Source organism: Paenibacillus sp. EB106-05-06-XG162 (assembly GCF_058791655.1).
In genome coordinates this window covers 57,672-115,342 of record NZ_JBYTDT010000006.1, presented here as the reverse complement: position 1 = coordinate 115,342, position 57,671 = coordinate 57,672, and the positions used below count along the sequence as shown (strand labels likewise).

56 protein-coding genes (2 of these 56 cut by a window edge) are annotated in these 57,671 nt (G+C 46.9%); 5 read left to right on the top strand and 51 right to left on the bottom strand.

The features are described from left to right. The 3 genes in view from AC3WU2_RS15270 to AC3WU2_RS15260 are tightly spaced (at most 13 nt apart) and all read right to left on the bottom strand, a layout consistent with a single transcriptional unit that may run on beyond the window. Positions 1 to 1,755 carry the 5' portion of an ABC transporter ATP-binding protein gene (locus tag AC3WU2_RS15270; protein WP_492455531.1) on the bottom strand. 480 nt of this gene lie to the left of the window's left edge, so 1,755 of the gene's 2,235 nt are visible here — the first part of the coding sequence; it begins with the start codon at positions 1,753 to 1,755; its stop codon lies off the left edge, out of view. 13 nt (positions 1,756 to 1,768) lie between these two features. Beyond that, the gene (locus AC3WU2_RS15265) at positions 1,769 to 2,299 is read right to left on the bottom strand and encodes a DUF1854 domain-containing protein (protein ID WP_492455529.1); all 531 of its coding nucleotides are present in this window, start codon (positions 2,297 to 2,299) and stop codon (positions 1,769 to 1,771) included. Further along, positions 2,299 to 4,578, bottom strand: coding sequence for an ABC transporter ATP-binding protein (locus AC3WU2_RS15260; protein ID WP_492455527.1), 2,280 nt, complete (start codon positions 4,576 to 4,578; stop codon positions 2,299 to 2,301). Before AC3WU2_RS15260 ends, AC3WU2_RS15265 begins: the two co-directional genes overlap by 1 nt. A gap of 210 nt (positions 4,579 to 4,788) precedes the next feature. Here AC3WU2_RS15260 and AC3WU2_RS15255 point away from each other — a divergent pair, with 210 nt between their 5' ends. Next, positions 4,789 to 5,079, top strand: a complete 291-nt coding sequence (locus AC3WU2_RS15255) for a hypothetical protein (protein ID WP_492455525.1) — start codon at positions 4,789 to 4,791, stop codon at positions 5,077 to 5,079. An 80-nt stretch (positions 5,080 to 5,159) separates the two neighbouring features. Here the strand turns inward: AC3WU2_RS15255 and AC3WU2_RS15250 are convergent, their stop codons facing one another. The 16 genes from AC3WU2_RS15250 to AC3WU2_RS15175 all read right to left on the bottom strand — a co-directional run bounded on the left by AC3WU2_RS15250 (position 5,160) and on the right by AC3WU2_RS15175 (position 22,061). Then, a complete protein-coding gene (locus AC3WU2_RS15250) occupies positions 5,160 to 6,605 on the bottom strand; it encodes a bifunctional 2-methylcitrate dehydratase/aconitate hydratase (protein ID WP_492455523.1) in 1,446 nt (481 codons plus the stop codon). Positions 6,606 to 6,626: 21 nt separating this feature from the next. Continuing rightward, positions 6,627 to 7,748 (bottom strand): bifunctional 2-methylcitrate synthase/citrate synthase, encoded by a 1,122-nt coding sequence (prpC, locus tag AC3WU2_RS15245; protein ID WP_492455521.1) that lies wholly within the window; start codon positions 7,746 to 7,748, stop codon positions 6,627 to 6,629. Continuing rightward, the gene (gene prpB, locus AC3WU2_RS15240; protein ID WP_492455519.1) at positions 7,745 to 8,635 is read right to left on the bottom strand and encodes a methylisocitrate lyase; all 891 of its coding nucleotides are present in this window, start codon (positions 8,633 to 8,635) and stop codon (positions 7,745 to 7,747) included. Before prpB ends, prpC begins: the two co-directional genes overlap by 4 nt. A 34-nt stretch (positions 8,636 to 8,669) precedes the next feature. Next, positions 8,670 to 9,812 carry an acyl-CoA dehydrogenase family protein gene (locus AC3WU2_RS15235; RefSeq protein ID WP_492455517.1) on the bottom strand — a complete coding sequence of 381 codons (1,143 nt, stop codon included), beginning with the start codon at positions 9,810 to 9,812 and terminating at the stop codon, positions 8,670 to 8,672. Positions 9,813 to 9,847: 35 nt separating this feature from the next. Continuing rightward, a complete protein-coding gene (locus AC3WU2_RS15230) occupies positions 9,848 to 10,702 on the bottom strand; it encodes a 3-hydroxybutyryl-CoA dehydrogenase (RefSeq protein WP_492455854.1) in 855 nt (284 codons plus the stop codon). Between the two features lie 15 nt (positions 10,703 to 10,717). Beyond that, positions 10,718 to 11,887, bottom strand: a complete 1,170-nt coding sequence (locus AC3WU2_RS15225) for an acetyl-CoA C-acetyltransferase (RefSeq protein ID WP_492455515.1) — start codon at positions 11,885 to 11,887, stop codon at positions 10,718 to 10,720. Beyond that, entirely contained in the window at positions 11,887 to 13,038 is a 1,152-nt protein-coding gene (locus AC3WU2_RS15220) for an acyl-CoA dehydrogenase family protein (protein ID WP_492455513.1), read from the bottom strand. The genes AC3WU2_RS15225 and AC3WU2_RS15220 overlap by 1 nt, the downstream gene beginning before the upstream one ends. 169 nt (positions 13,039 to 13,207) lie before the next feature. After that, positions 13,208 to 13,822, bottom strand: coding sequence for a hypothetical protein (locus tag AC3WU2_RS15215; protein WP_492455511.1), 615 nt, complete (start codon positions 13,820 to 13,822; stop codon positions 13,208 to 13,210). Positions 13,823 to 14,009: 187 nt separating this feature from the next. Then, positions 14,010 to 14,552 carry a methylated-DNA--[protein]-cysteine S-methyltransferase gene (locus tag AC3WU2_RS15210; RefSeq protein ID WP_492455509.1) on the bottom strand — a complete coding sequence of 181 codons (543 nt, stop codon included), beginning with the start codon at positions 14,550 to 14,552 and terminating at the stop codon, positions 14,010 to 14,012. 7 nt (positions 14,553 to 14,559) lie between these two features. Then, positions 14,560 to 15,132: a bifunctional transcriptional activator/DNA repair enzyme AdaA gene (locus AC3WU2_RS15205; RefSeq protein ID WP_492455506.1), complete on the bottom strand. Its 573-nt coding sequence runs from the start codon at positions 15,130 to 15,132 to the stop codon at positions 14,560 to 14,562. Positions 15,133 to 15,238: 106 nt separating this feature from the next. Further along, positions 15,239 to 16,918, bottom strand: coding sequence for an ABC1 kinase family protein (locus AC3WU2_RS15200; RefSeq protein WP_492455504.1), 1,680 nt, complete (start codon positions 16,916 to 16,918; stop codon positions 15,239 to 15,241). 47 nt (positions 16,919 to 16,965) lie between these two features. Further along, positions 16,966 to 17,274 (bottom strand): phasin family protein, encoded by a 309-nt coding sequence (locus AC3WU2_RS15195; protein ID WP_492455502.1) that lies wholly within the window; start codon positions 17,272 to 17,274, stop codon positions 16,966 to 16,968. Between the two features lie 5 nt (positions 17,275 to 17,279). After that, on the bottom strand, positions 17,280 to 18,227 hold the full coding sequence (locus tag AC3WU2_RS15190; RefSeq protein WP_492455500.1) for a VanW family protein: 948 nt from the start codon (positions 18,225 to 18,227) through the stop codon (positions 17,280 to 17,282). 195 nt (positions 18,228 to 18,422) lie between these two features. Continuing rightward, positions 18,423 to 18,578 (bottom strand): DUF1540 domain-containing protein, encoded by a 156-nt coding sequence (locus AC3WU2_RS15185; protein WP_018758211.1) that lies wholly within the window; start codon positions 18,576 to 18,578, stop codon positions 18,423 to 18,425. 296 nt (positions 18,579 to 18,874) lie between these two features. After that, the gene (locus tag AC3WU2_RS15180) at positions 18,875 to 21,064 is read right to left on the bottom strand and encodes a heavy metal translocating P-type ATPase (RefSeq protein WP_492455497.1); all 2,190 of its coding nucleotides are present in this window, start codon (positions 21,062 to 21,064) and stop codon (positions 18,875 to 18,877) included. Positions 21,065 to 21,218: 154 nt separating this feature from the next. After that, on the bottom strand, positions 21,219 to 22,061 hold the full coding sequence (locus AC3WU2_RS15175) for an EcsC family protein (protein ID WP_492455495.1): 843 nt from the start codon (positions 22,059 to 22,061) through the stop codon (positions 21,219 to 21,221). A 176-nt stretch (positions 22,062 to 22,237) separates the two neighbouring features. Here AC3WU2_RS15175 and AC3WU2_RS15170 point away from each other — a divergent pair, with 176 nt between their 5' ends. Continuing rightward, a complete protein-coding gene (locus AC3WU2_RS15170) occupies positions 22,238 to 23,056 on the top strand; it encodes an alpha/beta hydrolase (RefSeq protein WP_492455493.1) in 819 nt (272 codons plus the stop codon). Positions 23,057 to 23,077: 21 nt separating this feature from the next. On the opposite strand, the gene AC3WU2_RS15165 is transcribed toward AC3WU2_RS15170, so the two are convergent. The 11 genes from AC3WU2_RS15165 to AC3WU2_RS15115 form a co-directional block, all read right to left on the bottom strand. Beyond that, positions 23,078 to 23,200, bottom strand: a complete 123-nt coding sequence (locus tag AC3WU2_RS15165) for a hypothetical protein (RefSeq protein ID WP_492455491.1) — start codon at positions 23,198 to 23,200, stop codon at positions 23,078 to 23,080. Beyond that, positions 23,201 to 23,707 (bottom strand): RNA polymerase sigma factor SigV, encoded by a 507-nt coding sequence (gene sigV / locus AC3WU2_RS15160; RefSeq protein ID WP_492455489.1) that lies wholly within the window; start codon positions 23,705 to 23,707, stop codon positions 23,201 to 23,203. Positions 23,708 to 23,874: 167 nt separating this feature from the next. After that, positions 23,875 to 24,795: an ABC transporter permease gene (locus tag AC3WU2_RS15155; protein WP_492455487.1), complete on the bottom strand. Its 921-nt coding sequence runs from the start codon at positions 24,793 to 24,795 to the stop codon at positions 23,875 to 23,877. After that, positions 24,792 to 25,679 (bottom strand): ABC transporter permease subunit, encoded by an 888-nt coding sequence (locus tag AC3WU2_RS15150; RefSeq protein WP_492455485.1) that lies wholly within the window; start codon positions 25,677 to 25,679, stop codon positions 24,792 to 24,794. Before AC3WU2_RS15150 ends, AC3WU2_RS15155 begins: the two co-directional genes overlap by 4 nt. 145 nt (positions 25,680 to 25,824) lie before the next feature. After that, complete coding sequence (locus AC3WU2_RS15145; RefSeq protein WP_492455483.1) at positions 25,825 to 26,289, bottom strand: DinB family protein; 465 nt, start codon at positions 26,287 to 26,289, stop codon at positions 25,825 to 25,827. A gap of 26 nt (positions 26,290 to 26,315) precedes the next feature. Next, a complete protein-coding gene (locus AC3WU2_RS15140) occupies positions 26,316 to 26,813 on the bottom strand; it encodes a HugZ family pyridoxamine 5'-phosphate oxidase (RefSeq protein WP_018758202.1) in 498 nt (165 codons plus the stop codon). 19 nt (positions 26,814 to 26,832) lie between these two features. After that, complete coding sequence (locus tag AC3WU2_RS15135; protein ID WP_492455852.1) at positions 26,833 to 27,624, bottom strand: ABC transporter ATP-binding protein; 792 nt, start codon at positions 27,622 to 27,624, stop codon at positions 26,833 to 26,835. A 1-nt stretch (position 27,625) separates the two neighbouring features. Then, on the bottom strand, positions 27,626 to 28,615 hold the full coding sequence (locus AC3WU2_RS15130; protein ID WP_492455481.1) for a FecCD family ABC transporter permease: 990 nt from the start codon (positions 28,613 to 28,615) through the stop codon (positions 27,626 to 27,628). A 39-nt stretch (positions 28,616 to 28,654) separates the two neighbouring features. Then, the gene (locus AC3WU2_RS15125; RefSeq protein WP_492455479.1) at positions 28,655 to 29,647 is read right to left on the bottom strand and encodes an ABC transporter substrate-binding protein; all 993 of its coding nucleotides are present in this window, start codon (positions 29,645 to 29,647) and stop codon (positions 28,655 to 28,657) included. Positions 29,648 to 29,835: 188 nt separating this feature from the next. Continuing rightward, positions 29,836 to 30,600: a MerR family transcriptional regulator gene (locus tag AC3WU2_RS15120; RefSeq protein ID WP_018758198.1), complete on the bottom strand. Its 765-nt coding sequence runs from the start codon at positions 30,598 to 30,600 to the stop codon at positions 29,836 to 29,838. Positions 30,601 to 30,726: 126 nt separating this feature from the next. Further along, complete coding sequence (locus AC3WU2_RS15115; protein WP_492455476.1) at positions 30,727 to 31,725, bottom strand: glucosaminidase domain-containing protein; 999 nt, start codon at positions 31,723 to 31,725, stop codon at positions 30,727 to 30,729. 248 nt (positions 31,726 to 31,973) lie between these two features. Between AC3WU2_RS15115 and AC3WU2_RS15110 the strand changes: the two genes are divergently transcribed. Further along, complete coding sequence (locus tag AC3WU2_RS15110; protein WP_492455474.1) at positions 31,974 to 33,497, top strand: FAD-dependent oxidoreductase; 1,524 nt, start codon at positions 31,974 to 31,976, stop codon at positions 33,495 to 33,497. A 4-nt stretch (positions 33,498 to 33,501) separates the two neighbouring features. Here AC3WU2_RS15110 and AC3WU2_RS15105 read toward each other — a convergent pair whose 3' ends face one another. From AC3WU2_RS15105 to AC3WU2_RS15095, 3 genes are read right to left on the bottom strand one after another with little or no spacing between them, the layout of a single operon-like run. Further along, positions 33,502 to 34,023 carry a hypothetical protein gene (locus tag AC3WU2_RS15105; protein WP_492455472.1) on the bottom strand — a complete coding sequence of 174 codons (522 nt, stop codon included), beginning with the start codon at positions 34,021 to 34,023 and terminating at the stop codon, positions 33,502 to 33,504. 32 nt (positions 34,024 to 34,055) lie between these two features. Next, on the bottom strand, positions 34,056 to 34,559 hold the full coding sequence (locus AC3WU2_RS15100) for a GNAT family N-acetyltransferase (protein WP_492455470.1): 504 nt from the start codon (positions 34,557 to 34,559) through the stop codon (positions 34,056 to 34,058). A gap of 21 nt (positions 34,560 to 34,580) precedes the next feature. Then, entirely contained in the window at positions 34,581 to 35,309 is a 729-nt protein-coding gene (locus AC3WU2_RS15095) for an RNA polymerase sigma factor (protein ID WP_492455468.1), read from the bottom strand. Between the two features lie 186 nt (positions 35,310 to 35,495). On the opposite strand from AC3WU2_RS15095, the gene clpP reads away from it, so the two are divergent. Continuing rightward, complete coding sequence (gene clpP, locus AC3WU2_RS15090) at positions 35,496 to 36,080, top strand: ATP-dependent Clp endopeptidase proteolytic subunit ClpP (protein ID WP_492455466.1); 585 nt, start codon at positions 35,496 to 35,498, stop codon at positions 36,078 to 36,080. Between the two features lie 39 nt (positions 36,081 to 36,119). On the opposite strand, the gene AC3WU2_RS15085 is transcribed toward clpP, so the two are convergent. The 11 genes from AC3WU2_RS15085 to thrS all read right to left on the bottom strand — a co-directional run bounded on the left by AC3WU2_RS15085 (position 36,120) and on the right by thrS (position 48,498). Next, positions 36,120 to 36,773 carry an HAD family hydrolase gene (locus AC3WU2_RS15085; protein ID WP_492455464.1) on the bottom strand — a complete coding sequence of 218 codons (654 nt, stop codon included), beginning with the start codon at positions 36,771 to 36,773 and terminating at the stop codon, positions 36,120 to 36,122. Between the two features lie 40 nt (positions 36,774 to 36,813). After that, positions 36,814 to 37,695 carry an aminoglycoside 6-adenylyltransferase gene (locus AC3WU2_RS15080; RefSeq protein ID WP_492455850.1) on the bottom strand — a complete coding sequence of 294 codons (882 nt, stop codon included), beginning with the start codon at positions 37,693 to 37,695 and terminating at the stop codon, positions 36,814 to 36,816. Between the two features lie 39 nt (positions 37,696 to 37,734). Then, positions 37,735 to 38,316 (bottom strand): hypothetical protein, encoded by a 582-nt coding sequence (locus tag AC3WU2_RS15075; RefSeq protein WP_492455462.1) that lies wholly within the window; start codon positions 38,314 to 38,316, stop codon positions 37,735 to 37,737. After that, positions 38,313 to 39,131: a hypothetical protein gene (locus AC3WU2_RS15070; protein ID WP_492455460.1), complete on the bottom strand. Its 819-nt coding sequence runs from the start codon at positions 39,129 to 39,131 to the stop codon at positions 38,313 to 38,315. The genes AC3WU2_RS15075 and AC3WU2_RS15070 overlap by 4 nt, the downstream gene beginning before the upstream one ends. 124 nt (positions 39,132 to 39,255) lie before the next feature. Then, positions 39,256 to 39,804 carry an NUDIX hydrolase gene (locus AC3WU2_RS15065; RefSeq protein ID WP_492455457.1) on the bottom strand — a complete coding sequence of 183 codons (549 nt, stop codon included), beginning with the start codon at positions 39,802 to 39,804 and terminating at the stop codon, positions 39,256 to 39,258. Between the two features lie 99 nt (positions 39,805 to 39,903). After that, the gene (locus tag AC3WU2_RS15060) at positions 39,904 to 40,491 is read right to left on the bottom strand and encodes an HD domain-containing protein (RefSeq protein WP_492455455.1); all 588 of its coding nucleotides are present in this window, start codon (positions 40,489 to 40,491) and stop codon (positions 39,904 to 39,906) included. An 81-nt stretch (positions 40,492 to 40,572) separates the two neighbouring features. Then, the gene (locus AC3WU2_RS15055) at positions 40,573 to 42,585 is read right to left on the bottom strand and encodes an endonuclease MutS2 (RefSeq protein WP_492455453.1); all 2,013 of its coding nucleotides are present in this window, start codon (positions 42,583 to 42,585) and stop codon (positions 40,573 to 40,575) included. A gap of 398 nt (positions 42,586 to 42,983) precedes the next feature. After that, entirely contained in the window at positions 42,984 to 43,727 is a 744-nt protein-coding gene (gene map / locus AC3WU2_RS15050) for a type I methionyl aminopeptidase (RefSeq protein ID WP_492455451.1), read from the bottom strand. A gap of 54 nt (positions 43,728 to 43,781) precedes the next feature. Beyond that, positions 43,782 to 45,275, bottom strand: coding sequence for an amidase family protein (locus AC3WU2_RS15045; RefSeq protein WP_492455450.1), 1,494 nt, complete (start codon positions 45,273 to 45,275; stop codon positions 43,782 to 43,784). 177 nt (positions 45,276 to 45,452) lie between these two features. Beyond that, positions 45,453 to 46,439, bottom strand: a complete 987-nt coding sequence (locus AC3WU2_RS15040) for an inorganic phosphate transporter (RefSeq protein WP_018758182.1) — start codon at positions 46,437 to 46,439, stop codon at positions 45,453 to 45,455. Between the two features lie 145 nt (positions 46,440 to 46,584). After that, positions 46,585 to 48,498, bottom strand: coding sequence for a threonine--tRNA ligase (gene thrS, locus AC3WU2_RS15035; protein WP_492455447.1), 1,914 nt, complete (start codon positions 48,496 to 48,498; stop codon positions 46,585 to 46,587). Between the two features lie 543 nt (positions 48,499 to 49,041). On the opposite strand from thrS, the gene AC3WU2_RS15030 reads away from it, so the two are divergent. Next, positions 49,042 to 49,143, top strand: coding sequence for a YjcZ family sporulation protein (locus AC3WU2_RS15030; protein WP_492455445.1), 102 nt, complete (start codon positions 49,042 to 49,044; stop codon positions 49,141 to 49,143). A 76-nt stretch (positions 49,144 to 49,219) separates the two neighbouring features. On the opposite strand, the gene AC3WU2_RS15025 is transcribed toward AC3WU2_RS15030, so the two are convergent. The 7 genes from AC3WU2_RS15025 to AC3WU2_RS14995 all read right to left on the bottom strand — a co-directional run. After that, positions 49,220 to 50,461 carry an aminopeptidase gene (locus AC3WU2_RS15025; RefSeq protein ID WP_492455443.1) on the bottom strand — a complete coding sequence of 414 codons (1,242 nt, stop codon included), beginning with the start codon at positions 50,459 to 50,461 and terminating at the stop codon, positions 49,220 to 49,222. 64 nt (positions 50,462 to 50,525) lie between these two features. Continuing rightward, positions 50,526 to 51,740, bottom strand: a complete 1,215-nt coding sequence (locus AC3WU2_RS15020) for a GNAT family N-acetyltransferase (protein ID WP_492455441.1) — start codon at positions 51,738 to 51,740, stop codon at positions 50,526 to 50,528. Between the two features lie 137 nt (positions 51,741 to 51,877). After that, positions 51,878 to 53,395 (bottom strand): HEAT repeat domain-containing protein, encoded by a 1,518-nt coding sequence (locus AC3WU2_RS15015; protein ID WP_492455439.1) that lies wholly within the window; start codon positions 53,393 to 53,395, stop codon positions 51,878 to 51,880. 141 nt (positions 53,396 to 53,536) lie between these two features. Further along, the gene (locus AC3WU2_RS15010; protein WP_492455436.1) at positions 53,537 to 54,373 is read right to left on the bottom strand and encodes a helix-turn-helix domain-containing protein; all 837 of its coding nucleotides are present in this window, start codon (positions 54,371 to 54,373) and stop codon (positions 53,537 to 53,539) included. Between the two features lie 146 nt (positions 54,374 to 54,519). Continuing rightward, a complete protein-coding gene (locus AC3WU2_RS15005) occupies positions 54,520 to 55,887 on the bottom strand; it encodes an MATE family efflux transporter (protein ID WP_492455434.1) in 1,368 nt (455 codons plus the stop codon). A 136-nt stretch (positions 55,888 to 56,023) separates the two neighbouring features. Then, positions 56,024 to 56,320, bottom strand: a complete 297-nt coding sequence (locus AC3WU2_RS15000) for a DUF6509 family protein (RefSeq protein WP_018758173.1) — start codon at positions 56,318 to 56,320, stop codon at positions 56,024 to 56,026. Continuing rightward, positions 56,317 to 57,671 carry the 3' portion of an ATP-dependent DNA helicase gene (locus AC3WU2_RS14995; RefSeq protein ID WP_492455431.1) on the bottom strand. It continues 580 nt past the right edge of the window, so the window shows 1,355 of its 1,935 coding nt (coding positions 581–1,935); its start codon lies beyond the right edge, outside the window; its stop codon occupies positions 56,317 to 56,319. Before AC3WU2_RS14995 ends, AC3WU2_RS15000 begins: the two co-directional genes overlap by 4 nt.

The window sequence follows — 57,671 nt, the reverse complement described above, 5'->3', positions numbered from 1 at the left end:
ATATCGGATATTCTCCATTATCGTACCGCTGAATAATAACGTTTCTTGAAGCACAACACCCACTTGTGAGCGGAGATCCTCTTGCTTAATATCACGAATGTCCACGCCGTCGATCATAATCGCGCCTTCATTCACATCATAGAATCGGGAGATCAGATTGATGAACGTCGACTTGCCTGCACCGGAATGTCCTACAAGTCCAATCATCTCCCCTTGCTTGATCTCGAAATGAATGGATTTCAATACCGGTTCATAGGATTTGTATCCAAACGTAACATCCTGAAACGATATGGCCCCGTGCAATTGATGTTTGACCGATTTCTCTGTATCGTTGATCTCTGGCTGTTCATCGATAACTGAGAATACGCGCTCAATTGAGATCAACGCATTCGCAATCCACCTTGGAATATTCATCAGCCATGCGAGCGGACCGTAGATCATTGCTGCATACCCTGTGAACTGGATTAGTTCCCCGAGAGATAGCTCATTGCCTAAAATCATGTTACAGCCGACGAGCAATACAAAATATTGTCCGATCTGAATGAGATAGAATGAAATCGGCGATAGATAGCTGTAAACGTTCTCACTCTTAATTGCTGCCATGGCAAATTCTCGATTATATTGTCTGAATCGCTTAATCTCTCGCTCTTCTTTCCCGAAGGACTTCACGACACGAATCCCACTAAGGACATCGTGTAGAAAGGAGTTCGCTTTATCGAAAACCCGCCATTGCTGGTGAAATAATTTGCGAAGTATGGCGCGCCAGACAAAATATTGAATATAAGCAACGAGTGGCGCAGGCAAAATAATAATTAGTGCAAGGCGCCAATCGGTACTGAATAACAATCCTCCGACAGCTACCAGCATAATCATCTGGAACAAGGCCATCGTGAATACTTCTTGGATCAAGTTCCGGATCCGGTCCGTGTCGGATGTAATCCGGTTCATCATATCTCCGGCACGCTGGGAGGTAAGGAATCCTAGGGATAAACTCTGCACCTTCTCGAAGACGAGATTACGCAAATCCGCAGCAATTCTCGAGCTGACACGAGCCATAACCCTGCCTCGAAGTACGCCTAGCAGTTCCCCCGCGACCAATCCGAACACAATCCCACCAATTGCAAACCAGAACATCGTCAGGTTAGCACTTTGACCGGCAGGCGGCGCTAACGCTGAGTTGACGAGAATTTTCTGGAAATAGGGTCCTGTTAAAGTGACCACCGACATGACACATAAAATGATGAGTCCAAAAACAAGCATGCGCCAATGAGCTTTCGAGACTTGCCAGAGCTTCTTGAACGCTGCAGCCTTATTCATACATTTCGGACATAATCGCGTACCTGGAACAAGCGCGCCTCCGCAATTCGTACAGATCTGTTCTGCCTCATTATTGTAAATACGTATCTTGCTATTCGAAGACATATAGTTGAGAATTTGCGCCATGTAGGTTACACGCGCCGCATGCTGCATCGTACTTCGAATGATAATTCTTCGGACATCGCGATGGGTAGCTTCCATAATGACATTGCCTACTAAGGGAATCACCTTGTAATCACTCGTCTCATGAATGGCGCAGGTCTCAATAACCTCTCCATCCATGACAACCACCCACTTCGTCTCCCCGATGACAAAGAAACCGTTCGTTCTTCTTCCATCAAGCGCTAAATCTGCCGGAACGCAGTACGTAATGGGCTCATCCAACACTTCCATTACCGCATGATGATCTTGCTCGGACAGTTCGAATTGCAGATTCATCGCAGTCGACCTCCTATATACACATTTCCACCATCCGGTATTCCTTCTCGCTTAGCTGCTTCACATTCTCGATCACGAAGCGATTGCCATCCACATCGATGACCAGCAGCTTGTTCTCGGTAACCGACTTCACATTGCCACTGCCGCTTCGGACCGTGAATTGACAATGGCCAGCACTCGTCTCTGTATTCCAATAGGAGTATCCGAATTCTTCTTTGATCGAGATCACCTTCCTAATGACGGGTGCGAAATATCGAATGTCTATTTGTTCTTCGAGAAGCACAGCTGTTTCTGGTGGAAAATCTTCATCTAATGCTTTGATGATACCCACTTCTTTATGTTCGCCCGTACGTACGGAGATATAGATTTTTCGATTCGTATGAGGGAAGGAGCAATGAAGATACACCCCCTGAAAATCTTCATCTCCTACTTGAACAGCAAGCATATTCCCATCTGTTTTACGAAAAACCGCATTCTGAGCCGTTAAATAATTCAACTGCGCGGCTACGGATAAATCCGTGCGTTCATCAGCTATGGATTGCATTAGACCACCTCTCTCATTTTCAACGCTTCGTCATGTTTCTTCACCATACCGGCATACATGCCGTCTCTAGCAAGTAATTGTTCATGGGTTCCTTCTTCAACGACTTTACCGCTATCCATGACAAGGAGATAATCTGCATTCCGTAAAGTTGATAATCGATGTGCAATGGCAATTGTCGTTCGACCTTCGACAAGTGATTCAAGCGCTTCCTGGATTTGAAGCTCCGTCTCCGTATCTAGCGAGGCCGTTGCTTCATCGAGAATCAGAATACGAGGGTTATGCAGTACCGCTCTCGCGATCGAAATCCGTTGCTTCTCACCACCCGATAGATTATGCCCGCCTGTACCGACGATCGTATCGTAGCCATCAGGGAGCTTCGTTATGAAGTCATGCGCATTCGCAATTTTCGCTGCATGAATGATATCTTCCATTGTACAATCCGGATCCGCATAGGCAATATTTTCTGCGATCGTACCCATGAAGACATAGACTTCTTGCGATACAATGCCGATTTGCGAACGCATCGATGAGATACTCAAGCTGCGAACATTATGGCCATCAATTCGAATCTCACCATCTGTCACATCATAGAGACGAGAGATGAGATTCACGAGCGTGGATTTACCCGCTCCTGAGTGTCCGACAACCCCAATCATCTGGCCAGGTTTCGCACGAAACGTTACATTCTGTAGAACCGGTTTGTTCGGCTCATAACCGAATGTCATATTCGATACATGAATTTCACCTTTCATCCGCTCCAAATGGATCGCATCGGGTTGTTCAGCAACTTCCGGTACAGCATCTTGAATTTCGAATATCCGCTGTGCAGCTGTCATGCAATACGACCACCAGTTCACGATATTGTTCATGAATTGGATCGGGCCATAGAGCATGTAGATGTAACTAACGAACGTCATGATCTGACCAAATGAAATCTCGCCGCCCATTACCTTCCAACCGCCAAATGCCCAGATCAGAATCCCGCCGATTTGCGTGAGCATGTTCAGAATTGGGAAGATCGTGCTGCCCATCAAGTTGAACGATTGTTCCGCGTCCGAGAAGTTGTGATTAGCTCGCTGGAACCGTTCCGACTCTTGCCGCTCCTTACCGAACGCCTTCACGACACGGGTTCCACGGATGGAATCACTGATCAATGCATTCATGATGCTCACGCGTCGGTGTCTGCGCCAAGACAATCGCCAGAGCTTCGGGAATACCCAGCGCATCAGCAGAATGACGATTGGAATTGGAATGAAACAAATTAATGTGAGCTTCCAATCCATGATGAGCATCACGGTTGTAATCCCGATAATGTTCATAGCATTCACAATAAAGAACGAAATACCGTCTACGAAAAAATACTGCAATTCCGTCGCATCATTATTGACACGGGTCATGAGCTGGCCGGTCTGCTTCTTCTGGAAGAAGTTCAGGGATAGCCGCTGCATGGATTCGAACACACTTGCTTTGAGATCAAATGCGACATTGGCGGCGAGTTTTGCATTCAACATGCTGAACACAACGCCAAATCCAAGTGAAATGGTTCGAAACGCCAGAATCAGTACGATGACGAGACCAATCTGCCCAGCAAAAGCTCCCGTATTGTTAAGCGCTTGATCGAAGAGTACCGTTCCTTGCAAGTACGGAATGACAAGACCCGATGCTGAGTTAAGCAACATGAATAGTACGATGAGGACTATAAGCCTCTTATACCCGCCTGCAATCGAGAGCAATCTCCCGAAAATCGCGTGTTTCTTCATACATTTCGGACAGATCTGCCTGCCTTCTTCCGGATAGATCATCCCACACTTCGGACATGAAGCTTGCTCCGAATGATCTTCAATTTCATCCTGACGAATCTCTTCCTGATTCTTCAGCTTTGTAACGAAGGAGGCTAATTTGGCGGCTCGCGCCATTTCCCCGTTCGTGAACGCACCGATGGCACGCTCTTCTTGTTCATGAATGACGACGAGTCCTGATGCAACTAAATTAACGATGGAAATCTTCTCAATACTCTGGAGTGGAATGGATTCTACGAACTGATATGTAGTTGTGCGCGGCGTTTCTTTCGGAGTTCGTTGAATCCCTTTGAATATTTTCTGTATAATCTGACCCTCTGTACTCGATACGATATGAAGTGCAACGCTCGTAAGAATCAAATACGTACTGGCGAAGCCCTTGCCGTCTTTACTTCGATCACAATGCATCCAGTAGACAACATCGCTCGCCTTCACCTGTTGCAGTACAGACAGCACTTCGGCTTTCAACTTTTGGTTCATAGGCACCCCTTCCATCATTAACTCAACGTTATGTTTGTATCATGCGTTTAACGAAACACAATGATATTACCATAATTACTAGGTTCAGGAAATGATAATATTTCGTTAAAATTGTTTTTGGTACTCTATGCGTTGTCCTAGTACAACCTTGATCCGTCTCACATATAGTATAGTACGCAGTCATTCCTCCTGCGGAGGAGGTGAGTTGAAATGACATTTGTGCTAACAGGTTGGATGCTCTACACGATGTGGGTTCTGTTTGGATTAATGGGACTTAGCTTTTTGCTTGGATTGTACCGTGCACTCGTAGACAAGAAGTTCTCCAGCTCTCTCGTTCTTGACTATTTGAAAGACGTATTGTATTACGTGCTTCCACTCTTCGTACTTGCGAACATCGTCTCCCTGGATTATACTGGCTATTTGCTCCTCGGCGCATATTACGTCGGCGCATTCGGGGTTGCTCTGAAGTATCTTGGGGATATGAAGAAGAAGTTGTTGTAATCGGATTCAAGTCGTTCCAATGTACCGAATGACCTAGACACGAAGAAGGCTGCCGATACGTCGGCAGCCCTTCTATGCGTTCATTTCGCGACAAATAAATCCATGAACTGATGCACGGTCATCTGTTCAAGCTCCGCCTGATCCGCACAACTTGAGAAGATTCGATTCGCCTGCTTCACAGCAAATCGACTTCGAACATTGGATTCGAACTTTTCCATCAAGAGAGGGGTGCCCTCTTGTCTTCTCCTGCGGTGACCGATCGGGTATTCAATCTCTACTTTATCCGTTGCTGTACCGTCTACGAAGGTGATCTGTATCGCATTCGGGATAGAGCGTCGATGCTCATCCAGATAATCACGGGAATACCGCTCATCTTCCACGAGAATCATCTTCTGCCGCAATGCATCAATCCGAGGATCTACTGCAGCGTTATCTTCATAATGATCCGCATGGAGCGTGCCATGGAGAAGCCCAACGGCAACCATGTATTGCAGGCAATGATCACGATCCGCAGGATTATGAAGCGGCCCAATCTTATCGATAATCCTCAGCGCAGATTCATGCGTTGTAATCTGAATGGTATCAATCTCTGCTAGACGATGCTTTACTTTCGGGTGCAGCAGTATTGCACATTCAACTGCCGTCTGGCCATGGAATTCCGCAGGAAATGCGATTTTGAACAAAATATTCTCCATGACGTAGGACTGGAACGGCCGCTCAAGGCGCAGCGGTTGCCCACGGAATAACACGTCCTGAAATCCCCACGTCTTGGCTGTTAAGGCCGAAGGGTAGCCCATTTCTCCCTTCAAAGTCATAAGCGCTAATTGCACGGCTCGGCTAGTTGCATCCCCGGCCGCCCAAGATTTCCGGGTCCCCGTATTCGGCGCATGCCGATACGTTCGCAGCGGATGACCATCGATCCATGCGTTGGACACCGCCTGAATGACTTCCTCTTGCGTACCGCCTAGCATCGCTGTTATCACAGCAGTAGAAGCGACTTTCACCAGGATCACATGATCCAGCCCCACTCGATTGAAGCTATTCTGGAGTGCAAGGACGCCCTGAATTTCATGGGCTTTGATCATCGCCGTAAGCACATCTCGCATATGCAGTGGAGTTCCGTCTACGGCTGTGCGGCACTGGCTAATATAATCCGCCGTTGCGAGAATTCCGCCCAAATTATCTGATGGATGTCCCCATTCCGTGGCAAGCCATGTATCGTTATAATCCAGCCAACGAATCATTGTCCCGATATTAAAGGCAGCATTCACTGGATCGCTCTGATACGATGTGCCAGGAACGCGAGCACCGTTCGGTACGAATGTACCGGGTACGATCGGACCTAGCAGCTTCGTACATTCCGGATAGCGCAGCGCTAGCAGCCCACAGCCCAATGTATCCAATAAACATAACCTTGCCGTCTGATAGGCTTCTTCACTATCAATCGATTGTTCCAACACATATTTTGCAATCTCGACGAGAAGCTGATCAGGTTGCGGCCTAGCAGCATGATGAGATAGAGACATATATGAAGCCCCCTCCCCTATTCATGAACGCTGGTTGATTGGGACCCATGATATCGGTTCAGGCCCCGTATAATCCGCTTGAGGGCGAATAATTCGCTTGACCTCCCGCTGCTCACGAATATGCGCCGACCACCCACTAATTCGGGAGATGACGAAGAGCGGTGTGAACAGAGCTGTAGGAATGCCCAACATCCGGTAGGCGGATGCGCTGTAGAAATCAAGATTCGGAAACAACCTTTTCTCGTCCCACATCACCTTCTCGATCCGCTCAGAGATCTCATAGAGTCGCATATTCCCCGCCTCCTCCGACAGCGTTCTCGACCAAGCCTTTATAATATCTGACCGGGGGTCGGAGATAGAATAGACGCGATGACCGAAGCCCATAATCAGTTCCTTACGCTCCAACATTTCCTTAATCCCGATCTCCGCAGCATCTGGGCTCTCAAATCGTTCAATCAAATCCATTGCCGCTTCGTTCGCACCACCGTGAAGAGGTCCGCGCAGTGTTCCGATGCCGGTTGTTACCGCCGAATAGAAGTCTGATCGTGTAGAAGCTGTAATCCGAGCGGCAAATGTCGATGCGTTGAACTCATGTTCAGCATACAGAATGAGGGAGGCATCTAGCGCCCGCTGATCAAGCTCACTAGCCTCGCTGCCATGCAGTAACTCGAGAAAATGACTAGCGACAGACCGGCTCCCGGTTGCAGTCTCAATACGTACGCCCTTCGTCTGAAAATGAAACCAATAGAAGAGAATTGAAGCACTACTCGCGATAAGCCGATTTGCAATATTCTGTCCAGTTCCCACATCGGATTCCGGCTCAAATGCACCAAGCGCAGAAATGCCAGTTCGCAGTACATCCATAGGGTGCGTCGTGGCAGGGAGCTGTTCTAGAATTGTCTGCAATCCTGTAGGCAAATCTCTTAACATCGTTAGCTTCGTTCGATATTGCTGCAGTTCTTCGCTATTCGGAAGTGCTCCATAGATCAACAGATACGCCGTTTCTTCAAATGTCCCTGCGCGAGCAAGATCATGAATCCTATAGCCTCGGTACGTAAGTCCTTTGCCTTCCTTCCCTACTGTTGAAATAGCCGTCTGTCCTGCGATGACATCCGCTAATCCATTATTGTGCCGATCCGTCAAGTTGGATCACTCCTCTCCGTAGCGAATAATCGATCCAGCTTCTGCTCGTAGCCCTCATAACCAAGTACGTCATACAATTCGACACGCGTCTGCATCCGATCCAGCACGTTCTGCTGTGTACCATCCTGACGAATAGCCTGATAGACCTGCATGGCTGCCGCAGACATCGCCCGAAAGGCTGACAACGGATAAAGCGCAAGGCGTACACCCGAAGTCCGCAGTTCCTCAAGCGTGAAGAATGGAGTCCGCCCGAACTCTGTAAGATTCGCGAGCACAGGAACATTGACTTGCTCTGCGAAGCGGCGATAATCCTCCAGACTTGTCACCGCTTCGGGAAAAATCATATCAGCCCCTGCTTCAACGCATGCACATGCGCGCTCAATGGCAGCCTCCATCCCCTCGACGGCGATGGCGTCCGTACGTGCCATAATGACAAATTGCGGATCGACACGAGCATCGACAGCCGCTCGAATGCGATCCACCATCTCCTCTTGCGGGACAATGGCTTTATTCGGTCGATGACCGCATCGTTTGGCAGCGACTTGATCCTCGATATGAATACCAGCCGCACCTGCGCGATGCATCTCTTGCATCATCCGTGCGATTTGAAATGCGCTGCCAAAACCCGTATCGGCATCGACAAGTAGCGGCAGCTTGGTCACACTTGAGATTCGCCTGACATCCTCTAGACAATCTTGCAATGTAGTAATTCCGAGATCAGGAAGCCCATAGGAAGCGTTGGCAATCCCAGCTCCCGATAGATAAAGCGCTTGAAATCCAATATGTTCCGCCATCATAGCGGAGTAAGCATTGATTGCACCCACGACTTGAAGAGGACGCTCCGTTTCTATTGCTTGACGTAATCGTAGACCAGGTGAGTCTACCATAGATGGTCACCTCCTATAGAGAACATCTCATACCTTATCGAAGCATTGAACCACTGATCACGACCCTGTGAATCTCATTCGTCCCTTCATAGATTTGGGTCACTTTCGCATCGCGAAACAGCCGTTCTGCCGGAAAATGATCTGTGCAGCCTTCGCGGCCAAGGATTCGTATCACCGCGCCAGTAACCCGTATCGCTGTATCCGAAGCGAACATCTTAGCCATCGATGATTCTTTCGTACAAGGCAAGCCCATTTGTCGTAACGAAGCGGCACGGTAGACAAGCAGCCTTGCGGCTTCAACTTGCGTCATGAGCTCCGCAATGAGATCGAGGTCAGATGGTGACCTCCTCCGTCTTCGTCCACGATCATCGCTCCTATGCCTAACTGTTCCATCCACGAGTTCAAGCGCTGCCTGCGCGATTCCCAATGCTTGTGCTGCGATACCGATGCGCCCACCATCCAGCGTTCCCATCGCAATCACGAAACCCTCGCCTTCTCTTCCTAGGCGCTGAGTCACTGGAATTTTCACCTGATCCAGTCTAATTTCACATGTACTCGAGCCATGAAGACCCATTTTTTTCTCCGCTTTGCCAATGATTAACCCAGGGCTATCCCGCTCAATAATAAAAGCAGAAATTCCACGAGCCCCTTGTACTGCATTGGTCACTGCAAAAATAATATAAGTATCCGCAACGCCCGCGTTCGTGATAAAAATCTTCGAACCCGTCAATCGATAATAATCCCCTTCAAGCGTTGCCAACGTTCGAATGGATGACGCATCCGAGCCCGCATGAGGTTCCGTCAGTGCGAACGCACCAAGTGCTTCACCCGATGCCAGCTTCTGTACATAGTTCTCCCTCTGCTCATCAGTACCGTAATGAAGAATCGGCAACGTGCCCACCGAAGTATGCACGGAGAGAATGACTCCCGCAGCAGCGCTGACTTTTGAGATTTCGTGAATCGCGAGAATGTAGGATATGAAATCAGCCCCCGCGCCTCCCCATTGCTTCGGGATGGGAATGCCCATGAAGCCGCTCGCTCTCATTTCCTTCAGCAATTCCCGCGGAAAAGCACCCTCGAGTTCCATAGGACCCACATGAGATACAAGGATTGACTCCGCAAACTGCCGCACGCTGCTCTGCCACTGCTCTTGTTCGCTCGACAATCGGAGCTCCATCCGCAGGCACTCCTTTCTCATGAAGCGCGTGATTCTTATTGGTCATATACGAAGAACCCCCTACCCGTTTTTCGTCCGAGCCAACCTGCACTCACATATTTACGTAATAAAGGACATGGCCGATATTTCGAATCACTGAAACCTTGGTGCAGTGTCTCCATAATGGATAGACACGTGTCGAGTCCAATGAAATCAGCGAGCGTAAGCGGTCCCATCGGATGATGCATACCAAGCTTCATCACTTGATCCACCGCTTCTGGTGCTGCCACTCCTTCATAGACGGTATAAATGGCCTCGTTAATCATCGGCATTAGAATTCGATTGGAGACGAAACCGGGTGCGTCCTGGACTTCCACGCCTGTTTTGCCCAGCTGATGTGTTATGGTCTTGATCTGTTCGAAGGTTCCATCCGACGTGGCCAATCCCCGAATAATCTCAACAAGCGGCATGATCGGAACAGGATTCATAAAATGCATCCCGATCACCCGATCTGGATGACCTGTGACTGCAGCAATCGTGGTGATGGAGAGCGACGATGTATTGGTTGCAAGAATCGCATCCGGCAAACAAATAGAGTCCAATGCTTGAAATATCGCGGTCTTCAGTTCCATCTTCTCAGGGACCGCTTCGATCACAAGCTGTGAACGGTCTGCGATGCCTAGATCCGTGGATGGATGAATTTGCTGCATAATCCGACTTTTGTCTTCCTCCGTCAAGCTTCCTTTCCGTACGAAACGAGTTAGAGAACCTTCTATCCCTGCAACCCCTCGCTCGACGGCCTTTGATTCGATATCATAGAGTCCAACCTGGTAGCCGTGTTGTGCAAAAGTCTGTGCGATTCCACTTCCCATCTGACCTGCACCCAGCACCGTAACTTCTCGAATGGCTATTGGAATCACCTCATTCTATCCATCCACTTGAACCAGAATTGCATCCCCGTGCGCACCGCCGCTGCATATCGCTGCAATCCCTAAGCCCCCTCCCCTGCGCCGTAGTTCCATAATCAGACTCAGTAAAATTCTTGCTCCACTCGCACCTAACGGATGTCCTAGCGCAATCGCACCGCCGTTCACATTCACGCGCTCGATATCCCACGCGAGCATTCGTGAACAAGTGAGAATAACTGCAGCAAATGCCTCATTGACTTCGAAGAGATCAATCTCATCCATTCGATGCCCTGTCTTCTGCAGCAGCTTCTGAATCGCAACAGCTGGTGCTTGCGCAATATGACGCGCTTCCATTCCAATCGACGTATGACCGATAATCCGGGCAAGGGGCGTTAGGGAGCGACGTGCGGCTTCTTCCTTTGACATAAGTAGGAATGCTGCTGCACCATCATTCACGCCTGGCGCATTTCCAGCCGTCACAGTCCCCCCATTGCCAACGATTGGTTTTAACTGGCCCAGTTTCTTAAGATTGGTATCCATTCGCGGACATTCATCCGTATCCCTCTCACCTTGCGATGTGGATACAGAAATCACCTCATCTTTTATTTTCCCTCGTGTTATCGCTCCAACTGCGCGGTTGTGGCTTCGCAGAGCCCATTCATCTTGCTCCTCCCGGCTAATCCCTTGCTCTTGAGCCGCCTCATCGCCGTATTGCGCCATAAGTACCTGTTGGAAGGCGCACAACAGACCGTCATACTGCATCAGATCAATCAGCTCAGAGGAGCCCATCCTAACACCCCACCGCATGTTAGGTGCTGCAAAAGGCACTTGACTCATATTCTCCATTCCACCTGCAACGAAGATGGAGCCGTCACCCGCTCGAATCATCTGATCTGCCAATGTAACCGCTCGAAGCCCGGAAGCGCAGACTTTATTCACCGTCTCCGCCGATACATGTTGGCTAAGCCCTGCGAGCATTGCTGCTTGCCTCGCAGGACTTTGTCCCGCTCCCGCTTGAAGCACCATCCCCATGACAACGCCATCCACATCTGCAGGATCCATTAGACTTCGCTGCAGGGCTCCGCGGATGGCCGCACCACCCAGATCAACGGCCTTGACGCCTCGCCACATGCCTCCGAATTTACCGAGTGCGGTTCGGCAGCCCGAGATAATCACGGTTTCCTGCATCACTTCACCACCTTCGAATCGGACCGAATACGTCTCCTCACATCCATATGGAATCCACCCGTACCATAATCCGATTCCAAACATTTCGCGTCGCGCATATATCGTTCTAACCCAACCTCTTGCATGTAGCCATATCCGCCGAAGATTTGTACAGCCTCGGTCGTAATTGCAACTGCTGCCTCTGCTGAGTACAATCTAGCCATTGCCGCTTCCTTCCTACAGGATAATCGCTGATCCATTCGCCATGCGGCCTGATACGTAAGCAATCGTGCGGCTTCCAACTTCACGGCCATATCTGCCAATTTGAAAGCAATCCCTTGCTGACGGCCAATGATTTTGCCGAATTGAACCCGCTCTTTTGCGTAAGCTGCCGCTCGATCAAGTGCACCTTGAGCGATTCCCACAGCCTGTGCGGCCGCACTGAGATGACCTAAATCTACCCATGATACAACCTTGCTACGTCCACTTCGTACAGAGCCAAGACGATTCGAATAAGGCACCTCGCATTGCTCCAGAACCACTTCAGCCGTTGGATACGATCGAAGTCCGATCTTGCGCTGCAGCTTGCCAAGTTTGACCCCCGGATTTCCCTCCTCTACGATAAAGGCTTGATATCGCTTTCTCGACCCACTTGGAACACATGCAAATAATATATAAAGATTCGCGATCCCCGCATTAGCGACACAAGGATGGTTCCCATCCAAGACCATGACATCCCCTGCCCTATGTGCCAATAGTTGGTCTCTCTGACTCTCGCTGTCTGCACGCCCGACCGGAAAACCAATCCCCCCGAGCTTCACCCCCTGCGCCAAATCGTGCAAATGCAACGCCTTCTGTCTTTCATTACCGTTGCTGTATAACAGCCAACTCGCATAAGCGGTATGTGCTGCAAGCACAGCAGCTGAAGAAGCACAAATCGCCGCCAGCTCTTCAATCACAACCGCATACGTCAGACAATCTCCCGCTGCACCTCCGTATTGTTCTGGAATGAGGATCCCTGTGAGACCCAATTCTGCCATCTTTTTGACAATCGCACTGTCAAATGACTGCTCCTCATCACGCTCCTTCACTCGGAGTGCTAATTCACTGTGTGCAAAGTCTCGAAGAACAGAGCGCGTCATCTCAAGTTCTTCAGAACCAAGAAACTGCATATCTCCTCCCTCCTCACCGGGGTCTAGGATGGACAAAGTTCGACGTAAACCGCATTCATCGTATTATATGAGGTGACCATTCGGATTAAGTACATCACAACAACAAAAACGCAGCATCAAATGACACTGCGTTGGTGATGCAACGGCTTCTACCAATCCATGGGGATTGTTATTGGACAGACAAAGATCCTATGAAGCCACCAGCACCTGTTGGGCCAACGGGCCCTGTGGGACCCACCGCACCTACAGGTCCAACGCCTGATTTGATTTCAAACGCTGAAGCCGCCATTTTCACATCGAAATTGAATAGAATTATTTGAATAGCATGAATGTGGGCTGTGATTTGTTTATGATTATTTGTCCCATGCAATGCAAAGTGTAGCAATGCATCCAGCATGTTCTGCAGTGCAGAACTCTGATTTACCAGAGACAGGTTCCCTTGACTCAGTAAGTCTAGCAGCTGCTGCAAGGATGCCTTTACAGGGTTCAATCTGGAAGGAGGTAGATGCAACTGATCCATAAATTGCAGGAGATTCTTAACGATAGGATGGATATGCTGTATTTGCTGAAAGTGTCTTATCTGCCGTATTGGATCTACCTTGACTCGAAGCTGCTCGACCAGCACAATCAGCTGCTCCATTTCAATCGTCTTTAGATTTACCCTTCTACGTGGATAGCAATTGAATAAATGACATCCTCGTCTAATACGCCGCCTAGGTTGATGATATTGTGGCTCCATTCGTATACATTTCTTGCGTACATGGATAGGCCAATGCTGGTTCATGTTCAGATCACCTCTTCTTATTCTTACGCGGGATGCCTGTCACTTCCCTATCATATGCACTTGCGGATTCAATTCTTTAGGTGCATTCCTTATTTAATAGCGATAGATACCTAAATCTCGATTCAACAGCATATCGACGACAAAAAAACCGCTACATTCGCAGCGGCTAGCAATATCTAATTTCATTTTAAACTGTGACACGCATTCGCGCATGATTCCGTTCCAATTGCAGCAGCTTTGTCTTCATTTCCAATCCACCACGATAACCAGTCAATGCGCCGTTTTTTCCAATAACACGATGACATGGGATGCCTATCAGCACAGGATTCGCTCCAATTGCAGCTCCTACCGCTCGTACTGCAGCAGGCTTTGAAATGGAATGAGCGATATCTGCGTACGACTTGGTCTCCCCGTAGGGTATACTGCACAACGCCTGCCATACCGCAAGCTGGAACGAAGTCCCGATCGGATCGAACGGAATGGAGAAATTGGACCGTGTGCCTTCCAAATATTCCATCAATTCTTCGCGGATGAGCTTCAACCCTTCATCATCTTGAATCCAAGGATGGTCGGTACGATGTTTTGCAACGGTGGCAAGCATTTCCTCAAAAGGTCGATTCGGCGAGCCGACATAACAGAGCCCCTTATCCGTAGCAGCGAAGTACAGCTTCCAGCCATCATGAAGGACAGATGACCAGTAAATGTTGTTCAATGGATTTATGATTTTCATAGATTATTCACACCTCTTCCTTTAACGGATTTCGATAGGACTCGCGATATGCTGCCGGCGTAAATCCTGTGCTTTTTTTGAACCAGGTTACGAAATAAGGGATGTTCGGCATCCCTACCCTCCCGGCAATCGTTGATATCGCGATATCTGACTTGCGCAATGATTCCTTAGCTTTCTCTAATCTCGTCCGTTGAACATATTCGCCCGGCGTAATTCCCATAACACGCTTGTAAATTCGATGCAGATGATAAGGACTTCCATGACATGTATCTGCAATCATTTGAAGCGATATGGGGTGTTGATAATTCTCTTCTATAAACCGCGATATTTGGTCAGCCCATTCCGCATCAGGTAATCGCTGACCCGTAGGCTTGCACCGTTTGCATGGCCGATATCCGGCAGTCAGCGCTTCGTCGGCATTCCGGAAGACACTGACATTATCTTTATTCGGCGGTTTGGATTTGCAGGAAGGTCTACAGAAAATACCTGTCGTCTTCACGGCATAGTAGAACTGATGATCATAGGTAGCATCATTCTGCAGAATAGCCTGCCACTGCACATCTGGAATCTGATCCATCATCGGGTCTCACCTCTATGAACAGTATAACCAAGTGACTGACCCGATGATAGCCTGCCTGAATGGAAGCGCAAGATTTTGAAATGAACGAAGGAATTCGAAACCTTCCTCATCGCTGCTTGGAACGTAAAGACTTGATCATCTCGAAGACGAGCCATAGGACGAACAATACAGCAATACCTAGACCCATCTCAATCACCGGAAATCTCGTAAGCGTTGTCTTATGACCAATCGATGACCCTACTATGAGACCTACCATCAAAATACTGAATGCGAGCAGAACAATACTGAACGATACTTTATCCGCCACACGATCCAATTTATGTAGAAATTTCGTTAATTCCGGAGCCGTCACTTCGATCCGAATTTTCCCTCTCTGCAGCTGAGTAAGTAAATTTCTCAAACTCGTTGGCACTTCGGTGAGCAAGTCAAAAAATTCTGGAATGTCATCGAGCCACTGCCGACCAATACGAATCGGGTCAAACTGTTCCTTGAATAGCCTACGCCCGTAAGGCTCAGCGATTTCAAATATGCTAAACTCAGGGTCCAGAGTTGTTACAACGCCTTCCATGGTGAGGAGTGTCTTACCGAGCATCGTTAATTCGGAAGGGATACGGATTCGGTGACCTCGTGCAACCCGAAATAAATCATTCACAGCCTCGCCAATATGCACCTGGCTTAGCGGGACTTGAATATATTTATCTCTTAACTCATCGACATCTAAGCGTAGAGCGGCATCATCAACATCATCCGGAACAATCCCCATCTTCCCAATGGCTCGAATGACCCCTCTGGAGCTCTGATTGCGCAGTGCAATAACAAGAAGCGCGAAATGCTTCTTCATCGCATCCGACAGCCGTCCCACCATCCCAAAATCAAGCAATATGAGATCCCCATCTTCTTGTACCAACACATTTCCAGGATGTGGATCTCCATGAAAGAATCCTTCGATCAGAACCTGATGAAAAATAACCGATGCGAATTGTCTAGCAATTTCTGTGCGATTATGCCCCGTTTCCATCAATCCTGCGTGGTCAGACAGCTTGATCCCAGTCACATATTCCATCGTTAGGATGCGTCGCGTACAATACTTAGGAAATAATGAAGGTACCCGTACGTGCTGCAAATGCTTGCATTGCTTCGCGAACTTCTCACCATTACGCGCTTCGGCGGAGTAGTCCAACTCCGCATGGAGTGAACGGGCTAACTCGTGAACAATTTCAGTAAGGCGATAGTCCCGCGCCCATTCCAAGCGTTTCTCCGCAAGAATTGCAAATTCAGCCAGCATCCCGAGATCAGTCTCGATGATCTCTTGAATTCGCGGTCGTTGTACTTTCACGGCGACTTGTGTGCCATCATGCAATGTCGCTTGATGAACTTGCCCAATAGAAGCTGAAGCCAAAGGGACCAATTCGAAATCAAGGAAAACATGCTGAAGACGATCTCCAAGCTCATCCTCAACAATCTCCACTACCTCATCAGAATGGAATGGTGGCACTTGATCCTGCAGCTGTTCAAGCGCTGTTATGACATCCGCTGGCAACAAATCCGGTCGCGTGCTAGCAATTTGCCCGAGCTTCACGAAGGTAGGACCCAACTCTTCAAGAATCAGACGAATTCGCTCACCAATGGACTTCTTATGTACATCATGTCTTTCGTTGCTACGCAAAAACGGAACCAATTCCAGTAAGTCAAGATCATGGACGATAAAACCGAAGCCATTGCGAACAAGCGCAATGGCAATTTTCCGATACCGTTTAAGCTGGCGTATTCTTTTTCTAATCTGCATACAGCACCCTCCTCGGTACCGGATTTATCTGAATTCGAATCAAACCTTTATTGATTCTCAGCCAACCGCTGTTCCAGTCTCGCAAGACGTTGGGACAGTTCATCGAACTCTTCCCGCGTCACGCCCCGGGTCTGCTGCTCTCCCATGGTACGTTGTACACGCTCCATCACATTCGACTCGATCTTCTGCCGCGCTTCTTCGCCTTTCTTGACAAGTTCATCAACCCATTCAGCAGATTCCTTACGGGTTAGTTCCCCTTTATTGACGAGTTCCTCCACCGTCTTCTCAATTTGTTCCTTGCTTTGCGCAATAATACCAATCCCTAACGATAACGAACGATTCAATAGATCCTTCATCTGATCTAACCTCCTGTATTAAACTGTTGTATATCTAATTGATACGAATCTGAGAAAATCTCTTCCGGCAGCTGTTCCGAGGCGCTCGGCACACCGCGGGACTTGTAATTAACCCCTTCAGACGAATAGATTAGAACTTGAATTTGTCCGCCATGGACCAATGCTCGAATGAATATGGGCTGGTTGTACTTATTCTGGAACACCAGATCCGGACCTCCCCAACTAACCGTCGCATCTCGACCAGGGGGCACATAGGGGACATTTCGACTATGAGAATAGCGCTCAATGATGCGCAGCCCTGCGCGATCAACCGCATTGAACAATGTGGAAGAAATTTGGCAAATTCCACCCCCAACGCCTTCCGCGATCTCCCCTTTGACGATAACATGCGCACGTTGGTATCCCTTCGACTCGGTCCGTATACCGACGACTTGATTAAAGGAGAACTTCTCTCCTGGAAACAAAACTTGATTATTCACTGCACGCGCCGCCAGGACAATATTCTGGGAACGATTCCTATTCCTCGGGTTGAAATACGTTATGTATTGACCAATTTGTTTCTCTCGGATGATGGAGAGAAGCTCCCGATCGACCTTAGGAAACGAGGGCCGTTGTGGGACTTCGATCTTGGATGAGCCCCCTTCATACATAAATCGATAAAATTGTTCCATGAGCAAACGCCGATCTAACTTTCTCCCCATTTGTTCCGGTATGATCCTCCCAAGATCATCTAGGCCCGCATTTACGGGTGCAAGATACACTTTTTTGCCTATTTTATCGAGGAACTTCTGGAACTTATTCTCATTGATAAGCGGAATACCCGGCTGAGGCAGCGCATAATCCGTTCGATGAACGGTTGCCAGCGTCTCTCCATTCCATTCCACAACGAAATTGTCAGGTGAAATTAATCGAGAAAATAGAACAATTACCGTCATAAGTCCATATGGCCCCATGATTGCTTACCTCCAGTGCACATCTCATTACGTTCTATAATGTGTATCAAAGTGTATGGATTTATCCGATATGTAACAATGGAGTGGAATCCTATTTAACTTACGGGTTCACAGACAATGTCTTGCAGAAGGTAATCCCCTCTATAACGTGTAAATGGGGTAGTCCGGATCATTTCCGACGCTACCCCATTTACATTAGATTTTTGATTCGAACGTTTTACAATCGGTCTCTTCCGAATTTCTAGCATTTGAACCGCGGTTACTTACGACATAGATAGAAGTAGCGTTGCATTTGTTGCCGTTCGCCCAGAATTTGCAGTTATTCACTTCGCATAGTACATCTTTAGCCATGTGATATTCACCTCCCTCACTACTAGAGGTTGTTCAAAAAGTCATCATTTGATCACGAAGTCATTCAAGAAGCATAATCCACATCGAATCTTGCGTTCACCTTCGAAGTCCGGTACTCATTTAGGTTTCCCCTAAACTCCGTTCCGTCTTCTTCAGGTTCTCGCAACCTTCTCGGTGCTGAAATGCCGACTTTTTGAACACTCATTACTAGCATTGCGGTTTTGGAGAGGTTTATACACGAGCTGTTCATTCTCACTCGATTCTCAATTTAGTATAAACATTTATCCAAATTCTTCTCAATGCTTGAGCTTCTTCGTCAGTCGAAGCGCATTGCAGACAACCGTCACTGAACTAAATGCCATAAGCACACAAGCCGTCATTGGCTCCAGGAAACCCGCGGCTGCCATTGGAATCGTGATCATATTGTAGGCTAGTGAAAATCCGAGATTCTGGCGAATATTGCGCATGGCATTTCGACTTAGTTGAATTGCAGCTGGAACATGGGTGAGATCCCCTCTCAACAGAACAACATCCCCGGCTTCGATCGCCGTACGAGTCCCTGAGTCCATCGCGATCCCAATATCCGCAGCGGTGAGTGCCGCCGTATCATTCACGCCATCTCCGATCATCGCAACTCTGCGCCCTTCCGATTGCAGACGATTCACAAGCTGTAACTTGTCAGCAGGGAGCATGCCAGCATATACGTATTCAATCCCTGTACGTCCAGCAACATCAGCCGCTACCGCTTGCTCATCTCCGGTCACCATCATCACGGTCCCGTGCTTCTTCAAAAGTGCAATCCCTTCCGATGAAGAAGGTCGGATCGGGTCCGATAAATAGATCGTCGCCTTCCATACACCATGCAATGCGACATGAAGTCGAGTCTCCCCTGCATGTTTCACCCGCGGCTTAAATGCACCTGGGACTGAGATGTCCATCGACTGCAGCCATGATTCTTTTCCAATATGAAGCTGTATGCCTTCGACACAACCCATAATGCCTTGGCTTGCAATCTCCGTCACAGCTGAAGCTTCAGGCAACAATAACTGTTTCTTCTCAGCAGCTGTGACAATGGCTTGAGCTAACGGATGTGCGGAATACCGCTCCAAGGCAGCTGCAACGCGGAGAATATAATTCTCGGATTGACCTGGAGCATCAATCGCTTGAACACTGGGTTTGCCTTCCGTGAGTGTCCCTGTCTTATCGAGCAGGAAGCAATCCATTCGGTAGAGGCTCTCAATATACTTACCTTCCTTGAACAGAATTCCTCGCCTTGCTGACAAACTCGATGTAATCAGAATGGATATCGGTGTTGCTAATCCAAGGGCACAAGGGCAGGAGACCAATAATACTGCCATCGCGTGATGCCATGCCATCTCAGGATCCCCTGGCAAGATCATATAGTTCCAGACCAGAAAGGTAATAGCGCCGCACAGAATCATCGCCGGAACAAATAATGCAGCCAATCGATCCACTTGACGCTGAACGAGCGGTTTACTATGTTGTGCCTGTTCCACGAGCTGAATCATCCTGGACAACTGTGAATTGGCATTGTCAACAGCAGTTCGAATATGAATGACGCCAGAAACATTCTTTGAGCCGTTGTACACCATATCACCCATAGATTTCTGGACCAGCTTACTCTCCCCTGTCAAGAAAGATTCATCCACCTCCGTCAGTCCTCGAATCAGTTTCCCATCGACAGAGACGACTTCTCCAGGATAGACGATCACGGTCGCTCCGATGCTTAAATCCTCTACGGGTATCCATCTCTCTTGTGTACCATCAAGAAGACGAATCATCCGTGCTTGCAGCGATTGCATGTGGCTCATTCCTTTGAGCGCTCTCCCTTTCGCGATAGATTCGAGCCATTTCCCGAGCAACACGGCGGTAAAGATCATCGCGCTTGTATCGAAGTAATAATGGGTATGGTGCATCTCTTGGGTATGCATCGCATTAAAAATGAGATAATGGCTATAAAGATATGCCATCGTCGTGCTAAGCGCAACGAGGACGTCCATGTTCGCAGATCGCTGAATCAATGCCTTGTACGCTCCATAATAGAAAGGGAATCCGATGAGGAATTGCAGGATCGTCCCGATAAGCAGCTGAGTCCAAGGTGAAGCGATGAGCGCCGGCACCTCAATGCCCGGCATCCAAGTAAAATGACCTAACATGACCCAGAATAATGGTATTGACATTAAAGCCGATGCAACGAATCTTTTCCTGTAGAATCGAATTTCGTTGCTAGCGTGCGTATGTGCATCTTCAAGTTCCTCTTTCACACCATAACCGATCTGCTGGATCTTCTCGGTAATCTGATAAACCTGAATCACATTCGAGTCGAGCTCGACATGGGCCTGTCCGAATGGTAAATTCACGGAGACGGTATCGACACCTGGCAGCTTGCGAAGCGTTCGTTCGATCCTAGCCGAACAGGCCGCACAGGTCATCCCCGTAATCTGAAGCTGAATTTGGGTGTTCATTACACGCTACCTCCCATTTTCATCGTAAATCGATATATTATATGCCTCAGAAGATAGAGCATGCCCTGTCCAATGCTTCTTACACAAATAAAAATAGGAGTCATACCGAAGTACGCCCCTATTTCTCTACTCTATTTTCCAATATCATGCATTGCTATGCGTGTCGATTCTCTAATTCTGCAAGCCTAATCTGGATTCTGCGCTTCCGATATAACTTATGTGCTGCATCTGCTACATCTTGCATCATGCCACGATTAATCCAAGCGCCGAACACCATTCCTGCAATTGGTATCATCTGAAACAACTTCTTCCAACCCCAGTTATCCCGATAGACTGTCATCACTTCGCGCCAGCCTTCAATTCGGGACAAGGTTGCATTACCCGCTTCAGAATCCTTATACTCCGAAGCCGTCTCAGCATTCAAATCGTCCAGAATGGCGCGTTTACCGACAATATCTGACGATGTGAATTGCATGACCTTCACCGTAAAGACCCGTTCTTGCTGCGTATTCGGATCGAACCCGTAACATAGTCCAATTTCTTGTATCACCTTCAAGGATAATCCTAGGATCGCCGGTATATCGATTGCGAGGGTAAAAATCCCGCCAATGCCTGTCGTTGCACCTTGCAAGGTCGCAAGTTTACTCCGGCTGTTGGATAGATCAACGGCTACGGCATCCATGATCGATAGCGGTAATTGATCAACAGCAATATCATTCGGGAAGTCGCCTTTTTCTCGTAATTTCTGATTGATTTGCTCACTAGATACGAGGTATTTGCCTCCGTCTTGAACATATCCGCCAAGCTCGTCGAGTGCCTTGCCAATTTTATCATGAATGAACTTCGGTGTAAGTCGATCTAATATTTTGAAAGGAAAGCGAGCGATTCGATCCCATATCCATAAATCACGCTGCTCCTGTTCCCATTTGGTTATCCCTTTAAGTTCTTGTTGTAATTCTTCACTCGTTTCCATTCGGGTTGTCCTTTGTTCATCCATCAGCGCTCAATCCCCTCATTCTGATCCACATGGGTTGACATGTATTTTTCTAGTACGTGGATGAACTCCAGATCGTTTCAATTTTTTAATATCCATTCAGATTAACCAATTGGGCGCTCTGGGCATATCGTAGAAACATATAGAAGAGCCTATACGCTGAAAGGAATTGATTACAAATGTTTGTACCCTTTCCCTACGTTCGCTATTCCAATCCTTGGCCATATATCGAAAGTTCCTCTTATGTTATACAACCCCAGCCATTGACTTTCGTCCTCATTCATGGTTCATGGGCTGATACAAGCTTCTGGGATGAAATCGCAGCTGAGCTCCGGCATTTGGGACATACGGTGTATGTACCGGAATACGCTGGACATGGTGCAGATCCGAACAAAGTAGTGACGCATGCGATGATTACGCAATCTGTTGTCGATTACATTGTGTCTAACAACCTTCACAATATTATCCTCGTTGGTCACAGCTTCGGGGGGACTGTGGTTCAGAAGGTGGCTGAGCAAATACCGGATCGCATTCGCAGAATGGTCTTCTGGAACGCATTCGTGCTCAAGGACGGAGAGAGTGTTGCTAATGAACTCCCACCTGCTGGCCGTGAAATGTTCATACAATTACGCAAAAGTTCACCTGATGATACAATCAAGCTCCCTTTCCCTGTCTTTCGTGAGAACTTCGCCAACACCGCAAGCTTCGAGTTCGCTTCCCATATGTATCATCACACACCGTCCGAGCCCGCAGGACCGCTTTTTGAGAGGCTGGCTCTGAAGAAGTTCTACAACCTAACGATTCCAAGAAGTTATGTCAATCTGACAGAGGATACAGCGATCTCCCCACAAGCTGACGGTTCCTACGGTTGGCATCCACACATGTCGAGTCGGCTTGGATTATTCCGCTATATTCAAGGCGGTGGCGACCACTTCTCGACAGCCAAGACCGACCCGCGGTCCGTCGCTTACAGAATCTATGAAGCAGGGCGTGACTAGATTCTCAGACAAGACACCCAATCATTTCGAGGCTGGTGCCTTTCCCTTACGACGCTTGATTGCCTGTTCAACAACACGTTCTAGTTCCTCTGGTATTGGAATGTCTTGATACCCTTTCTTTAATTGTTCGATCGGATTGTCCATCTACTGTACCTCCTCAGAACTGTCATCATTCAGCTGGATACGAAGAAGGCGGAGCGCTTGATAGAGACGCGTCTTAATCGTATTCACGTTCTCTTGCAGGACTTCTGCAACTTCTTCAATCTTCATGTCTTCGAAATATCGAAGGATTACGATGCTGCGATACTTCATAGGCAACTCCTCTAATGCTCTCTTCAGGTCAAGATCTGGATAGTCATCAGCAGTGCCCGAACTATACGACTCCAGTGTTTCATCGTCTACAATTCGAATCCTTTTGTGCTTCCTTAAGAAATCAAGCGACAAATTAACAACAATGCGGAAGAACCAATTTTTGATTGCATCGGGATTTTTCAGCGATTCGGCGGATACTAAGGCTCTATGTATCGATTCTTGGACAATATCAAGGGCATCCTCGGTATTCCGAACATAGCTATATGCGAGACGGTAAATGTTTGCTTGGTAATCTGTTATGCATCGGATTAAACATTCTTCGAGTTCACTTTGAAGCATGAGATCGAATACTCCTTCTCATTAAGCAAATATTCCCCAAGCTTGAATCAATTCCTTGAAGAACAATAAAAGGACTGCAGCAGCACCTTACATGCTGATCTTCAGCCCTTCTACATATAGCTATTATGTCACAATCTCGAGCAAATCATGAGACGAACACGGAACAATTAAATATGAGATACTTTGGAGTATTTCTCTTTGTAGATGGACTCCAGTCCGACGGAAATGAGATGGAAGCCAAAAATAAACACGATGTAAGCAACAAGCGGAATAACTAAGATCCATTGGTAGATTAACAAAAAATTCCTTGCTTGGCCGATGAGCCCAGTCCATTCATTCGTTCGGCTCACATATTCAATGGGATCAAAGTACATCGTCGTTCCGCCTACGAATACATTGAAAATAGCCAATTGTCCGAGCAATCCCAAAATCAGAATAATCTCTTGTACGAACAAAATAATGAAGCTTTCCTTCATATGTGGGAAAATATGCGTTCGAATGATGGTCAAGGGGCCTGCACCGATCGATCTCGCCGAGATAATGAATTGCTTCTCCCGGATAACCATCGTTTTATCTTTAATCGTCGAGGCGACGGACGGAATTCCGACGATCGTCATGACGACGGCGAGTATGATCGACAAATAGACAGGGGATACCACCGGATTGATCGAAATGCCGATCATGACCATCCATACGATGATGAACATAGGAATCCCGTTTAATACATTCCATAGGGGCAGCCGTTTCGCACGCGACTTCTTTTCTTTACCGAAATAACCAAGGAGCAGACCGACAATCCCACCGATGAAGATACGAGCAAATGCAACAGCGAGAGATACAATAATCGTGTATTTGGACCCAGCGATTAGTTTCGCCATCAGATCCGTTCCTGCCTTATCCGTTCCAAATGGGTACTCGGCATTCGGAGAGATCGGCGGTACGACTAATGTGCCTTGTCCATTCGCATCGACAACATAATGGACTGCAACCTGATCCTCCAAATGATGCGGTGCTAGATATTGTCCGAAGAAGGAAGCAGCAATCATGACAAGGGTAATGATGAGACCTGCAATCAATGCTCGATTCATCGTGTCAACACCTTCTCCCACCCTAGAATCATAAGCCTTAGCAGCAGATATACGATCGCGTAGAGTAACAAGAACGTCAGAATGCCGTTGACGACCAGATTATACTGATAGCTATTCATACCAAACGCATTGGTGAATACAAGCAGTGTAACCCCGTGCAAATTGTACAAATATTCGAATATAAACAGGTTGCCGAACAAGATCCCCATAAATTTATGCAAATCCGCTTTGATGAAGGGCAATACATTGGGCAGGGCATGGCGGAAAATGATATACCCCTTCCGCAGTCCTCGCGATTTCGCGAAATTGATATAATCCTCCGTAAACGTATGCTTCATATGAAGCGCAACATTACGGATCATGTAGTTCGCAGGAATAATGATTGTTGATAGCAGCGGAAGTAGGATGGCAGGTTCATTATCATTGAAGCTTGCGACCTTGGCAATGACCAAGCCCGTCTCCATCGCGACGAGTACGATGATGAATTGCAGGACGATCACGATAATGAAGTCTGGCAATGCGCCCGTCAACTCTAGGAGACGCTTGAACCATTCCGCACGTGCAACGGCGAAATAGACGCCAAGCAAGATACCAACCGTCATGCCCATGACTGCACCGAGAACCATATAGAAGGATGTAACTTTAATGCAGTAACCAATCTGCTCCCAGAACGATAATTCATTGCTCCCAGCGTAATAGCGGAAGGATTGCCCGGTCCAAATGCCATCAATATACTCCCCGATCTTCGTGAAGCCATTCATCCATTGAAAGTGCAGCGCGCCATTCACAGGATCAGCCTGAAAAACAACTGGCAACATCGAAAAAAGAAGGACAATGAGTAGAACCCCCGGCACAAATAGCGATACTTGAAATAGTTTTGACATCGTAGAGAGCTTCCTTTCAGACAGAATGATCAAAGTTCAATCATGTTGTATTCGACAACATCAGGTAAATCCCTCCATTTTTCGCAAAAAGTTTCCTGCATCAACAAAAAAAAGAAGCACCTTCTAAGGCGCTCCCTGTTATGTATTAAACTCGACTAGCTTGCCCGGCACATTTGCGGATTAAAGAAATCTGACCTACGTGCAGTCCCGCGTGATAAAGAACGCGTCCCAACGCTTCACGCGGCGTAGACACACCCATCGGTGTAGTGACCGGCTGATCCCATGCCTCTTCAGGAAGCTCTTCCATCGCGGAAGTTAAATAGTGATCCGAAGCTTCCGAGAATGCGAGCAACGACGCTAGATCTGTAAATGCAGAATCATCTGTCGAAGGACCATTGGTCTGATAGATCAGACCTTCCGGAGCTTGCTTCTGGAAGAACCACTCCGCGAACATATACTCTACCTCGGCATTGTGCCGAACCATAAAACCAATGGAGGATGTGTCATCCGAGAGTTTCAGCGACAACTCTTCAGGTTTCAAAGCGGACATCGATTTCTGGAACCGATCACGGACGGTTCTCCATACGGGACGAACGAATTCATAGGACATGGTCGAGTTTACCTCCTTCAAATTCCTTATTTATCTTTCTTATCAACCACGACGTGCTCGAATTTATCACCTGACAGGCTCACATCGAATGCTTGACCAAACCCGACAACGAATCGACCTTCGAGTGGCGTCAGTTCGAATAAGGAGAAATCCAATCCACGAAGCATCGTCATCATTTTCTCACCGAACGAAGTGTTAAATAATTCGAAAATTTCTTCATGACCCTCATTGCCAAGATTCGCAGTCGAGCAAGACCAACGTGCACGCTCGCGAGCAAATACATTCTGCGTCTCACTCTCGTCCGCAATCATCATAACATGAACGCGGTCATTGCTCTCCACATAACGATAATGATCAGAGATACGGCTAATATAAATGTACAGCTTGTCATTAAGCTTCACGAAGGGCGCATAGCTAATGAATGGCATACCCTGCTCATCCAAGCTGCTAATCACTAATGTCTTGCGACTGCTCGTAAAATCAACATATTTCTGCTTCATTGTTCCAATATCCATTGTCTTCATCTGATATTCCTCCTCAAATTTAGCCTACATTAGCAACTGCTCTTCGAATTGGATGAATGCGCGGCGAGGTCGAATTCGGTGTGAATTCTACTTCAGCCTCGACGCCGTACACATTGCGAATCATTTCATGTGTTAAGACTTCGGACGGTTTACCGACCAACTCCACGACGCCACTCCGAATGACACAAATTTTATCACTATACGTACTTGCCTGATTCAGATCATGCAGGACCATGATAACGGTAATGCCAAGTTCTTTATTCAGCGATCTCACCAATTCTAAGACTTCAAGCTGATGCGCAATATCTAAGTATGTTGTCGGTTCATCGAGCAGCAATACCTTAGGACGCTGAGCCAATGCCATAGCGATCCATGCTCGCTGCGCCTCGCCTCCTGACAAGGATACGACTAGGCGTTTCCGATACGAAGTCATCCCTGTCTGTTCTATCACCCAATCGATGATCTCATGATCTTCACGCGTCAACCGCTCGAACCATTTCTTATGCGGTGTTCTGCCGTAAGAGACAAGTTCTTCCACCGTCATATCAGCCGGCGTCTGATTGGATTGGCATAAGATGCACATCATCTGCGAAATTTGCTTGCTGCGCATCGCACTCAGCTCTTGACCCGCGATACATACACGACCGCTCTCGCATGGGATCAGACGAGACATCCCCTTGAGCAGCGTCGATTTACCAGATCCATTCGGGCCTATGATCGAGACGATTTCTCCTTCATTGACATGAAGAGAGACGTCTTTCACAATACGATTCCCATCATAACTTATGGATAGCGAAGTAGCTTCCAGCATGCTATACATCACCTTTCCTCATCAGATATAGAAAGTACGGCCCGCCAACGACAGCCATGACAATGCCCGCAGGAATATCGAGTGGAGCGAAGAACGTTCTACCAATCGTATCCGCAACAAGCAATACCAGTGCGCCAAGTCCAATACTCATCGGAATCAGATGTTTGTAATCGGATCCGACCAGCATTCGTGCCATATGTGGAACAACAAGGCCAACGAAGCCAATCATCCCAACCGTTGATACCGATACCGCCGCTAAGTAGACAGCGACGAAAGAGAGAAGAATGCGAACGCGATTCAGGCTTTCGCCTAGATTCAAAGCAACTTGCTCCCCGAGACGTAATATATTCGCTTGCCGGATACAAAATAACGCAACGATCCAGCCAATGACCGAGTACGGCAACATCACGCGCAGATCTCCCATACCTTTGCCCGACATACTCCCATTCAACCATTGCAAGGCTCCAGGCAGCTTATCGCTATAAAGGAGAGATAACAACCCGATAATGCCACCGAAGACAGAATTGACAGCAACCCCAGCAAGGATAACCCGTATTGGCGTGATCCCCCTCTTCTTCCATGCAAGCGCATAGACCATCAGCGCTGACAAGCTGCCGCCAATGATCGCTGCGAAGGGGATGAACGATGAGAATTGCGGTACGACCAGCAAGATGAATAATACGGCTACGGATGCACCGCTGGATACCCCTGTTAATCCCGGATCCGCGAGCGGATTATTCATAACAGCCTGCAGCATCGCGCCTGATAATGCTAAATTAATGCCAATCACTGCTGCGAGCATGACACGAGGAATTCGAATATCCCACAGGATGGTATCCGATACTTCGCCGCCATAGCCGAAGAGTGCTTTAATAATTTCTACAGGTGAGAATTGAACGCTGCCAAGCCCCATCGATACGATAATGGCTAAGATGAGTAGGACGAACGTCAAGCCTATCGTTAACCTGGTTGCCTTTTTATGTACGAGCACTTGTCTTCCCCCTATTCCACGAACCCAAGAGCTACGTCATTATGAGTACAGAATGCTTAGCATCTGTTGATAGGCATCCGACGCTTTGACGACTGACGCTACGCCGAACAAGTTATAATCCAGCGCTTTGACTTTGTCATTCTTAAATGCGTTCAATTTATCCCACGCACCGTTCTTCTTCACATCTTCTTCGAACTTCTTCACTGCTGTATTGGCATCGCCATGTGCAACCAATAGAATCACGTCAGGATTCGCCGCGACGACATTTTCCATATTAAGAGGTATATAAGTTTCTTCGGATTTCAGTACATCGGACACCACATTGGATGCTCCTAATTTCTTCGCAATACTTCCTGCAAATGTATTCTCATTCATCATCATGAACGATTCTGCAGAGCCGAATAGAATCATGATCTTCGGCTGTGTCTTTCCACTTGCTTGCTCTACACTTAATTTCTCTTGTTCAGCGAGCTTTGCAAGGAACGCATTGGCTTGATCTTCTTGCTTAAAAATGCGGCTGAGAACGACCGTTGTTAGTTTCAACTCTTCCAGTGAATCGGCTGGCAGATAAGCTGTCTTCAAATTTGCAGGCTTAAATTGCTTATCAAGACTAGACTTGATCGATTCTGGCCCTAGAATGACATCCGGCTGCAGCTTCGTTACTTGCTCGATATCCGGTTTGAGCGCGGATCCGATCCGTGGCAAATCCTTGAATGCTGCGGGTAACTCTAGCGTTGATGTTGGAACGCCGACCGGCATAACGCCTAATTCGTTCAGAATTTCCGAGATCGCAACGGAAGCCACAACCACTTTACTCGGCGCTGCATCCCCGAATTGTGCTTGTAATTCTGCAGCTTTGGTCTCATCTACGGTATAAGCCGACGCAGGAACTGCTGCTTTCTCCTCAGTTGCAACTTGTGCAGTCGTCTCTTGTCCTGCTTCTGCTGTCTGCTCTTTACTGCTGCAACCAACAGCGAGTGCTAGTAACAAAGCCCCCGTCAATAAACCCCATTTGCGAAACTGTGCATTCATTATGTATGTCTCCCCCACATATTATATTGATAGTGATAATCATTATCATAACTAGGAAGATATTAACACACGTTGTGTGCCATTGACAATAGCTTATTTTCAATATCTAAGAAATCATGAATTCTGCTATGCTCCCAAAAGAAAAAGCTCCTTCCATCACGGGAAGAAGCTTTCTTGAACTTCGTTGATTAGGACTGTTGTCCTGTGTAAATATGGATGGCATCACGCAAAAACTCCGCAGCCCCAGGGTAATGGTTATCATAATATGCACGGAAACGCTCGTCATCGACATACATTTGTGCGACACCCGCATGAGCCTCTTTACTATACTCGCTCCAATAATAGGTGAGCCACTGCTTGTGCAAGTCCGCAGCACGTTGCGCAACATCGCTAGCTGGATCCCCTGTCTGGATGGCATCGCCTAATACAGCAATCACTTCATTGGCAAGGCGCGTGACTTCATCATGCTGCTCTTGCGTCATATTTTTCAACTTCTCATTTGATTTGTTGACTGTATCATCCCCGTATTTCGACCGGATTTCAGCCCCATATTTGTGTTCATTCTCATCGATCATTTTCTGCTTAAAACCTTCGAATTTCTCACGGTCTGTCATCGTAATTCTCCCTTCGTTAAAGGCAATCGATTTGTCTACATTCGCAATTAACGCATCCAATTGCCGTCTTCTGTCAAGGAGTTGTTCTCGATGCTCTCGAAGCGCGATGGCCCCATTGAAGCTGGGAGAAGTTACGATCTCTTTAATACGATCCAGACTCATTCCGAGTTCTCGATAGAATAAGATCTGCTGCAATCGGTCGACTTCCTTCTGACCATAAATTCGATACCCTGACGAATTGACCTTTGCCGGCTTAAGGAGTTCAATCTCATCGTAGTATCGAAGCGTTCGAGTGCTGATCCCTGCGAGTTTGCCTAGTTTCTGGACTGTATATTCCACATGTTCGCCTCCTGACACCCTCAGGTTACACCTTTACGCAACGTCAAAGTCAACCCTATTTCGTAATCTTTTTTCACCTAAAAATCATGCTCTTATGTACTTCATTCTCACAACAATCTATGTCAATTATAGCTTCTTATAGTCACTTTTCATAATACCTTTGACCAGACTCGGCCACTTCGGATTGACAGGACAATATTTCGTCGCGACCTTCTCGACGGTTGTATAGCCTTTCTTCACATAATTTTTGGATAGCAGCTGACCGAACTTCTCCACACTTGCACCTTTGGATTTGAAATGAAATGCATCTTTATTCGAACCGCCCGTCGCATTTAAACCGAACAAATTATTTTTCGTCTTCGCAAGCCTACTCTTGCCATTGCCACTCTCCAGCTTCATCACAGCAATCGTAAAATAAGCATTGATTCCATACTCTTCTTCAATCTCTAAGACCGCTTCTTCGAGCTCATGACCCGCCAGTGCCGTACCTTTGAATAACTGCGCAATATGTTCCTCCGATAACCCGGAGTCTGATTGGATGGATGATGTCGGCTTCATTGGCTCCGTCACGACAGGTTGAGGGATGGTTCGTGCAGGACGCTTCGTCATGGTCACGACATCTGGAAATTCACGATTTGGATCGATCTCCGGTATATACACCGCATAACCTCCATGCACATAACCGCCGCCTTTCAGCTGAAGCCAGCCATTTGGTGTTTTGCGCACCACCTGCAGGACGGTCCCTTTCTTTTTCGTATCGATTCTCTTGGATGTTGCATAAGGGTTTGCTCGAACATTGAGGTAAGTTGCAGTAACTTCATAACGATCAAAGGACGGTTTCGCGGCAGTTACCTTGTTGTTCTGAGACGGCTTGCTTATGGACAGGGTTGTTACCCGACTCAATTCTTTCGATACAGATTTGGATGCGCTTAGATGAACAGGAAACATGGGACCTAGTATGGAGGCTTCCTTAACAGGAGCAGGAGATGATTCCGAATGAGGATTTAGGACACTTGGATTTAAACCCGCTGCTTTGGTGGATGCGAGGAAATCCATACCTACTGTCAAAAGCAATGTCAAACATAATACATATACAAATAATGGATAATTAATTAATCTACGCATGATTACACCTCTTCCTTATAAGTGATGAAGTAAACCTGCTTCAATATAGGTTAGATTGTACACATTTGATCGTAAAAAGCATGTCAAACGGTCTGTGAGGAATACTTGTTTATTTGTCGACCTAAGCGGAATCGAACCAACTGGGCTCGTATTCACGAATTCTTGATGTCATTCTTTGGGATGTCCATACATTTTTTTGGTGCGAAATGGGAAAAATTCAGCGAGAACATCGAAGCAGGAGGATACCCATGAAGACAACTGATGCGTTCCCGCAATACCCTGATTCTTACTGGATTGCTTCTTCGGAACCAATGACATTCCCCGCATTAAAAGAGGATATCCAAGCGGATGCAGCCGTCGTCGGAGGAGGAATTTCCGGCATTACGACCGCATTGTTGTTAGCCAGAGAGGGATTGGACGTCGTACTTCTCGAAGCTGGAGAGCTCCTAAAGGGCACCACGGGGCACACGACAGCCAAAGTTACCGCACAACATGACCTGATTTATCACGAGTTGATTCAGCATGTGGGCCTGGAGAAGGCACAGTATTACTATCATGCGAATCAAGAAGCAATACAGTTTATCAAAGAGCTTGTCCAAGAACAGTCCATCAATTGTGGATTAATAGATCAAGATGCTTATATTTATACCAACGATGAGCAGTATTTGCGGAATTTAGAGCTTGAAATGAAGGCTTACGAGCAGCTCGGAATTCATGGCGAACTTGTCCAATCGATGCCCCTCTCACTATCCATGAAGCAAGCACTCGTCATGCGCAATCAGGCTCAATTCCACCCTTTACATTATCTATATGCACTTGTCCGGATGTTCATGAAATTAGGCGGGAAAATTTATGAGCATACCACTGTTACGACCGTTGAGAATGCACCTGAACCAAAGCTCATTACCCGCGATGGGCATCATGTAACATGTCGTCACGCCGTGTCTTGTTCCCATTTCCCGTTCTATGACGGCATGGGCTTTTATTTCTCAAGATTGCATGCTGAGCGCTCCTATGTGCTTGGGGTAAAAAGTTCGGAGCCATACCCTGGAGGGATGTATATTCGCGCTGAAGATCCAACGCGATCCATACGCAGCACCTCGATGGCGAATGGCGATACTCTCTTGTTGGTAGGCGGCGAGGGGCATAAGACGGGGCAAGGCGTATGTACGATTCGGCATTACGAAGCACTGCAGACCTTTGCGATGGAGCAGTTCAAAGTCGAAGACATTCCTTATCGTTGGTCCACACAAGATCTTGTTACATTGGACAAAATCCCTTACATTGGGCAGATTTCATCTGGTGTTCAGAACGTCTATGTGGCGACAGGGTATCGAAAATGGGGTATGACGCAAGGGACCCTGGCAGCCCTTCTGCTGCGGGATACCATACTTGGGCGTGACAATCCGTATCAAGCGCTGTATACGCCGTCTCGGTTCCATGCCGATCCCGATATTAAAACGTTCGTCGTGCAAAATGCGGATGTGGCAAAACATCTCATTGCCGGCAAGTTGGAGATGGTACGTAAGAAACCTGAGGATTTAGAAGTGGGCGAAGGCGATGTGGTCACCGTAGATGGCCAAAGGGCAGGCGCTTATCGCGATGCACAAGGGGTTTTACATATGGTGGATACAACTTGTACCCACATGGGGTGTGAAGTGGAATGGAATGCGGGAGATTTAAGCTGGGATTGTCCTTGTCATGGATCACGCTTCTCGATCGATGGTGAGGTGATGGAAGGGCCAGCAAAGCGGCCCCTTACTCGATTGTAATTGGTTACGCACGGACCGACCAACGATGTTGATACTGCGCGAGCCTCGGATGCATCCGCTGAGGCTCCTCGGTTAAGACAAGACGCAGCTTCACAATCCAAGATTCGAAGGAATCGTAGGATGCGAATTGATTGGCTACCTCAGGCGTGAGAAATAAGAAATAGGGTGCAGCATATTGATCGCTAAGATGACGTAAGGCAGAATCGATTGGTGTATACTTCTTCCGTTTACCATCGAATTGTTCGATCTTCGCTGGTATTCCCGCATGATGCTGCTGCCAATCCACGAGACGATCTAATCGTTTGTAGAAGGCGCTCACCGGCTCCTTCGTCATCCGTCTTACCGTCTCTTCATGGAGTGGGTATAATACCAGTTCCTTAAAATCGTGCGTAGAAGCATATGCAGCGGCAAGTTCCAGATCAAGATCTGTCGTATGCTCAAATGCATCGTAGTATATTAACGTCCCTTTCCGTGTTAGAACCGGGGGTTCATAACCGAAAGGGACTTTCTCTGCTGATCGTGCCACCTTGTTCCCTCCATGTTGAATCAGTTTGCATTCTATGACAAGATTTTCTCTAGACAATAAAAAGGGACGTACGTATGCGGAAAAACAACCGTCCCCTTCAGTTCATAATTTAAGTAGCGGTATAGCTCATAGGCTCTTTTATTCTTCGTGTAACAATCCATTCGTATGCAAGAAAACTCCCTGCTCCGTGCCTCATGCTCGGCATATGCAATAAGTTTCCTTGCGATCCCTCTCCCTTGACACTTCGGATCGACTGCAAGTCGATAGATCGTTAGTACCCGCGTATCATCCTTACTTGACCATTGAATATGCTCATATTCTGCAGGTTGCGTCTCACCGAGTGTCATCAATCCGAGGATAGCTTCATCCTCACGATACGTATAAACATTCCCTAATGCTATGTCTGATCTGACAAGCTCTGTCGTTGGATAATGCTCGTTCCACTGATCAATTCCTAATTGGTTGAGGTGGTCTGTACACCTATGGATGATGTCCATCAAATGCTTAAGGTCAGATAGATTCGGTCTTGTAATCATTTTCGCTCTCCCAAGGTAAAATTAAGCGGCCATCATCATACTGGTATAGGACTTCGAAATGCAGGCCTGAACCGTGCTCGATCTCTGCAGCATTTTATTCTCAATCTGACCGATCATCGCAACAGATTCCATATCGTTCTTCTGGATCAGTTGAATTAGCGTGCCAATATCTCCGTCTAGATAGGTGCTCGCCAGTCGCTCAATTTGTTCTTTGGCGATATGATCTTCGGTAACAGCCGAATCGATATTCTTCTCATCTTGAATATCCGCTAGTGTTTGGCGAGCACGATGAAGTGCTGCTTTTACGGCTCCTTCAGATGTCTTCATGATCTTAGATGCTTCCGCAATGGAATACCCGAGCACATCCCTTAGTAGGAACACTGTTCGTTGGCGCGGCGATAAATGCTTCATCAGGTGATGAAAAGCAGCCTCTACTTCCAGCCGGGCGTGATCTGGGTACAAAATGGGATCTAGCTGTAACTGCTCCATGATTCGGCTCAGGTGGGTTCTTCTCCGCATCTGATCGATCCATGTATTCTTCGCAATCCGAAGCAGCAATGCTTCCGGGTTCAGATGTGACAGTCCTGGACTGGCACTTAAAGCTTTAACCCATGTATCTTGTACCAAATCTTCTGCATCATCCCGGGAATTCGTTATGGAAAGACAGTAACGACGAAGTACAACCTGCAGCTGATCCACACGATCTTGATGAGACACCTTCTCTACTTGCATAGGTTCGATATAGACCATTTCACAACCTCCTTTGCTCAATAAACAACATTCCCCTTATGAAGCAAACGAATGGTTCTCTTCATAAGATACGCGGCTCAAAAATAAAGTTGTATTTACCCCAAATGGAATAACTTCCGTATCCTATGCCTTCACTGATTCGTTTACCAGAAGAATGACCATAACGAATCCCTTGGAGGTATGAAGATGAGTAACTATATCCCTTATGTCGTGGAACAGACTCGCTTGGGCGAGAGATCCTACGATATTTATTCCCGATTATTGAAGGATCGAATCATTTTCCTAGGTTCCGCCATTGATGATCAAGTCGCGAACAGCATTGTCGCCCAGATGCTCTTCCTCGCCGCAGAAGATCCCGATAAAGACATCTCCCTGTATATTAACAGTCCTGGCGGTTCCACAACAGCAGGATTTGCAATCTACGATACGATGCAGTATATCAAGGCACCTGTTCACACCATTTGTACAGGATTCGCCGCTTCCTTCGGCGCCATTCTGCTGCTGGCTGGAACCGCTGGCAAACGCTTCGCTCTCCCGAATAGCGAGATCATGATTCATCAGCCTAGTGGCGGGGCACAGGGCCAAGCGTCAGATATTGAAATTACCGCCAAACGGATACTGAAGACGCGTCAACAACTGAACGAGATTACGCAGAAGCATACAGGCCAATCTTTGGAGCGAATTGAGAAAGACATGGACCGTGATCATTTCATGTCAGCCGAGGAAGCATTGGAATACGGCATCATCGACAAGGTGATTACCCACATGTAATTCGTGAGAAGAGGAGTGTTAAGTGCTCCTCTTTTTTTTCTATTCATGTGAAAATAATTGAATCAGGTCATGAACCGTCTTCGTGATAAAAGTTGGCTTGATTTGTGCTACTTCTTCACTGCTACCATACCCATATTCAATCCCAACGGATGCAATATCATTTTTGTGTGCACCAATGATGTCATGTTTACGATCACCAATCATAATCACACGGTCTTTCTCTACTTGATATCGGTCAAGAATCGATTGGATGATCTCTGCTTTGTCGGACATGGTACCATCCAAGTTGCTTCCACAGACGTCATCAAAATACATATCGAGTTCAAAATGAGCTACGACCCGTTTCGCGAACACCGTTGGCTTGGAAGTGGCTACAATCAGCCTTCGCCCCTGCTCTTGCAGCATTGTAAGTAAATCTCGGATCCCCGGATAGACATCATTCTCATAGATTCCCGTATCCTTGAAATATTCCCGGTAATACTCTACCGCTTGCTTCGCTTGTTCCGCATCGAAATGATAGACTTCCTGAAATGAATTCACAAGTGGTGGACCGATAAACGGCACTAATTCATCTAAATTCTCGACGTGAATATCGAAATTGCGAAGGGCATATTGTACAGATTTTGTAATGCCTAGCTTCGGGTCCGTCAATGTACCGTCTAGGTCAAATAGTATCGTTTGATAGTTCAACATATGCTGTCTCCTCCCATTCTTCCCACAGCCTACATCAGCATTAATAGATTCCTATTGCATCATGCGGTAAATCTCTTACTTGTCGCAGATAACTCAGCATGTTCTCATCGTCTCTCATATTATAGGTAAATCCGCCGTCCTCAGCGACTTCAACTGCGAGTATCCGGAACAACTCACAGGCCGCAAAGACCGCAACCCAGAACTTCTCAGGTTCGCGATCCGCATAGGTCGATTCGTATTTCTCCCAATACGGTGATGGTAGATAGGTTTTGAAGTATTTTCCCATTTTCCCCGTTGAAACGCCGAATTCATGTTGTGAACTGACCCACCAAGTTACCATGCGATCCAACATGGCCTTTGACGTGAGTTCATACATAGATCTTGCATAGGGCATTTCGTCCCGCCAAATCCCTTTGACTACGTTCTGTAGACACCACCAAAATTCATTGCAGCAATGGAGAAATTGAACTTCTGTCGGATTATGTACGTGATAATCTTCATCTGTTGGCGCTGGAATCGATGGTAGGCAGCTATCCTTGTCTAACAACGGTACTGTCAACTTATCACTTACATAACCTTCCAACATCGATTCATGTGTCTCGATATGTAGGTCAATCCGATTCCCATCGGTGAAGAGCATGAGGTACGTATAGGATCGATCGAAATTCATAGGAATTCCTGAAGCCTGGTCCATCTTATCTGGCTCCTGAATCATCAGCAGATCTCCGAACACTTGAATCCACGATTCATCTTGAATAAATGAAGAGGTCACTGTCACGACAAACACAATATCGTAATCTTGAAAAATATCTCTCGGAGCATTCGGGTTCGTCCTCGAACCGTTCATATATACCGCACGTATACGGTCATCGCGCTTCGCGACGCCGAGAATCAGTTCGAACATTTCTTGTTCGGTTCGCATCGTTACTTGTTCCTTCATCTCCATCTCAATCTATCCCTCCTACACACGCAAGTCTATTTTTTTAATTTTAATCATTGAGAACCGAAACGGTAGCCGAATAAACAGCACTTCCATGATCATTTGCAATACACCGAAGATAAGCAGCAAGTTGATCCAGCTCTCTTCGACATTCAATAAGAACGGATAGAAGATAAGCTGTGCGATGGCCAAGACCATATAAAGATTCCTTCGAGTTATAACTGTCATATGTAAATCTGTTTGCCTTTCGGCTCTCGCTATTGCTGCGAACCCCTGACAGATCCAGAAGACAATTAGAACATGATATCCTAATAAAGCTTCTGAGTAGATGTGCAGATAGAGCGGTAGGGAACCGAAATTCGAGAAAGTAACGCTAGATGCCATGAGAACATGCGGAAGCGTTACGAAGATCATTCCAATCGCGACCCATTTCGCCTTAATAAATACGGTATGCAATGAACTTAGTTGAGAAAGGGCGGTTGCGATCATGATATACCCTACGAAATCCGGCAATACATCAAAATAAAATACTCGAAAATCAATCACTTCAAAGACCAAACCCCAGCCTAACCGTCTATACGCACGATGTACTTCTGGTTTCATTCGAGCTCACCCCCGGTTCGAACCAAATGATGTACCTGGGCATTCGTTAGACGTAAGTATTGGCTTATGGGCACACTTTCTACAACCGTACGACCGTCTAGCGTTCGGAAATGAAGTTGAATCTTGGATTGGAATATTTCATCGGCAGCATGCTCAGCATCCTGATTGGACCAATGGTATTGCAATGTTATTGCTTCGCCTTTTTCAATGTTCATCGGCAATTTCAATTCATTGACCGGTATATTGGCAAGTTGCAGATTCAACCAAGACTTCGATTGATCCTTAATACCAAAGTCGACTTTTTCTAGCTTTACCTTCTGCGTCGCACGCACCGTGTAACTACCTGACCCATCTGAAGATCCACTTGAAGCTATAAAATCAACAACATCTGACTCTTTATCCTCCACAATCCGAATCTCGCCAATCGGTACCATGGCAGGCGGGCCCTCATTGTAGTACACGAACAGTTCATTGATCGTCACCGGCAATTTCCCACGCAGCTCATCATCATTCCATTGCAAATCAGCAGCTGCCTTCATCATCATGTGGTGCCTATATGTTTGATCTGGGTAGATTTGAAAACGGATCTGCGGGAAATCTACGAATTGTATACCTGTAACTTTCTTGCCTTCATTCTTATTTTCGAGAAAGTTAATATAGATTGTTTTACCATGATTCATATTCACGATCATATGATATTTGAAAAATAGCGGCTCCTTCAAATGCAACTGTTGAAAATAAAGAATATTGAATATCCAGCTCCCCAAAATAAGAACAATGGTCAATCCACCGAGTGCCTTCCACTTTACCTTCAACCGCCTCCCCCTCTCATTATGATATTCTACCATTTTTTAGGGAATTGGTCAGCGAGGTATTTACGCATGCATCAAAATTAGCCCTTCACGATGTGAAGGGCTGTTGTTTATGCCGACGATCTGATTATGCCATGGACAATTGCTTATGCGCATGCTGCTTAAAATACGCCTGCAACAGTGCACCATCATGCTCCACTCGTGCGTCTATGACGTGGGACGTCATCTGTTTGAACTGCGACCCTTCATAAATGCAATGATGATCATAGCATTTCGGGTCCTCTAATATCATAGGCAGAGTATGTGGAATGTTCGTCGCAATCCCATGATTCTCCGGATGAACGATCCAAGGAACGGTCTTCCAATCCAGTATGCCTTCATCGGTTCGAATCGGCGTAGGATACTCGAAATCTACCGGTACTTCAGCCAAATAGATATACATCCCGCCATAATTCACCTCGTCGACGGTCCATGTAATCATGCCTTTAAACTGAAGATCTTCGATATCCATTCGGGTTTCTTCCTGAATCTCACGAATCATCGATTCTCGGATGGTCTCATGGGCTTCAAGTTTGCCGCCGATCCCATTCCAGCATCCCATCCAGCTGGATTTCTCGCGATTTAATAAGAGAATCTCTTCCCCTCGCTTAATAAAACAAATATTATACTTTAACATTTTCATTCGCTCCTACACTACACGATCTAAGGCGCCGGACAGGCGATGTAATATTCGCTCTCTGCCCCATGACGTAATGACGTACTCTATATCAATCATTTATTCCGATAGAAACCCTTGCGCGATACTCTTATCGATAATTTCTTGCGCATACTTCCATAGCGACTCCGAGCCTTCTCTGATTTTGTGGCTGCGTTCCCGGACCTGTGTAATCTTAATTCCGTTCGCTGCCCATATACTCCCTTGATTCTTATAGTTGTGAATGAGCGGCTGCAAGCGATCGAGCGCCATGGCGAACTTCGCCTCAGCGCTCTTCCCGTCTTCGAATTCCTGCCATAATGCCATATACTCTTGCTTCTGATCTGCAGGCAGTAGTCCAAATATTCGCTCAGCCGCTTGATATTCACGCTCATATTTGTCCGCATGACCGGATACATCATAAGCATACGTATCTCCCGCGTCAATCTCGACAATATCATGAATCAAGACCATTCGTATGACCTTACTGACATCTAAGTTCGGCTCATTCGCATGCTCACAGAGATTCATCGCCATCATCGCCAGATGCCAAGAATGCTCCGCGTCGTTTTCATTCCGATTCGTGTAGATCAATTTGGTTCTTCGAATAATATTTTTCAACTTATCCAGTTCAATGATGTATTCCATCTGTTGATATAATCGTTCCATTATCTCCAGCCGACTCCTTCCGCTGCTCAATATCCCAATTATATCGGCAAAACGATGGATTGGAAACCTGTTCTACCGCACTTACTCTTCAGAGGACATCTCAATCGTTAATCCTTCCACATGCTTGCGATTCATGAGCTTACGCTTCTTACGATTGGATTTCGAATCGAGCACGATGCTCAGGTCGTAGTCTTCGCCATAGAGATCTTTGGCTTCAATAAAGAGCTCTACCCGTTTCTTGTTGATCTTCAGTTTCTGCTTCTGAATCATAACACCGATGACCCCTCTCGCGTCCTCGGTCTCATAGATCACGCCGGTTCGGTCGAGGTAGGGTATCCGAACGCGGTCCCCCAGCTGCAACGGCCTTGGCTTGCTTGGATGCTCTTCCGTTCCCGCAGGCAGGGTATTAACTTCGTTCAATTGAGGTTTTCGAACAAGCGCACGTTCTTCCCCTCGATTTACAGGAGCTTTCTCCAGCTGTTTCTGCTGCTGACTCGGCATATTCGGGATCACACGATCATCAACGGACTTGAACGCTTCGAATGTCTGATCGCGCGGCAATTCCGCCTTCACACCTTGCGAGGTGATTTCCTGTGAGCGTGTGATAATCTGCTCAGGGAGTCCTAGCTTCTTCGCGATCAGGAACGCATAGCTCTGTCCTGCCTCCCCAATAATCAGCCGATATGCTGGTTGCAACGTCTCTGGATCAAACGCCATTCTTGCATTCTCAAACCCGGGAGTAAACGAAGCGAAATTTTTAATCTCGGTAAAATGTGTCGTCGCAACGACCGTCGATCCTCGGCGGTGAAGCTCTTCAAGAATCGCGATCGATAATCCAACCCCTTCGCCCGGATCTGTTCCTGATGCCATCTCATCGATGAGAATCAGCGTTCCACGGCTTGCTACTTGAAGAATATCAATGACATGACGAATATGTGCTGAAAATGTGCTGAGGGCATGCTCAATACTCTGTCCATCACCAATGTCGACCATCACTTGATCGAAGACCGAGAACATGCTCTCTTCCGCTGCGGGAACTAATAAGCCTGATTGAACCATCAAGGTAAGAAGTCCAACGGTCTTCAGTGCAAGCGTCTTCCCGCCCGTGTTCGGGCCCGTTATGATAAGGGATTTGTAATAACGTCCTATCGCGAAATGAAGCGGCACCATATTCCGAAGCAGGGGATGTCTAGCTTCAATCACATCCATCATACCTTCATCATTCAATCGTACATTTTTGCCGTTCATGGTCATGGCATATTTCGCTTTCGCGAACACGAAATCATAGATCCCTACCGTATCGACATTCAATTGAATCTCATAAGTGTATTGCTCGACGAATGCCGTCAAGTCGCTTAATACTTTGGCTTCGATCCGCGCTTCCTCCGCTCTGTAGCTCGCAAGCTCATGCTGGATATGTGCAATATCCGCAGGCTCAATGAAGACTGTCTGACCGCTAGCTGATTCATCCAAGACGGTTCCCTTGATTAGTTTACGATGTTCTCTTCGGATGGGAAGCACATAACGATCATTACGCATGCTTATTATTCTCTCTTGCAAAATCGAACTGTGCTTGTTCATTAGTGCGTCAAGCCGACTCTTCAATCGCTCTTCAATCACCGCGATCCGCTTGCGTACTTTCGTAAGATCCTTACTCGCGAAATCCGTGACTCGACCATTCCGAATGCAGCGTTCAATTTCAGTTTTGAGCGTCGAGAGTTCATACATCGATGTGCCATAGGCGCTAATATGCGGTGCGATCATGGCCTTCGTTCCCATATACTTAATGAGCTGTGCGCAGCTGTGCAGAAAGGTATGGATGTGCGAGAAGTCTTGCTCTGTGAAGACGTAGCCCGTATCCATCATATCCAGGATATGCTCGAAACCCTCGAGCGAAGGGATCGGTACGCTCCCACCGTTCTGAAGTATCACCTTGGCCTCAGCTGTCTCATCCAGCTTCTGGCGAATCATCTTGAACTGCGTCATCGGCTCCATCGCCTCAATATGACGTCTTCCTAGATAAGAAGCGGCATGGTGTGCTAATAATTCTTTCACTTTCCCGTATTCCAGTCGTTGCAGATTTGCTTGATCCATCTTCTAATTTCCTCCTTAGAATAAAAAAAGGCAGAGAATGACCGTCGTCATTCTCTGCCTTGAAATTTGATATCCTATCTACATATCCGCCGTAAAAAAACCACAAAAAAATCCGCGCTGAAAACAGCACGGATTTAGGCTTCATGAATGATAGGTATACACCTAGGGCATTGTATGATATCCGCTGTTCTTAACTAATTCCGAGGTCCTTCGCTCTGCATCACAAAATAAACATTGTCTATATCAAAATTTCGACAACGTTCACTCGCGCGTACGAATCCTCTCTATGGAATTTGATTAGTTAAGAACGACCACCAACATCAAAGTCTCTCCCTTAAGTGCAGAATAGTGTCATTATAGCGAAGTTCAAGGTGAATATCAAGCAAATGCTGGCAAATCTATAATTTCGTTAAGATTTCAGGACCGTGTTCCGTAATCGCAACGGTATGTTCATATTGTACACAGATCGAGCCATCCATTGTTCGAGCGGTCCAACCATCCGCATCGATAAAAGCGCGCCAATCTCCAAGTGTGAACATCGGTTCAATGGCAAGAACTAGCCCCTTTTTCAAGAGTGCCCCAGTGCCTCGACGACCATGGTGCGGTACAGCCGGCTCTTCCCAGAGATCTTGACCAATGGCATGACCCGTAAATTCTCTAACATTCCCGTACTTGTACTGATCGGCAAAGGACTGGATCGCATGCCCAATATCACCAACTCGCTTCCCAATCACCGCCTGCTCGATGCCGAGCATCAAGCCAGTATGACAATCCTTCATCAGCTTCGTAATTTTATCGGATACTTGCCCTACGGCATACGTCCAACCCGAATCCCCATGAAACCCTTTGTAGAATGCGCCGAGGTCGATCGTAATAACATCTCCATCTTGCAAGGGCTCATCATCCGGAAACCCATGACAGATGACATCATTTCTTGCTGCGCATATGGAGGCTGTAAAACCGTGATGTCCCTTAAAACTTGGCAGTGCGCCTCTTTTACGAATATGATTCTCCACCATCTGATCCAACTCTTGTGTTGTAACGCCTGGTTTAATCTTCTCCGCGAGAAATGCATGACATTCGGCAACAATTCGTCCCGCTTCACGCATAATCTCTAATTCTTGCTCCGACTTCGTGATCATTGTTCAACACCTTTCAGAGGGAATATTGAGATGAAAATGATGCCTTGATGCCAGTTAACCATGAATGAGAGCATCTAACTGAGGTGGAACACGATGCAGCGTTGCTTGCTCGTAACCATAAGCAATCTTGAGCAGCGTCGGCTCACTGTATGCCGTTCCGATAAATGTAATTCCTTGCGGTCCTTTCGTATTATAACCACCCTCCGCCGTTATTCCATCAATCGCATAGCCGCCAGGTACGGTGATAACAGGATATCCTACCTTTGCCGCAAGATCGACTCCATCCTCAAAGGCTAGCAGAATTAGGGCATCCAGTTGATGTTCCTTCAGTACGCGATCGATCCCTTGGTCAGCTGCCATCTCCTTGTTGAGTGCAAGACTCTCCCAATATTCAGGCTCAGACAAATCCCCAACCGTCTCCTCAGCCCATATCAGCACATCCTGACCATACTTTAATGCAATATCTGCATGGGCATCATTGTAATGAATCACATCTTGCAAGGAACGGACGGGTACGGAATCATCTAATCGCGCCAAATAATCATTTAGGCCTTTCTTGAACTCATATCTCATAATATTAGGACCCCATGCCGTATGTTCACACGGGATATCGACGGGATCAATTATCGTAGCACCCTTACGCTTAAGGACTTCGATCGCCGCTTCGAAGATCTCTAGCCGATCAGGATCTAGAGCCCGAATATAACATCTTGGCACACCTATTCGTGCATGCTGAAGGTAATCTGCATCTAGGAATTGCGTATAATCGGAATGTGCATGTTCTTCACTCGAAGCCGTTGCAGGATCTCTCAAATCTACCCCAGTCATCGCACTCAATAAAATCGCTGTATCCCGAACGGTTCTTGTCATAGGACCCGCTGAATCCTGAGAATGCGCAATCGGGATAATCCCTGTTCTGCTCACGAGTCCAATCGTCGGTTTGATGCCAACGATGCTATTCTGGCTCGCAGGACAGATGATCGAACCCGACGTCTCCGTACCAATCGCCGCTGCGGCCAGATTGGCCGCGATCGATGCACCCGATCCGGCGCTAGATCCGCCCACGAAGACTTCACCGGGTCCATAAGGATTCAATATGAGACCGCCTCTGGAGCTATATCCTGACCACATTGTGCTTGACATGAAATTCGCCCACTCGGTCATATTGGCTTTCCCGAGCAGAATCGCCCCTGCTGCTCTGAGCTTAGCTGCTACAAATGAATCCTCTGCAGCATACGAATTTGCAAGTGCGATCGAACCAGCACTCGTATGCATATTATCATGGGTGTCAATATTATCTTTTAACAGAATGGGAATCCCGTGTAAGGGGCCCCTGCTGCCATGAAGCTGCCGTTCTTCATCCAATGCCTCTGCAATGGCCAGTGCATCTGGATTTACTTCCAGAATGGAATTCAACTTCTCGTCATACCTATCGATTCGATCCAGATAGAACTTTACAAGCTCCACAGCACGGAGTTTCCCTGATTCCATTGCCGCCTGCATTCGTTCAATATCTGCTTCGATTAACCAATCCAAATTTGTGGTCATACGATGACCCCCCTTATCTATTCCTCGCTACTTTTTCATAGAACACCCCTATATTACCATTATGTGGATTTATATGTATAGACGATGCTCAAACTTGAATGAAGCACAAATAAAACCCATCCATCTATCCATTAACCATAGATATCTAAAATGGGTTTATCCGCATCTGAACGAGCCTTAGAATAACACCTTCACAATAATACCCGCTAGAACTGCCGTTATCGGGATCGTTATAATCCAAGTCATGGCAATTCGTCCCGCGAGTGACCATTTCACCGATGAGAATCGCTTGGCGGACCCCACCCCCAGAATGGATGAAGTAATGACATGGGTAGTACTCACGGGCAAGTGCAGTAACGTACTGGTTAGAATCACGCTTGCTGCCGAAATATCTGCTGCGAACCCATTGATTGGTTCAATTCGGAAGATTTTCGTCCCCATCGTCTTAATGATCTTCCATCCGCCAACGGATGAACCCAGTGCCATAGAAGTTGCTGCTGTAATCTTAACCCAGAGCGGAACATCTAACGTATCTTGAACCCCTCCGGCTACAAGCGCAAAGGTGATAATCCCCATGGCCTTCTGTGCATCATTGGTTCCATGCGCGAAGGATTGCATCGCTGCCGTGAAAATCTGCGTAATCCGGAATCCGCGATTCACGGCATGCGGGCTTCGGCTCGCGAAAATCCATTTTAACAACGTCATGACGACATAACCAATGGCAAAACCGATAATCGGTGACAAGATAAGCCCTTTAACAATGCCAATAAATCCGCTCCAATTCACGTGATCGGAACCTGCTCCCATGAACACAGCACCAGCCAAGGAACCAATGAGCGCATGCGATGAGGATGATGGAATGCCGAACCACCAAGTTACTAAATTCCAGGTGATCGCCGCGATTAACGTCGCTATCACAATCTGAACGCCGTTATCTAGCGTTGCAGGGTCCGCCACACTGCCGCCAATCGTCTTCGCGACACCCGAGAACATGAGTGCCCCGATGAAGTTCATGACAGCAGCGAGCAGAATGGCAGCTCTGGGTGTTAATGCTCTTGTCGAGATCGATGTAGCAATTGCATTCGCCGTATCATGGAACCCATTAATAAAATCAAAAGCAACGGCAAGAATGATAACAATACCTAATATCCATAAACTATCCATGTTGTTCCCCTCCAATGATGAAACCGATCCAATGAATCCCAGTTTGTGTTAATTTTGCTCGAATCGGACTTGAATATACACGCCAAAAAGATCGCCTCACCGCAAACCAATAAATTTAAGGTTTGTGATAAAGCGATCCTATGACCTAACGCCGTGCTCGAATCTCTTCCTGCAGCTTGATAATCATCTCATCGATTTGCTTAACACCTAAATCTCCTTCATCTCTTTTCCGAACAGATAAGGAATTCGCAAGCCTTTCTTGGGCGCCAAGGATGAACATATACGGCGTTTTCTCCAGCTGGGCCTCACGAATCTTATACCCGAGCTTCTCTTCCCGACTATCAACTTCAACGCGAATCTGTGCGGCTTCCAGCGCTTCCTTCACCTGCATGGCGTAATCCATCTCATTCGCTGAGACAGGCAGCAGCTTCACCTGCACGGGTGCCAACCATAACGGAAAGGCTCCGGCGAAATGTTCCGTAATAATGCCGATAAATCGATCAATCGAGCCATATGCTGCCCGATGAATGACAACCGGACGATGTTTCTGATTATCTTCACCAATGTACGAAAGGTCGAATTTATCAGGCATCTGGAAGTCCAGTTGGATCGTTCCGCATTGCCAGCTACGCTTCAGCGCATCAAGAATATGGAAGTCAATCTTCGGACCATAGAACGCACCATCCCCCTCGTTGATCCGATATTCGATGCCTCGCTCATCTAACACACGTTGGAGCGACTTCTCCGCCATGTCCCATAGTTCTTCCGAACCCATCGAATCCTCTGGTCGAGTAGATAACTCGATCTTATAAGAGAACCCGAATACTTCATAGATGAGATCGATCAACGAGATGATCCGACCGATTTCTTCCTCAATCTGATCAGGTCGTACGAACATATGCGCATCATCTTGACAGAAAGAGCGTACCCGCATCATCCCATTTAATGCACCAGAGAACTCGTGCCGATGCACTTGACCAAATTCTGAAATCCGAAGCGGTAGATCACGATAAGAACGCAACTTGTTCTTGAACACGAGCATATGCCCTGGACAATTCATCGGCTTAAGCGCATATTTCGTCGCATCGACCTCTGTAAAATACATGTTCTCTTGATAATGATCCCAGTGCCCAGACTGCTCCCATAGACGCTGATTCATCATAAGCGGGGTGCGCACCTCTTGATATCCACGCGGTACCTGAAGCTCGCGAGCAAAGTGTTCCAGTTCGTTGCGGATTGTCATTCCCTTCGGTAGATAGAACGGCATGCCGGGTGCCTCTTCGGAGAACATGAATAATTCAAGTTCTTTTCCTAATTTGCGATGATCCCGCTTCTTCGCTTCCTCCAGCATATGCAAATGCTCATCAAGATCCGCTTTCTTTGGAAATGCCGTTCCATAGATCCGCTGCAGCATTTTATTGTTCGAATCACCACGCCAGTACGCACCCGCGACGTGCATCAGCTTAAATGCCTTAATTCGCCCAGTCGATGGCAAGTGCGGTCCCCGGCAGAGATCTGAGAACTCCCCTTGGTCATAGATGGATATGACAGCATCCGCTGGTAGTCCTGCAATGAGTTCTAGCTTCAGTGGCTCATGCTTCGCTTCGTACATTCGAACGGCCTCTTCACGCTGCACCTCGCGTCTGACAATCGGAAGATTCTCTTGCACGATTTTACCCATTTCCTTCTCAATGGCTTCTAGATCACGCGTTGACAGTGGGTGTTCGATATCAATGTCATAATAGAATCCATCTTCGACGACAGGTCCAATTCCGAGTTGAACGGCATCTTGGCCGAATATCCGTTTGATCGCCTGAGCCATCAAATGAGCTGTACTATGCCGATAAATGTCAAGCCCTGCCTTACTATCTAGTGTAACAATTTCAAGACGACAATCTTCCACTAGCGAATGACTCAGATCATAGGGATTCCCATGGATTAACCCAGCAATCGCCTGCTTCTTAAGGCCTTGGCTTATGGATTCCGCCACTTGCGCAATGGTCGTGCCTTGTGCATACCTCCTTACTGTTTCATCTGGCAAAGTTACTTGAATTTCCATGTGAATTCCTCCATTTCTTCGTTATCGCAATCTATCATTGAACGCAAAAAAACGCATCTCTCCCGGCAAGGGACGAGTGCGTTCAGCTCGTGGTTCCACCCTAATTCAATCCCCTTCCAGCCATGCTAGACTCTTGGTCCCTGGTGGCAGAAGGAAAATCCTTATTGGTATCCATTATCGTGGATAAGCCGGTGACGCTTACCGCCGCAATCGACATCATGCAGGTTCAACGTCACAGCTACAAAGGGGTAATCTACAATCGTTAGCTGAGGAAGCTCACACCACACACTTCCCTCTCTGACAGCCCGTATTGAAGATCATGTCTTTGATCATCGCCGAAATATTAACTTGGATTAATCATACCTAACATCATAAGCAAAAGTCAATAACTTGTTATATGAAAGTATAATTCTCAAAATTGATCCGATTCCTCTCATCTTATGCGTTAACCCTATATAAGTGCGGCAATTTGTCCAATCATTTCCTATTTTTTTATCATACTATACCATGTAGCACAAAATCTTCTAGGAGAGGGGGAGGAACATGGGAGAAATAGAAAGAGGTGGATTTGGCTTGTTTACTAGCACTGGAACAATCCTCGTATTGTTCATTCTGCTCGTAATTGTTACCCGCGCGTTCATATAAGAATGTCTGGATAGCCCTCTTCACGCAAGAAGACCATGCTGAGTCGAATGAGGCTCTCATGGTCTTCTTGTCATGTTTATGCTGTTGCGATCACCCAGTTGCCTTGCCGGAATAGAGGTTTCATGATCCCATCTGCAAGTTCGCCATCGATATCGAGTGATGTGGATCCGATCATGAAGTCAACATGTGTCATACTCATATTCGCACCGCGTGCTTCGAGTTCCTCTTTGGACAATTGTGTCCCTTCTTGAACATTAAATGGATATGCACTGCCAATGGCCAAGTGACATGATGCATTCTCATCAAGGCCTGTATCGTAGAAAACGCGATTCAAGTTCGAAATTGGCGAGTCCTGTGGAACAAGTGCGACTTCTCCCAAGAATTTAGCACCTTCATCACTCTCAAGCAATTCTTTCAAAGATTCATAGCCGACTTTGGCTGTGTAATCAACCACTTGGCCATCTTTGAAGGTTAATGTAAATCCGTCAATAAGTCCTCCGTTATAATTGAGTGGCATCGTGCTGGATACATAGCCGTTCGTACCTGATCTGTGCGGCATCGTGAATACTTCTTCCGTCGGCATATTCGCGACAAAATAGACGCCATCCTGATTCCATCCACCGCCTCCAACCCATACATGATCCCGTACGAGCTCTACCGTTAACGCCGTCCCCGGACCTTTGTAATGGAGTTTCTTATAACGTTTCTCGTTCAATAACCCCGACAAATTCTGAAGGGATTGAATATGATTCTGCCAGGAAGCAACGGGATCATCGTGATCAATCCGATTGATCTTGAAGAGTATATCCCATAACGCCTGCACACGATCTGATTCCGTAAGATCAGCGAACACTTTGTCTGCCCATGCTTGCGTTGGAACATTGGCCAGGCACCAGCTTATTTTGTTCGTACGAATATAGCTGCGGAATTTCTGTCTTGCCATCGATGCTGCCTTGGCAGCCGTTGAGATTTTACCGGAATCGATCCCATTCAGCAGGTCAGGATCATCTGCCAACAAGCTAAGCAGCGCACCTCCTGATTCACATAACTGCTCCATCGTCGAAGCAGTCCACTGCGGGTAGTATGTAAACGAATCGTCTGGCGCAGACTCGAACCGAATTCTGGATATCGTCTCATCGACCCAAACGACTTGTACGAACTTCGCCCCAGCCTCATAAGCTTTACGGACGACAATGCGTGTAAATTCAGGGGTCTCAAGAGGAGATTCTAAGTACAACACTTGACCTGGTTGTAAGTTTACGCCGACTTTAATCAGTAGGTCTGCGTATTTGTATAATTGCTGCTCAAATCGATCCAATGGTACCTTCCCCCACAACATCATTCTCATCACGCATTATATCAATGCATTAAGAATTCTGTCATTAAAAATAATCTGCGAACCAAGGCTGCGCATCAGGGATAATCTGTTCCAATTGGTCAATCCATTGTCGTGACGCATGAATTCTGTCGATACTATGAAGATACGCGGGACTCCGATAACTGAACATCATTGTTGTGAACGTCTGAATATCCATCTCCACATCTGCATTGCGATTCTCATCCTGTTGAAATGAAATTACTCGCCCCGCCTCAATACGTACGAAGAAGGTTCCTTGATTCCAATCTGCCATCGGATCTTGTATCCGGAGGGCGAGCTCACAATGAGCCGTTTGATGAAATGCGTACTTCATAAGGAATTGTTCAACGTCCACGATTCGCGCCATATAATTCGGGCTGATCCGCTGCTCGATCTCTCCATCATGAAAGTAAAAAGCAAGCTGCTCATTGGTATAGATTGTGCCTTTCACATGATAAACCATGGAAAAATGCGCATGGATAAAATTCCATAATCCTTGATGCGCCTCGTTGTCTAGATAGACCATCTCTCGTACATGGAACATTTCTTCTTCCACTTTGTAACAGAGGTATCCCGAGGGCAGTTTGTCCTCGTTATAATAAATCGCGAGCGATAGTTCATGTCGTTCCCAACGGAAGCGTTCATCCCAAGCGAGATGCCCGCGGATCATCGCGGCATGGGTTCGTGCGGAGAATAACTCATAGATGCGCTCTTTGTCAGGATGATCCCAATCCACTCGTGCTGTTCGTCCTGGAACGTCAAATAACTTCGGAAGCTGCGTGTCTCGTATTTTATATTTGATGCGATCGGAAATAATCTCCCACCCTTGCTTCCGGTAGAACGGAATAGAGTAAGGATAGAGATAGGAGACGCACTGTCCCATCTCCTTCATCCGACGCAGCGCTTCTCTCATCAACGTATGGATTAATCCGTGACCTGCATATTCTGGATACGTCCCTACCCCTGTAATACCTCCCATCGCGTAGATCACCCCGTGTATATTCACGTGGAATGGATAGATCATTAATTGGGAGACCAGCTTATCTTGATCGAACCATCCGATGACCTCGCATAAGCTTAACAACGGTCGTTTCTGTTCCTTCAAGAACTCGCTTCCGATTTCTTGGATATCATGATTCGTGATCTGAAATACATAATTTAGCAAGTCATAGAATTGCTCCATCTCTGATACATCCACTTGACGCATCACCAATTGATCTTGTAAGTCGGATTTCTTCATGGCTAGCCCCTTTAACCATAGCATGGATACATTTATTTCCTACCTAGTGTGTCACAGGGCATCGCTTTTATGCTCATTGCCCACCAAATTGAACAAGAAAAAAGCCGGGCGAATGAATCGCTCCGGCATCCTGTTGTTTATGGATAGAATGTGCTCGCAGGTGTCGTGGAGGGGCACCAGCGTGCAATTTTGAGGAAATGGATCAGCGCACGTTCGGCCTTCTCCGTTCCTATATAGTACAACGCTTCTGCAGCATGCGCTCTGACATACCGGTTCTCATCATCCAGCGCCTCGATAAGTGATGGCACGGCCTCCTCAGCCGATTTCCCTAATTTTGCAAGGGATAGACCTGTCATAAAGCGCACTTGCGTATCAGAATCTTTGAGGCAACGCGCTAGAGCTTGAACAATAATGTCATGCGGCTGTCCAATATTCCCTAATGCTTCAACCACACTAATGCGAACATTCGCGGACGGATGACGAAGCTGTCCAATCAAGAGTGGCACGCTGTCCGATGCAATCTCTCGCAGTTCACCTAGAGCAAATATCGCACGAGTCACGGTCTCCTCACGATCACTGTCCAAAGCTTCGGTTAATCCTTCAACTGCACCCGCTCCAGCAACGGAAAGACCATAGGCAGCGGACAAAGATACGATACGATCCTCATGACGCAACCCTTCGAGCAGCGCTTGGATGCCATGATCTCCATACCGTGCTAAGGCATAAGCTGCATTCAATGCAACGGGTTCGTAAGCATCTTCCAACGCCTTAGCTAAAGCAGTCACCACTTCATCTGCCGAGCTATTGCTCCGTAGAAGCCCGAGCTGATCTGCTGCTGTAACCCGCTCCTCGTTCGAGCTGCTGTTCAATTGTTCGAGCAGATTGGACACTTCGCCTACCTGGGATGCAGCTGCTGATGCACTGCTTCCAACTTCACCACGCATCCAGTTCCAAGTCTCCTGCCAAATGCACTCATGCGGGTGAATCGGTGCCGAGAATGCTGCTGGTGTAACCCATTCAGGTTGTTGATGATCCCAGCTTGGTACGGTTGGACTCTGCGTACGCATAAATTCGAACTTCAGCATATAACGCTCTTTACCTAAGATGTTCGCCGTTGAACGATGCCAGATATCATAAGCAATCAGTGCAAAGGTACCAGCACCTCCACTCGCTTTTGCTTCAGATTCGCTCTCATCTTGCTCGAACACTCTCGTAGCGTAGTTCTGAGTTCCCGGCATGACACCTGTAGGCCCCAGCTCTACTGGTGTATCTTGCGGGAAGTACATGATCATCGCCCACCATGGGTGGTGATTGCGAATACGTCCATAGCCGAAGTAACTGTCTTTGTGCCATCCGCCAGGTTGCGGCGAGTTATTGAAATGGCCGTGATGATGTGCATGAAGCATATAATCCGGTCCTAGTACACTCGTGAGGGCTCCAGTAATGATCGGATGATCGATCACTTTCTGTAACTCGCGAACACGAGGCAGCAGGTTATTACCGGGGTTTCCTTCATGGTTATACACGTAATTCAATTGCTCAAGCAACTGTTGGTGGAACTCGGACGAGAAATCAGTCTGAAGCAGTAAATACCCTTCTGTAATAAACTGTCTCATCTGTTCATCGGTTAATAATTGCGGTTCGTTCATGCTCATGTGTAGACCTCCTCATTTCTCCTGGTCAGGATTGGGACTCTTCGAAAAATCTACCCTTATTCTAAACATGAACGACATCGGATAACATAGCTAATGTTCACATGAATTTGCACAATATTAACCTATTTTTCGTCAAATCAATCAAAACATTTTACGATAACCCGAGGGAGGAAGACCGGTATGTTTCTTGAATACCCGTGAGAAGAAACATAGCTCCATACCTAGGGCCCGAGAGATCTCGGAGACCGAATCATCGGTTGCCGTTAGCATATATTTCGCCTTCTCCATCTTCATCTGGTGAACATACTGAATCGGCGTAACCCCCATCATTTCATTGAAATAGCGGATAAAATAATTCGGGTGGAAATGTACCAGTTCCGCCATCTCCTGCACGGTTATGTTCTGATCCAGATGCTGATCGATATACTTCAGGACAGTTTGGATTTTGTGCATCCGATGATTCGCATCATAATGCAATTGATGTTCGTATTGACCTTGTAAGGAACCCTCGAGGAAGACGCTTACAATCTCCAGTAGGACAGAACGCTGCATAATGATCGCCGTGAAATCCTTACTCTCTTGATAATGAATCAACCGTTGGAACAGCTGAATAAGATGGTCGTGATTCGACACATCGATAAAATGCGGCAGCTTGAGCAGCTTGAATAAGTCCATATCTCCGATTTGGGCGGTAAAATGACACCAATATTTACTGAACGTATTCTCGTTCACGACGCTATACGATTGCCGAACCCCTGCGGGCATAACGAATAATTGACCAGGCTTCGGTCGGTACGTAATCCCGTCTATCGTCAGTTGGCCTTCCCCTTCGAGTATATAGTAGAAGCGGTTAAAGTCAGGTACGTAGTTGATAGAGCGCCATCCGTGATCTACCTTCGTATGCGCTGCGACGGACAGATGAACTTGCACATTCGCAATCACATTGCGAAGTCGCGACAATTGTTTGGTTGATTTCACGATCCTCGCTCCCATGTCGAGGATTCGGTTGCTAACAGGTGACAATGCGTCTTTACTAAATTCCAGGTCGTCAATGGATTCATCTCCCATAAGCCATTATCATTCCTAAGAAGGCAGCAGTCATGATGACTCCTGCCGATATCAACCTATTGTTCAATTCGGACATTTTTGACTCGCACACTGCGTTCAATGACACCAAGTCGCCAGAATAGTGCAATCGCCCCGACAGCAAGACCCGTGATCAGGCCAACCCAGTATCCATAAGCCTCAAGTGTTGTCAGCTTCGCAAGCGCCATTCCTACGGGAAGGCCAATAACCCAATAGGATACTAGAGCAATTATAAATACACTATTCACATCCTTGTATCCACGCAGCGCCCCCTGAATCGGTGCTGCAATCGCATCCGATAGTTGGAAGAACAGAGCATAGACTAAGAAGGACTCCGTCATTGCAATCACGACCGGATCATGGGAATATAGCCCTGCAATTTTCACTCGGAAGATGACTAGGAACACGGCACATATCACAGCAAGCGATACGGCAGAGACCATTCCAATTCTTGCATATTGCTTGGCATCCTTGTACCGCTTCGCACCAACTTCATATCCGACAAGGATGGTTAGTGACATCGCAATGCTCAGAGGGAGCATATACAAGAGTGAAGCGAAATTAAGTGCAGATTGATGGGAAGCAATCGTAACCGTATCATAACCGCTCATAAGCAGCGTCACCATCGAGAATACGCCCACTTCTAGAAAAATCGATAATCCAATCGGCACGCCAATGCGAAGGATTTCTAGCCACTCAGCGAATCGAACGCGCTCCAACCGTGAGAATAAAGCCAGCTCTCGCATGGTAGCATTCCGTTTCACAAAGAATAGAGCAACGATCAAGAGGACAATATAAGTGATTGCGGTTGCCACGCCAGATCCAACACCCCCTAGTCGAGGAAAACCGAAATTACCGAAAATGAACAAGTAATTTAGCAGCACGTTCACCGGGAATGACAACAACGTAATAAACATGGTCACTCGAGTCATGCCGAGGCCATCGATGGTTGCACGGATAACGGTGTACACGAATAATGGGACAACCCCAATCCCAATCGCCTTGAGAAATGATTTCGCGACGCGATCCACTTCGGATTCCAAGTGCATCATGTTAATCAACGGGTCCACAGCAAAAATACCTAAGATGATTACAGCAACCCCGAAAACAACCGATAAATACGCAGCTTGTGTCACACTTGAGGCGATTCTAGATCGATTCCCTGCACCCATATTCTGAGCAACAATGGGTGTTACCGCAAGGAATATTCCCGTCAACCCCGTATATACAGGCACCCAATAACTTACGGCGACGGCCACCCCAGCCAAATTTTCCTTATTGAAATTACCTGACATGACCGTATCGAAGAAACTCATACATTGCAGGGCAACCTGTGTTACTAGGATTGGAAGCAGAATCATAACGACCTGCTTCAATTTCTGATTCATTGTAAATGTCTGTATCATGATGTGCTGATCAACCTTTCTCTCTTTCTCCTTACCCAGTGTAATAGCTATATATCTAAAAAGAAACTAGTAATTAGAAAAAGCCTGAACCACGCAGGATTGCGGGCCCAGACTTTATCGTATTCATATCCTCTTCTTACTCTGACGATTCTCCATAATTCGCCTGACAGAAAGCATCAACCGCTGCGACCTCATCCTCTTCAAGGTCCATATCTAAATACTGTCCGGTCGTCTTCTCATAAAGCTCATATTTCACGATGCCTGTCCGGTTCTCTTCGACAACATAGATCACGCGAATGTAAAGACCGTTCTCAGACCACAGCTCGTCATCTTCAGGAACATCAATATCAAGCTTAAATTCATAGCGTGTTCCTGACAAAATCCCAAATGGATCCTTAATCAATTCCACTTCAAATGCTGTTATGTTAATCATACTTGTATCCCCTCTAATGGCTGTGGTAATAATACTTCGATTCTCGATCGGATCGATGCTTGGTGCAGCTCTTTACCAAATATCGTCACGATCCCTCGATCATCCCTCGAGCGAATCAATCGTCCGATCCCCTGTCTCAGACGGAGCAGCATATATGGCATATCCACTTCTTCCATCGGATCCGCTGCATCCTTTCTTCTCGCTGTAAATACAGGGTCATTCGGTGGGAATGGCAAGGACCAGATGATGACATGTGATAAAGAGGGACCCGGGATATCCAATCCTTCCCAGAGCGTAACTGCGCAGAGTACACTCTGTTCATCACGCTCAAAGTCTGCAATCACATGACTAATCTCTGCAGAGCCTTCATATAAAAATCGGTAACCGAGAAGCCCTGGTGTCTGCGCCTGCCTGTGTCTGAACGCCAGCAATTCCTCCTGCGATGGGAACAAGATCAATGCCCGTCCTTCCGATTGTTCAAGAAGTCGGCGGATTTGATCCATTTTATCCGCAGCTGGATCATCCAATATCAGTTGACTTCGCATTTGATCTTCATAATCATAAGGCGAAGGCACGGAGAATGATAAAAAGTCATGAATTCCAAGACTGTTCGCCATATAATCGAAGGATCCATCAACTGATAATGTTGCTGAGGAGAAAATAACGGGCATCTTCTTCGCAAATACACGTTCACTCAAAATTTCCTTCACGGTCTTCGGCATAATAATGAGCGTGATCCCGTCTTCATCCTTCGTGACCCAAGTAATCAGTTGGTTCGGTTGTTCGAATAGCGCAAGTGCAATTTGGATCATCTCCAGATGCTCTTCGACAATCTTTAGCTGATAATCATCGAGGGAGAACATGCCGCTCTCGAACACCAACTCTTCTTCAATGACGGCAATGCGATCACGGAATCGTTTCACTTCCTGCATCAACGTATCTGTTAGCATGATTTCTCGCCGGTCCGAAGCTGGAACTTGACGACTATTACGATCAATCATGTCGAATAATAACTCGCTCTGCATAATCGCTTCTTCTACTGCTACCGCTAGAGATTCTCTGACTTCGCCCTCCAGCAATCTTACGACAAGACTTTCAAATAAATTATGCTTCAACTTGTACGTGAGCGCATTCTGTGCAGCCGTCTCCAAGAGATGTCCCTCATCAAAAACAACGGAACTATGCTCCGGAAGGAGCGGCAGTTGCCCTTCACGCTTCCTTGCTTCATATGTCCATACATGTTCCATATAGAAATCATGGGAGCAAATAATGAGATCCGTCGATTTTCGATAATGATCTCTAGATAATGTCTGACCGCATCGATGACGCTGATGGCAGACAAGACAGTCTT

Excerpts from the sequence above, each read along its gene's own strand:
- AC3WU2_RS15265 (WP_492455529.1), bottom strand. The coding sequence starts at position 2,299 with ATGCAATCCATAGCTGATGAACGCACGGATTTATCCGTAGCCGCGCAG.
- AC3WU2_RS15260 (WP_492455527.1), bottom strand. The coding sequence starts at position 4,578 with ATGAACCAAAAGTTGAAAGCCGAAGTGCTGTCTGTACTGCAACAGGTG.
- AC3WU2_RS15255 (WP_492455525.1), top strand. The coding sequence starts at position 4,789 with ATGACATTTGTGCTAACAGGTTGGATGCTCTACACGATGTGGGTTCTG.
- AC3WU2_RS15250 (WP_492455523.1), bottom strand. The coding sequence starts at position 6,605 with ATGTCTCTATCTCATCATGCTGCTAGGCCGCAACCTGATCAGCTTCTC.
- prpB (WP_492455519.1), bottom strand. The coding sequence starts at position 8,635 with ATGGTAGACTCACCTGGTCTACGATTACGTCAAGCAATAGAAACGGAG.
- AC3WU2_RS15235 (WP_492455517.1), bottom strand. The coding sequence starts at position 9,812 with ATGGAGCTCCGATTGTCGAGCGAACAAGAGCAGTGGCAGAGCAGCGTG.
- AC3WU2_RS15225 (WP_492455515.1), bottom strand. The coding sequence starts at position 11,887 with ATGCAGGAAACCGTGATTATCTCGGGCTGCCGAACCGCACTCGGTAAA.
- AC3WU2_RS15220 (WP_492455513.1), bottom strand. The coding sequence starts at position 13,038 with ATGCAGTTTCTTGGTTCTGAAGAACTTGAGATGACGCGCTCTGTTCTT.
- AC3WU2_RS15215 (WP_492455511.1), bottom strand. The coding sequence starts at position 13,822 with ATGAACCAGCATTGGCCTATCCATGTACGCAAGAAATGTATACGAATG.
- AC3WU2_RS15210 (WP_492455509.1), bottom strand. The coding sequence starts at position 14,552 with ATGAAAATCATAAATCCATTGAACAACATTTACTGGTCATCTGTCCTT.
- AC3WU2_RS15205 (WP_492455506.1), bottom strand. The coding sequence starts at position 15,132 with ATGATGGATCAGATTCCAGATGTGCAGTGGCAGGCTATTCTGCAGAAT.
- AC3WU2_RS15200 (WP_492455504.1), bottom strand. The coding sequence starts at position 16,918 with ATGCAGATTAGAAAAAGAATACGCCAGCTTAAACGGTATCGGAAAATT.
- AC3WU2_RS15195 (WP_492455502.1), bottom strand. The coding sequence starts at position 17,274 with ATGAAGGATCTATTGAATCGTTCGTTATCGTTAGGGATTGGTATTATT.
- AC3WU2_RS15190 (WP_492455500.1), bottom strand. The coding sequence starts at position 18,227 with ATGGGGCCATATGGACTTATGACGGTAATTGTTCTATTTTCTCGATTA.
- AC3WU2_RS15185 (WP_018758211.1), bottom strand. The coding sequence starts at position 18,578 with ATGGCTAAAGATGTACTATGCGAAGTGAATAACTGCAAATTCTGGGCG.
- AC3WU2_RS15180 (WP_492455497.1), bottom strand. The coding sequence starts at position 21,064 with ATGAACACCCAAATTCAGCTTCAGATTACGGGGATGACCTGTGCGGCC.
- AC3WU2_RS15175 (WP_492455495.1), bottom strand. The coding sequence starts at position 22,061 with ATGGATGAACAAAGGACAACCCGAATGGAAACGAGTGAAGAATTACAA.
- AC3WU2_RS15170 (WP_492455493.1), top strand. The coding sequence starts at position 22,238 with ATGTTTGTACCCTTTCCCTACGTTCGCTATTCCAATCCTTGGCCATAT.
- AC3WU2_RS15165 (WP_492455491.1), bottom strand. The coding sequence starts at position 23,200 with ATGGACAATCCGATCGAACAATTAAAGAAAGGGTATCAAGACATTCCA.
- sigV (WP_492455489.1), bottom strand. The coding sequence starts at position 23,707 with ATGCTTCAAAGTGAACTCGAAGAATGTTTAATCCGATGCATAACAGAT.
- AC3WU2_RS15155 (WP_492455487.1), bottom strand. The coding sequence starts at position 24,795 with ATGAATCGAGCATTGATTGCAGGTCTCATCATTACCCTTGTCATGATT.
- AC3WU2_RS15150 (WP_492455485.1), bottom strand. The coding sequence starts at position 25,679 with ATGTCAAAACTATTTCAAGTATCGCTATTTGTGCCGGGGGTTCTACTC.
- AC3WU2_RS15145 (WP_492455483.1), bottom strand. The coding sequence starts at position 26,289 with ATGTCCTATGAATTCGTTCGTCCCGTATGGAGAACCGTCCGTGATCGG.
- AC3WU2_RS15140 (WP_018758202.1), bottom strand. The coding sequence starts at position 26,813 with ATGAAGACAATGGATATTGGAACAATGAAGCAGAAATATGTTGATTTT.
- AC3WU2_RS15135 (WP_492455852.1), bottom strand. The coding sequence starts at position 27,624 with ATGCTGGAAGCTACTTCGCTATCCATAAGTTATGATGGGAATCGTATT.
- AC3WU2_RS15125 (WP_492455479.1), bottom strand. The coding sequence starts at position 29,647 with ATGAATGCACAGTTTCGCAAATGGGGTTTATTGACGGGGGCTTTGTTA.
- AC3WU2_RS15115 (WP_492455476.1), bottom strand. The coding sequence starts at position 31,725 with ATGCGTAGATTAATTAATTATCCATTATTTGTATATGTATTATGTTTG.
- AC3WU2_RS15110 (WP_492455474.1), top strand. The coding sequence starts at position 31,974 with ATGAAGACAACTGATGCGTTCCCGCAATACCCTGATTCTTACTGGATT.
- AC3WU2_RS15100 (WP_492455470.1), bottom strand. The coding sequence starts at position 34,559 with ATGATTACAAGACCGAATCTATCTGACCTTAAGCATTTGATGGACATC.
- AC3WU2_RS15095 (WP_492455468.1), bottom strand. The coding sequence starts at position 35,309 with ATGGTCTATATCGAACCTATGCAAGTAGAGAAGGTGTCTCATCAAGAT.
- clpP (WP_492455466.1), top strand. The coding sequence starts at position 35,496 with ATGAGTAACTATATCCCTTATGTCGTGGAACAGACTCGCTTGGGCGAG.
- AC3WU2_RS15085 (WP_492455464.1), bottom strand. The coding sequence starts at position 36,773 with ATGTTGAACTATCAAACGATACTATTTGACCTAGACGGTACATTGACG.
- AC3WU2_RS15080 (WP_492455850.1), bottom strand. The coding sequence starts at position 37,695 with ATGCGAACCGAACAAGAAATGTTCGAACTGATTCTCGGCGTCGCGAAG.
- AC3WU2_RS15075 (WP_492455462.1), bottom strand. The coding sequence starts at position 38,316 with ATGAAACCAGAAGTACATCGTGCGTATAGACGGTTAGGCTGGGGTTTG.
- AC3WU2_RS15065 (WP_492455457.1), bottom strand. The coding sequence starts at position 39,804 with ATGTTAAAGTATAATATTTGTTTTATTAAGCGAGGGGAAGAGATTCTC.
- AC3WU2_RS15060 (WP_492455455.1), bottom strand. The coding sequence starts at position 40,491 with ATGGAACGATTATATCAACAGATGGAATACATCATTGAACTGGATAAG.
- AC3WU2_RS15055 (WP_492455453.1), bottom strand. The coding sequence starts at position 42,585 with ATGGATCAAGCAAATCTGCAACGACTGGAATACGGGAAAGTGAAAGAA.
- map (WP_492455451.1), bottom strand. The coding sequence starts at position 43,727 with ATGATCACGAAGTCGGAGCAAGAATTAGAGATTATGCGTGAAGCGGGA.
- AC3WU2_RS15045 (WP_492455450.1), bottom strand. The coding sequence starts at position 45,275 with ATGACCACAAATTTGGATTGGTTAATCGAAGCAGATATTGAACGAATG.
- AC3WU2_RS15040 (WP_018758182.1), bottom strand. The coding sequence starts at position 46,439 with ATGGATAGTTTATGGATATTAGGTATTGTTATCATTCTTGCCGTTGCT.
- thrS (WP_492455447.1), bottom strand. The coding sequence starts at position 48,498 with ATGGAAATTCAAGTAACTTTGCCAGATGAAACAGTAAGGAGGTATGCA.
- AC3WU2_RS15030 (WP_492455445.1), top strand. The coding sequence starts at position 49,042 with ATGGGAGAAATAGAAAGAGGTGGATTTGGCTTGTTTACTAGCACTGGA.
- AC3WU2_RS15020 (WP_492455441.1), bottom strand. The coding sequence starts at position 51,740 with ATGAAGAAATCCGACTTACAAGATCAATTGGTGATGCGTCAAGTGGAT.
- AC3WU2_RS15015 (WP_492455439.1), bottom strand. The coding sequence starts at position 53,395 with ATGAGCATGAACGAACCGCAATTATTAACCGATGAACAGATGAGACAG.
- AC3WU2_RS15005 (WP_492455434.1), bottom strand. The coding sequence starts at position 55,887 with ATGATACAGACATTTACAATGAATCAGAAATTGAAGCAGGTCGTTATG.
- AC3WU2_RS15000 (WP_018758173.1), bottom strand. The coding sequence starts at position 56,320 with ATGATTAACATAACAGCATTTGAAGTGGAATTGATTAAGGATCCATTT.